Origin of the sequence: Rhodohalobacter mucosus (genome assembly GCF_003150675.1) — a bacterium.
In the GTDB taxonomy this organism is placed as follows: Bacteria; Bacteroidota; Rhodothermia; order Balneolales; family Balneolaceae; genus Rhodohalobacter; species Rhodohalobacter mucosus.
Genome location: NZ_QGGB01000002.1, coordinates 346,030 through 403,700, shown reverse-complemented (window position 1 = coordinate 403,700; position 57,671 = coordinate 346,030). Strand labels below are relative to the sequence as shown.

The 57,671-nt window shown below is 48.9% G+C and carries 45 protein-coding genes (1 of these 45 running past the window's edge); 25 read left to right on the top strand and 20 right to left on the bottom strand.

The annotated features are described in order from the left end of the window. Positions 1–48 precede the first annotated feature (48 nt). Positions 49–471: a fasciclin domain-containing protein gene (locus DDZ15_RS02690; RefSeq protein ID WP_109644569.1), complete on the bottom strand. Its 423-nt coding sequence runs from the start codon at positions 469–471 to the stop codon at positions 49–51. Between the two features lie 293 nt (positions 472–764). On the opposite strand from DDZ15_RS02690, the gene DDZ15_RS02685 reads away from it, so the two are divergent. After that, positions 765–2,381 carry a peptide chain release factor 3 gene (locus DDZ15_RS02685; RefSeq protein WP_109644566.1) on the top strand — a complete coding sequence of 539 codons (1,617 nt, stop codon included), beginning with the start codon at positions 765–767 and terminating at the stop codon, positions 2,379–2,381. 223 nt (positions 2,382–2,604) lie between these two features. Here the strand turns inward: DDZ15_RS02685 and DDZ15_RS02680 are convergent, their stop codons facing one another. Beyond that, the gene (locus DDZ15_RS02680; RefSeq protein WP_109644800.1) at positions 2,605–3,057 is read right to left on the bottom strand and encodes a TspO/MBR family protein; all 453 of its coding nucleotides are present in this window, start codon (positions 3,055–3,057) and stop codon (positions 2,605–2,607) included. Positions 3,058–3,278: 221 nt separating this feature from the next. Between DDZ15_RS02680 and DDZ15_RS02675 the strand changes: the two genes are divergently transcribed. Together DDZ15_RS02675 and DDZ15_RS02670 are read left to right on the top strand one after the other, a co-directional pair. Then, a complete protein-coding gene (locus tag DDZ15_RS02675) occupies positions 3,279–5,000 on the top strand; it encodes a T9SS type A sorting domain-containing protein (protein ID WP_158278604.1) in 1,722 nt (573 codons plus the stop codon). Positions 5,001–5,141: 141 nt separating this feature from the next. Then, positions 5,142–6,707: an aryl-sulfate sulfotransferase gene (locus DDZ15_RS02670; RefSeq protein WP_109644562.1), complete on the top strand. Its 1,566-nt coding sequence runs from the start codon at positions 5,142–5,144 to the stop codon at positions 6,705–6,707. Between the two features lie 196 nt (positions 6,708–6,903). Here DDZ15_RS02670 and DDZ15_RS02665 read toward each other — a convergent pair whose 3' ends face one another. Genes DDZ15_RS02665 through DDZ15_RS02655 form a run of 3 tightly spaced genes read right to left on the bottom strand, consistent with a single transcriptional unit; the run spans position 6,904 to position 9,379 of the window. After that, positions 6,904–7,551: a TlpA family protein disulfide reductase gene (locus DDZ15_RS02665; protein ID WP_109644560.1), complete on the bottom strand. Its 648-nt coding sequence runs from the start codon at positions 7,549–7,551 to the stop codon at positions 6,904–6,906. A 5-nt stretch (positions 7,552–7,556) separates the two neighbouring features. Next, positions 7,557–8,225 carry a nitroreductase family protein gene (locus tag DDZ15_RS02660; protein ID WP_109644558.1) on the bottom strand — a complete coding sequence of 223 codons (669 nt, stop codon included), beginning with the start codon at positions 8,223–8,225 and terminating at the stop codon, positions 7,557–7,559. Between the two features lie 17 nt (positions 8,226–8,242). Next, on the bottom strand, positions 8,243–9,379 hold the full coding sequence (locus DDZ15_RS02655) for an Mrp/NBP35 family ATP-binding protein (RefSeq protein WP_109644556.1): 1,137 nt from the start codon (positions 9,377–9,379) through the stop codon (positions 8,243–8,245). 166 nt (positions 9,380–9,545) lie between these two features. Here DDZ15_RS02655 and DDZ15_RS02650 point away from each other — a divergent pair, with 166 nt between their 5' ends. The 12 genes from DDZ15_RS02650 to DDZ15_RS02595 all read left to right on the top strand — a co-directional run bounded on the left by DDZ15_RS02650 (position 9,546) and on the right by DDZ15_RS02595 (position 21,675). Further along, the gene (locus tag DDZ15_RS02650; RefSeq protein WP_109644554.1) at positions 9,546–9,944 is read left to right on the top strand and encodes a cupin domain-containing protein; all 399 of its coding nucleotides are present in this window, start codon (positions 9,546–9,548) and stop codon (positions 9,942–9,944) included. Positions 9,945–10,006: 62 nt separating this feature from the next. Continuing rightward, positions 10,007–11,104: a glycine cleavage system aminomethyltransferase GcvT gene (gene gcvT / locus DDZ15_RS02645; RefSeq protein WP_109644552.1), complete on the top strand. Its 1,098-nt coding sequence runs from the start codon at positions 10,007–10,009 to the stop codon at positions 11,102–11,104. Positions 11,105–11,150: 46 nt separating this feature from the next. Further along, positions 11,151–11,876, top strand: coding sequence for a 2-phosphosulfolactate phosphatase (locus DDZ15_RS02640; RefSeq protein ID WP_109644550.1), 726 nt, complete (start codon positions 11,151–11,153; stop codon positions 11,874–11,876). A gap of 4 nt (positions 11,877–11,880) precedes the next feature. Beyond that, positions 11,881–14,391, top strand: a complete 2,511-nt coding sequence (locus tag DDZ15_RS02635; RefSeq protein ID WP_109644548.1) for a DNA translocase FtsK — start codon at positions 11,881–11,883, stop codon at positions 14,389–14,391. Further along, a complete protein-coding gene (locus DDZ15_RS02630; protein WP_109644545.1) occupies positions 14,363–15,016 on the top strand; it encodes a LolA family protein in 654 nt (217 codons plus the stop codon). The genes DDZ15_RS02635 and DDZ15_RS02630 overlap by 29 nt, the downstream gene beginning before the upstream one ends. After that, the gene (locus DDZ15_RS02625) at positions 15,013–16,014 is read left to right on the top strand and encodes a lysylphosphatidylglycerol synthase transmembrane domain-containing protein (RefSeq protein WP_109644543.1); all 1,002 of its coding nucleotides are present in this window, start codon (positions 15,013–15,015) and stop codon (positions 16,012–16,014) included. The genes DDZ15_RS02630 and DDZ15_RS02625 overlap by 4 nt, the downstream gene beginning before the upstream one ends. 123 nt (positions 16,015–16,137) lie before the next feature. Continuing rightward, entirely contained in the window at positions 16,138–17,877 is a 1,740-nt protein-coding gene (locus DDZ15_RS02620; protein WP_109644541.1) for a hypothetical protein, read from the top strand. Positions 17,878–17,879: 2 nt separating this feature from the next. Beyond that, a complete protein-coding gene (locus DDZ15_RS02615; protein WP_109644539.1) occupies positions 17,880–18,092 on the top strand; it encodes an HU family DNA-binding protein in 213 nt (70 codons plus the stop codon). After that, entirely contained in the window at positions 18,079–19,677 is a 1,599-nt protein-coding gene (locus DDZ15_RS02610; protein ID WP_109644537.1) for an SPOR domain-containing protein, read from the top strand. The genes DDZ15_RS02615 and DDZ15_RS02610 overlap by 14 nt, the downstream gene beginning before the upstream one ends. A 7-nt stretch (positions 19,678–19,684) precedes the next feature. Further along, complete coding sequence (locus tag DDZ15_RS02605; protein WP_109644535.1) at positions 19,685–20,404, top strand: MotA/TolQ/ExbB proton channel family protein; 720 nt, start codon at positions 19,685–19,687, stop codon at positions 20,402–20,404. 3 nt (positions 20,405–20,407) lie between these two features. After that, on the top strand, positions 20,408–20,812 hold the full coding sequence (locus DDZ15_RS02600; RefSeq protein ID WP_109644533.1) for an ExbD/TolR family protein: 405 nt from the start codon (positions 20,408–20,410) through the stop codon (positions 20,810–20,812). A 29-nt stretch (positions 20,813–20,841) separates the two neighbouring features. After that, on the top strand, positions 20,842–21,675 hold the full coding sequence (locus DDZ15_RS02595; protein WP_109644531.1) for an energy transducer TonB family protein: 834 nt from the start codon (positions 20,842–20,844) through the stop codon (positions 21,673–21,675). 39 nt (positions 21,676–21,714) lie between these two features. On the opposite strand, the gene DDZ15_RS02590 is transcribed toward DDZ15_RS02595, so the two are convergent. Further along, complete coding sequence (locus DDZ15_RS02590) at positions 21,715–22,653, bottom strand: AraC family transcriptional regulator (RefSeq protein ID WP_109644529.1); 939 nt, start codon at positions 22,651–22,653, stop codon at positions 21,715–21,717. 183 nt (positions 22,654–22,836) lie between these two features. Between DDZ15_RS02590 and DDZ15_RS02585 the strand changes: the two genes are divergently transcribed. From DDZ15_RS02585 to DDZ15_RS02575, 3 genes are all read left to right on the top strand, one after another. Continuing rightward, positions 22,837–24,342 (top strand): aldehyde dehydrogenase family protein, encoded by a 1,506-nt coding sequence (locus DDZ15_RS02585; RefSeq protein WP_109644527.1) that lies wholly within the window; start codon positions 22,837–22,839, stop codon positions 24,340–24,342. A 91-nt stretch (positions 24,343–24,433) separates the two neighbouring features. Next, positions 24,434–25,462 (top strand): alcohol dehydrogenase AdhP, encoded by a 1,029-nt coding sequence (gene adhP / locus DDZ15_RS02580; protein ID WP_109644525.1) that lies wholly within the window; start codon positions 24,434–24,436, stop codon positions 25,460–25,462. A gap of 71 nt (positions 25,463–25,533) precedes the next feature. Further along, complete coding sequence (locus DDZ15_RS02575; protein ID WP_109644523.1) at positions 25,534–25,905, top strand: DUF779 domain-containing protein; 372 nt, start codon at positions 25,534–25,536, stop codon at positions 25,903–25,905. Positions 25,906–25,954: 49 nt separating this feature from the next. Here the strand turns inward: DDZ15_RS02575 and DDZ15_RS02570 are convergent, their stop codons facing one another. From DDZ15_RS02570 to DDZ15_RS02560, 3 genes are read right to left on the bottom strand one after another with little or no spacing between them, the layout of a single operon-like run. Continuing rightward, positions 25,955–26,590 carry a class I SAM-dependent methyltransferase gene (locus tag DDZ15_RS02570; RefSeq protein WP_109644521.1) on the bottom strand — a complete coding sequence of 212 codons (636 nt, stop codon included), beginning with the start codon at positions 26,588–26,590 and terminating at the stop codon, positions 25,955–25,957. 24 nt (positions 26,591–26,614) lie between these two features. Beyond that, positions 26,615–27,085, bottom strand: a complete 471-nt coding sequence (locus tag DDZ15_RS02565; RefSeq protein WP_109644519.1) for a copper chaperone PCu(A)C — start codon at positions 27,083–27,085, stop codon at positions 26,615–26,617. Next, positions 27,082–27,663 carry an SCO family protein gene (locus DDZ15_RS02560; protein ID WP_109644517.1) on the bottom strand — a complete coding sequence of 194 codons (582 nt, stop codon included), beginning with the start codon at positions 27,661–27,663 and terminating at the stop codon, positions 27,082–27,084. The genes DDZ15_RS02565 and DDZ15_RS02560 overlap by 4 nt, the downstream gene beginning before the upstream one ends. A gap of 467 nt (positions 27,664–28,130) precedes the next feature. Between DDZ15_RS02560 and DDZ15_RS02550 the strand changes: the two genes are divergently transcribed. The 4 genes from DDZ15_RS02550 to katG all read left to right on the top strand — a co-directional run bounded on the left by DDZ15_RS02550 (position 28,131) and on the right by katG (position 38,039). Beyond that, positions 28,131–29,990, top strand: coding sequence for a BamA/OMP85 family outer membrane protein (locus DDZ15_RS02550; protein ID WP_158278602.1), 1,860 nt, complete (start codon positions 28,131–28,133; stop codon positions 29,988–29,990). Positions 29,991–30,001: 11 nt separating this feature from the next. Then, positions 30,002–34,483 carry a translocation/assembly module TamB domain-containing protein gene (locus DDZ15_RS02545; protein WP_109644511.1) on the top strand — a complete coding sequence of 1,494 codons (4,482 nt, stop codon included), beginning with the start codon at positions 30,002–30,004 and terminating at the stop codon, positions 34,481–34,483. A gap of 105 nt (positions 34,484–34,588) precedes the next feature. After that, positions 34,589–35,539, top strand: a complete 951-nt coding sequence (locus DDZ15_RS02540) for a matrixin family metalloprotease (protein WP_109644509.1) — start codon at positions 34,589–34,591, stop codon at positions 35,537–35,539. A 307-nt stretch (positions 35,540–35,846) separates the two neighbouring features. After that, on the top strand, positions 35,847–38,039 hold the full coding sequence (gene katG, locus DDZ15_RS02535) for a catalase/peroxidase HPI (protein WP_109644507.1): 2,193 nt from the start codon (positions 35,847–35,849) through the stop codon (positions 38,037–38,039). A gap of 292 nt (positions 38,040–38,331) precedes the next feature. Here the strand turns inward: katG and DDZ15_RS02530 are convergent, their stop codons facing one another. Genes DDZ15_RS02530 through DDZ15_RS02520 form a run of 3 tightly spaced genes read right to left on the bottom strand, consistent with a single transcriptional unit; the run spans position 38,332 to position 42,977 of the window. Beyond that, positions 38,332–39,735, bottom strand: coding sequence for an amidohydrolase family protein (locus DDZ15_RS02530; RefSeq protein ID WP_158278601.1), 1,404 nt, complete (start codon positions 39,733–39,735; stop codon positions 38,332–38,334). Between the two features lie 50 nt (positions 39,736–39,785). Further along, on the bottom strand, positions 39,786–42,341 hold the full coding sequence (locus tag DDZ15_RS02525) for a serine/threonine-protein kinase (RefSeq protein WP_109644503.1): 2,556 nt from the start codon (positions 42,339–42,341) through the stop codon (positions 39,786–39,788). A 21-nt stretch (positions 42,342–42,362) separates the two neighbouring features. After that, entirely contained in the window at positions 42,363–42,977 is a 615-nt protein-coding gene (locus tag DDZ15_RS02520) for an ECF-type sigma factor (RefSeq protein WP_109644501.1), read from the bottom strand. Positions 42,978–43,224: 247 nt separating this feature from the next. Here DDZ15_RS02520 and DDZ15_RS02515 point away from each other — a divergent pair, with 247 nt between their 5' ends. Further along, entirely contained in the window at positions 43,225–45,459 is a 2,235-nt protein-coding gene (locus tag DDZ15_RS02515; RefSeq protein WP_109644499.1) for an InlB B-repeat-containing protein, read from the top strand. A gap of 387 nt (positions 45,460–45,846) precedes the next feature. Here DDZ15_RS02515 and DDZ15_RS02510 read toward each other — a convergent pair whose 3' ends face one another. From DDZ15_RS02510 to DDZ15_RS02500, 3 genes are all read right to left on the bottom strand, one after another. After that, the gene (locus DDZ15_RS02510; protein ID WP_109644497.1) at positions 45,847–47,061 is read right to left on the bottom strand and encodes a DmpA family aminopeptidase; all 1,215 of its coding nucleotides are present in this window, start codon (positions 47,059–47,061) and stop codon (positions 45,847–45,849) included. Positions 47,062–47,250: 189 nt separating this feature from the next. Beyond that, complete coding sequence (locus DDZ15_RS02505) at positions 47,251–48,150, bottom strand: MBL fold metallo-hydrolase (RefSeq protein WP_109644495.1); 900 nt, start codon at positions 48,148–48,150, stop codon at positions 47,251–47,253. An 18-nt stretch (positions 48,151–48,168) separates the two neighbouring features. Then, positions 48,169–48,546, bottom strand: a complete 378-nt coding sequence (locus DDZ15_RS02500) for a co-chaperone GroES (protein WP_109644493.1) — start codon at positions 48,544–48,546, stop codon at positions 48,169–48,171. 152 nt (positions 48,547–48,698) lie between these two features. Between DDZ15_RS02500 and ggt the strand changes: the two genes are divergently transcribed. Both ggt and DDZ15_RS02490 read left to right on the top strand, forming a co-directional pair. Beyond that, positions 48,699–50,432 carry a gamma-glutamyltransferase gene (gene ggt, locus DDZ15_RS02495; protein ID WP_109644491.1) on the top strand — a complete coding sequence of 578 codons (1,734 nt, stop codon included), beginning with the start codon at positions 48,699–48,701 and terminating at the stop codon, positions 50,430–50,432. A 253-nt stretch (positions 50,433–50,685) separates the two neighbouring features. Beyond that, on the top strand, positions 50,686–51,174 hold the full coding sequence (locus DDZ15_RS02490) for an SgcJ/EcaC family oxidoreductase (RefSeq protein ID WP_109644490.1): 489 nt from the start codon (positions 50,686–50,688) through the stop codon (positions 51,172–51,174). A 148-nt stretch (positions 51,175–51,322) separates the two neighbouring features. Here the strand turns inward: DDZ15_RS02490 and DDZ15_RS02485 are convergent, their stop codons facing one another. The 5 genes from DDZ15_RS02485 to DDZ15_RS02465 all read right to left on the bottom strand — a co-directional run. After that, complete coding sequence (locus DDZ15_RS02485; protein WP_109644488.1) at positions 51,323–52,510, bottom strand: MFS transporter; 1,188 nt, start codon at positions 52,508–52,510, stop codon at positions 51,323–51,325. A gap of 146 nt (positions 52,511–52,656) precedes the next feature. After that, positions 52,657–53,928, bottom strand: a complete 1,272-nt coding sequence (locus DDZ15_RS02480; RefSeq protein ID WP_109644486.1) for an exonuclease/endonuclease/phosphatase family protein — start codon at positions 53,926–53,928, stop codon at positions 52,657–52,659. Between the two features lie 197 nt (positions 53,929–54,125). Next, positions 54,126–54,452, bottom strand: a complete 327-nt coding sequence (locus tag DDZ15_RS02475) for a hypothetical protein (protein WP_146198492.1) — start codon at positions 54,450–54,452, stop codon at positions 54,126–54,128. A gap of 219 nt (positions 54,453–54,671) precedes the next feature. Further along, positions 54,672–57,017, bottom strand: a complete 2,346-nt coding sequence (locus tag DDZ15_RS02470; RefSeq protein WP_109644482.1) for a S9 family peptidase — start codon at positions 57,015–57,017, stop codon at positions 54,672–54,674. A gap of 220 nt (positions 57,018–57,237) precedes the next feature. Then, positions 57,238–57,671, bottom strand: partial view of a S9 family peptidase gene (locus tag DDZ15_RS02465; protein WP_109644480.1) — the 3' portion only. It continues 1,927 nt past the right edge of the window; 434 of the gene's 2,361 nt are visible here — the last part of the coding sequence; the start codon falls outside the window, past its right edge; it ends in the stop codon at positions 57,238–57,240.

Here is a 57,671-nt window from a genome sequence, read left to right as displayed (position 1 = left end):
CCATCTTCCAATAATGAAAGATGGCTTTCGCGTTTTGTGAACAAGGTTTTACTGATCCTTGATAATCTCATCGGTTACGTGAACAATTCCGTTCACTGCGATGATATCCGCTATGGTAATATTAACATCCAGCGATGGACCCGCATCCTCTGCAAGTACTTCGCCTTCAAAGATGTGATTCACCAAGAAATCATGCGCCATATCGGGATCCTCCCTCAGCTTGTCCACGTCCAACTCCATGGAATTAATCGCTTCATCCGTTGGCGCAATAACGGTATAGGGACCATCATCTGAAATCATTTCATCCACTCCCGAAACCTCAAGAAGTTCAGCCATCACGGTATGATCCTCACTTTCATTGATGATATCCAAAACAGTTCCGTCTTGGGCCGCTGTTGACTGGAATCCAAAAATTAAAAATATAAATGCAGTTGCGGCAAAAATTGAAAGTACTCTCTTTATCTTAAACATAATTTGCGTTTTTAAATTGAGTGTTCACTAGATATAAACATTTTTAATAGACTGTGTGTTCCGAATACTTTTATGAAATAATTTCGTGCTAAAAATCATGACCAGATATAGAGATTATTATCTGAAAATCAGAAGGCATGAAATCTGAGATATTTTAATACACATTCAACGGTGGGAATGTCGATGTCATTACCAATGCCATACATTCAGAACCAAATAAGCTTCAGGTAAGAAAGAGTGAAGATGTAGCACTTTTTCCGTAATTTTAGAGTCTTTGTAATTTTAGAACAGACATGACACAAACCGATACAATATCAAAGCCCGGACGCGTTGCCGGAGAGGCGGCCAAACGGCGTACATTTGCAATTATCTCTCACCCGGATGCGGGAAAGACTACATTGACGGAAAAGCTGCTTCTATATGGGGGTGCCCTGCATGAAGCCGGATCTATCCGTGCAAGAAAAGCGAGCCGGCATGCAGCCTCCGACTGGATGTCGATCGAAAAGGAACGCGGCATCTCAGTTACCTCCTCTGTTCTGAGGTTCGAAAAAGATAATATCAGGTACAACCTGCTCGACACCCCGGGTCACAAGGATTTTTCCGAGGATACGCTTCGTACGCTGGTTGCCGCCGACAGCGGGCTCATGGTGATCGACGTTGCAAAAGGCGTTGAAGAGCAGACGGAGAAACTGTTTGAAGTGTGCCGCCTGCGGCAGGTCCCCGTTATTACATTTGTGAATAAATGTGACCGTCCCGGCATGGAGCCGCTGGAAGTGCTCAGCAATGTCGAAAACAAATTGGGTATAGAAGCCATCCCTGCAAGCTGGCCGGTCGGATACGGACAAAAATTTCAGGGTATCTACGACCTGATTGGCAAAGAACTGCATCTTTATCAGAAAAGTGAGCACGGGGCAAAAAAAGCTGATACTGTAATTTGCAGCCTTGAAGAGGGTCTGGAAAAGAGCTCACTGTCAGATGCAGAAAAAGAGGCTCTCAGGGAAGAGATTATGCTGATTGAAGACATGTTTTCTGGCATGGATCCAGAAGGTTTCAAAAAGGGAACGGTCTCACCTGTATTTTTTGGTTCAGCTCTGAATAATTTCGGGCTGGATGTATTTCTGAACTATTTTAAAGAATTGGCTCCTCCTCCCCAGGCATACAGTGACGATTCGGGAGAGCTTCACGGGCTTGACGAACCGTTCAGCGGTTTTATTTTTAAGCTGCAGGCCAATATGAATCCGGATCACCGCGACTGCGCCGCATTCGTAAGGGTTACGTCGGGACAGTTTAAACGGGGCCTGGAGGTGGTTCATGCCGGTACAGGGAAAAAGGTACGCATGTCTACCCCCCATACACTGATGGGAGATGAAAGACACATTCTTGAAGAGGCCTACCCGGGCGATATCGTTTCCCTGTTTAATCCAGGTTTTTTCAGAATCGGTTCCACTCTCTATTCAGGGTCACCAGTTAGTTTTAACGTTATTCCCCTGTTTACCCCGGAACATTTTATGAAGGTTTCCACGAAAGACCCTTTCAAAAGAAAGCAGCTTCGTGAAGGCCTGAAGCAGCTTTCCGAAGAGGGGGTAGTGCATGTGTTTGAAGTGCCCAATGGAGTGGGGAATGAGCTTTTGCTGGGAACCGTCGGCGTTCTGCAGTTTGAAGTGGTGCAACACCGGATGGCTACAGAATACGGAGTGGAGCTTCATATGCAGCCCGTATCATACAATTCAGCCCGATGGCTGCCGTCCGAGAGCGAAAAGATCATTGAAAAGCTGGAAAGCTCCTATTCAACTCATATCACGCGCGATATGGATGAAAACCCCATTGTTCTTTTCGATAGCGCGTACGCTCTAACACAGGCTGAAGAAAAAGTAGGCGCGGAAAATCTGTTTAAGTATAAGCAGGACTGAAAAGCGGATCTCAGATATGTGATATGCGATATTCGATCTCAGAAGTACCTTATTTTTGAGTATTGAGTATTGAGTATTGAGTATTGGGACGCCAAACGTGAGACGGGAGAAGAAGATCTCAGATTGGTCCCGAAGTCTCTGGAGTGATTTGCGATCTCAGAAGACTATCGAAATCTTTTACCTTCAACATGCAACAAACAACCCGCAACGCGCAACTGACAAATCAGTTCATCATCCAGATCGCGCCATTCAGTGCGGTTGCAAAGGTCACCCACGCGATATAGGGGGTCATCAGCCAGCCCGCAAGACGATTCTTTTCGAAAAACAGCCATGTTGTTGCGATAATGGCGGTCAGAAGAATTAAAATTTCAAAAAAAGCCCAGCCTGTTTCCTGCATGCCAAAGAAAATCTGAGACCAGAGTCCATTCAGGGCAAGCTGAACAAGGAAGAGCGACAGAGCGGTTTTTGCACTCTTGAACCCATGGTCTTTCCAGACCAGCCATGCAGAGATCCCCATAAGCGTGTAGAGCAAAGTCCAGACGGGACCAAAAAGCCAGGCAGGGGGATTCCATGCAGGTTTTGCCAGTGAATCGTACCACTCCGGGGAAGCCATTCCGGGCGAGACCTGCGCTCCGGTCCAGGCTACCATGTAACACAATGCGATCCAGAGGATCATTACTGATATACGAAAAATGGGTTTTGATCTGTTATTGGAGTTCATAAATTGGTATCTGTGTAGAAATCACGATGAACAATCAACATAAGAATCTCAATTCTGAGATTTTGAGTCGATTTGATTAAACTGAAGGGATAGAGATAAAATACATTTCCACTGCTGAAGATAATTGAGAATCCATGATATGTTTCCGCCCACCTTTTTCTGAAATCATATGCAATATGATACATGTACCCGTTAAAAAATTACTGCTGATACCTGTAATGGCGCTGTTTGTGGCCACATCAGCCGTTCAGACTCTATCAGCTCAGATCATTGAAGCCGATAACATGATTATAGCCCCTGCTCCGGAGTCGGGGCAGGTTTGTATACTCGATCCTGCAGGCTATGACGAACACGTGCATATCAGCGCTGCTGAAATGAGGGCCAAATACAACGTGAACCAAACGGCAAGTTCAGCCACTTTCGATATCGAGTATTTTAATTCATGCGGCGGACAGGTGTGGCCACAGCAGGCCAGGAATGCAATCGAGCGTGCATTCGACATCTGGAGCACCCACCTGAGTTCCAGTGTTCCGATACGGATTGAGGCTAACTGGATTGCTTTGGCTGAAAATACACTTGGAAGTGCAGGGCCGACAAATATTGTTCAATTTGATCCGGGAGAAGCTGAGCAGCTTGGTGCCCAGCCCAATACCTGGTACACCATAGCACAAGCCAGTGCCATGAGCGGCGAAGATCTTGTGACACAGTTTGATATAGGCCACGACATCGTGATGAATATTAACTGCCAGTGGGGCAGCTGGTATTTCGGGACCGATGCAAACCCTCCGACAGGCCAGATTGACCTTGTATCCGTGGTGCTGCATGAGATCGGCCATGGTATAGGGTTCCTGGGCAGCATGTCGGCCAACAATGAGACCCTGGAGGGGAGTTATGGATTCGGTTCTGCCAATGACCCCATTATTTTTGATCGTTTTGCGGAAGATGGGAGCGGTACTCCGCTGCTCAACGCTTCTCAGTATCCTAACCCCTCAAATGCGCTCTATATGGCTCTTACGGGTCAGCTGGGCGGTATCTTTTTTAACGGCGGCAATGCAAACCTGGTGAACGATGAAAGCCCGGTGAGACTCTATTCACCACCCGAATGGAATGGCGGTTCGAGCTATTCACACCTCGACCAGAACACATACACCGACACCGAAAGCGCCCTCATGAGGCCGCGTATACCCAGTGCATTTGCAATACACTCCCCGGGTCCTGTTTTCTGCGGAATGCTGGGAGACTGGGGGTGGCCGCTGGGTGGAGACTGTCAGGCCTTTATAGCAGCAGATGCATTTATAGCGGTAAGAAGCCTGGACAACCTGGAGCTGAACAGCCTCGAATTCGGGGTAACCAATATAGGCTCTCCCGTAAACCGGTCGTTTACCATCAGCAATGAAGCTGCCTCGCCCGAGCCGTTCACCTATAACATTACGATTGAAAACGAAAATTACCGAATTGTACCGTCAAGCCTGGCAAATCAGACACTGCAGCCGGGTGAGACCGTTCAGCTTACGGTTGAGTATGATCCCCAGAACGACCGGGTTCACAGCGGCAACCTGAGGATACGCCACAACGCTCAAAATCAATCCAGCCCAATTTCGGTAACGCTGGCAGGCGAATCGCTGCTGGAGGAGGAAATAGCGCGGCTTGAGCAAAACTATCCCAATCCGTTTAACCCGGAAACAACCATCCCGTTTGTGCTGCCCGATCAGGCAAACGTAAGACTGGACGTATATTCCATCGACGGGCGCCTCGTGAAAACCCTTCGAAACGGAACCTTGCCATCAGGTCGATATGAAGAACCATATAACCTTTCCGATCTGGCAAGCGGCATGTACCTCTACCGTCTTATTGTGGATAATTTTGCCGATACGAAGAAGTTTTTGATTGTGAAGTAAAGACTTGAAGCTGACAGCTGTCAGCTTTCAGTCATCAGCCGTCAGTGGTTGGTGGTAAGTCGTTCTGTCGTCTGAACCCGGAACCTTGTAGCCAGTTGTTCGAATCATCAAAATCAGATAATAAAAAATGTCAGTACATCTATGAAATGCATTTCCCGGATACTTCTGGTACTGTTTTCCGTAATCGTGATTGTTGCCTGTAATGACAATACATCGGGGCCTTCGGATCTGGAAGTTGGAATTGATAATGAATCTGTGACGGTAAACCCTTCCGGTGTTGCACCTCTCACTGCGTTGATTGAACTGGAAACAGACACTGATGTAAGAATATCTATAAGGATACCCGGCAGAAACGGACCCGGGTCCGATATTGTCCATAGTTTTGATGAGGTAACATCAACCCATGAAATACCGGTGCTGGGTCTGTATCCGAACGTCGAAAAATTGGTGGAGCTTACCTTTTTTACCGGCAGCGGCAGGAGCCTGGGCACCAAATCCTATTCAGTAACCACGGGCCCGATTCTGGCTGACCTGCCTGCCATCGAGATCAATACTGCAAATCAATCTCAAATGATACCCGGGCTAACTTTTGTAAGTTATTTTGGACATCGGCAGGGCGGAAGTGCCACCCCCCAAAGGCCGTTCATGTTCGATTCTTCCGGCGACATCAGGTGGTACCTGGATTATGGTGCAGATCAGGGTTCGGAGTTATCCGGCCTCTTTTACGACGATGGAATGGAGCGCCTTCAAAACGGAAATCTCTATTTTGGCAATGGAAACACCGGCAGCATTTATGAAATCAATATGCTGGGTGAAATTCTGAACACCTGGCCCATGCCGGGGTACGGGTTTCACCATGAGGTGACTGAAAAACCAAACGGAAACTTTCTGGTTACCGTAAATAAGCAGGGAATCAGTACGGTTGAAGATCACATTATTGAAATTGATCGCACTACCGGGCAGATCATCAGAGAGTGGGATCTGCGGGAATCACTTGACAAGAACCGAACCGCGTGGCCAACGGCATTTGCCGATATTTCCGTCGATTGGTTCCACGCAAACGCTCTCTATTACGATGAAACAGATAATACCATTGTGGTTTCCGGCAGAACACAGGGTACGGTAAAGTTAACGGAGAACAACGAGGTTGTCTGGATCATTGCACCCCACAAAGAGTGGGAAACATCCGGTAACGGCACTGACCTGAACCAATTCCTGCTCCAGCCCCTGGATGCGAACGATCAGCCAATAAACAATAATGACATATTGAACGGCAATTCAAATCATCCCGATTTTGAATGGGCATGGTATCAGCACGCACCCTTGAGGATGCCCAATGGAAATGTGATGCTTTTCGATAACGGTGACAACCGAAACTATGGAATTGCAGAACCCTACAGCCGCGTCGTGGAGTATGAAATTGATGAAAGCAACATGACCATTAAGCAGGCATGGACCTACGGAAAAGATAGAGGTGAGGAGACGTTTTCGCGTATCGTTTCGGATGTGGACTATTACCCTGAGTATAACCGTGTATTCTTTATTCCGGGAGCTTCAAATTTTGACGGAAGAAAATATGGCAAAACAATAGAGATTGATTACAACACCGGAGAAGTCATTTTTGAGGCTACGATAACTCCGCCGGAAGCTGCCTTTGGATTAATTACACTCCACCGGACGGAACGGATGAGCATGTATCCGGAGTGATGGTATTTGGATGTGCAAAGAGCTATCAGCCATGAATTGTCAGTGGTTAGTAGTCAGTTGTAATCTTTCAGTTGACACATCCCAAAGTAGCACCATGCTTCAGTGGCTCTCAGGGTTTGGGCTAAATAAATTTCTCTCAACAGACCACCAACTACCAACCATAAACAACTGGCAACTAACAATAGACCACCAACCCTCAAATCCCCGCCAGCTCCATTAAGAACTGCTCAAACTCCGGCGTATCATACTTCGCAAAGCCCTGTTTCTCCATCATCAGCTTGCCGTCTTTGGAGATCACGTAGGTTGTCGGAACAACACCGCTTTCATATGTCCCGGGAGCTTTTCCCCTGAAGTGTACAATCGGCATGGATAGTTCACGGTTCTCCATGAACCGCTGTGCGATATCAAAATTTTCATCTACCGAAACGAGCAAAAATACGATATCGTCATTGTCACTCACATTATCGTAAAGTGCCTGAATGGAGGGCATTTCAGCAATGCAGGGCGGACACCAGGTTGCCCATACGTTCAAAAAAATCACCTTTCCGCGATACAGGTCGAGTGACTGTGTACGGCCGCTCTCATCCGCAAAATAGAAACCGGGGTCGGCATCAGGATATCCTGCAGTTACGGTAGATTCCGGAATATCAGGTTTGATCAGTCCGGTTGCCAGAAGCCCCTTTTGTAATGTTCCGATAAGAGGGGTGTGAAGGCCGGTTGCATACAGAATAACAATAACCCCAATTAAAATACCCCACTCGATTAAATTACGTTTCAGGGATGAGGACTTCTTTTTTGTGCCCTCAGATCTATCGGATGGTGTTTTGGGTGATTTTGCGTTCATCTGTACTATCGAAATGTTGAAATTTCGGAAAGAGACTTTTTCCCTATGTCGGGTACGGTGACGCCTTCAGCGGGATAGCCGGTAACCAAAAGCAGAAAGGGCTTTTCGTTATCCGGACGTTCAAGAAGTTCGTTTAGAAAACCCATCGGGCTGGGCGTATGTGTAAGCGTGGCCAGCCCCGCATGATGCAGTGCCGTAATCAGGATACCGGTCGCAATGCCGACTGACTCTTTTACATAGTAGTGTTTTCTTTTTTTTCCCTTTTCGTCCACGCCGTAACTTTGGGAGAATATGGCAATGAGGCAGGGCGCCTTTTCAAGGAATGGTTTATATTCGTTGGTACCGAGAGGTTGAAGGGCTTCGAGCCACTCATTCGGTGCCCGGTTTGTATAGAACTCTCTCTCCTCCTTTTCTGCCGCAATGCGGATCTTCCTTTTCAGTTCAGGACTTCTGATAACCGCAAAATGCCACGGTTGCAGATTGGCGCCGTTCGGAGCTGTAGAAGCGGCCCGAATACAGTCTTTAAGCACCTCATCGGGAATTTCTTTATCTGAAAAATCGCGAACGGTACGTCGTCTTTGAACCTCCAGCCTGAACTCCCTGGCACGACGGATCATCTCGTCTGGCGGGTATTCTATGTAGCTGCTGTAAGGAATATGGGATGGGGAGTCCATGGGCTGCAGTTTTGGTGTCAGGGCCGGATTGTAATTTCTATCTTATCGGAGGATGAACGGTCGCGATCCTGGATCGCAAGTGTTTGCTGAACGCGGTTGGCGATCTCTTTAAGCCCGATTGCAGCCTGCGAGGAAGGGTCGGATGCTACAACAGGCGTTCCGCTGTCGCTGGTTTCGCGTATCTGTTCTCTCAGTGGAACCTCACCCAGAAACGGCACTTCAAGTTTTTGTGCAAGCCTTCGCGCACCGTGTTTTCCAAAGATATAATATTTTTTTTCGGGCATGTCTTCCGGTACGAAGTAAGCCATATTTTCCACAATCCCCAATACCGGAACATTTACTTTACTGAACATGGCCACCCCTTTTCGGGCATCGTCGAGCGCAACCGTTTGCGGCGTGGAAACAATGACGGCGCCTGTAAGCGGTACGGTCTGTACGATAGTGAGCTGGATATCGCCCGTGCCGGGAGGGAGGTCCAGAACAAGATAGTCAAGTTCGCCCCACTGTACTTCCTGCATAAACTGTTTAACGGCACTCGTAACCATCGGACCTCTCCAGATCATAGCCTGATCGGTATCTACAAGAAATCCCATCGAAACCAGGTGCACACCGTGCTTCTCAATAGGAACGAGCTTTTTATCGGTTGTGATATTCGGTCTCTCTTTCACATCAAACATCGTGGGCACACTAGGGCCGTAGATGTCGGTATCAAGAAGTCCAACACGTGCGCCGCTTTGTGCAAGTGAAACGGCCAGGTTAGCGGCCACGGTCGACTTTCCGACACCGCCTTTACCCGAGGCCACCGCTATCACGTGTTTAACTCCGGAAAGTATCGGTTCCTGTTGCGGGGCTTTTTGTGCTTGTTCAGGTTCATCATCCTTGCCCTCAAGCTCTCTCTGCCGCGATATATTGATTCCGACGGTGATATCCAGCACAGCCTCGGAATCCACAAATTTATGGATGGCGCGCGTGCACTCCTCTTTCAGCTGATGAGCCAGGCTGTCATCCTTTTTCGGCATTTCCAGAGTAAATGAAACATATTTGTCCTGAATGATCAGATCCTGAATCAGATCGAGTGTAATAAGGTCTTTCTGATACTGTGGGTGCAATACATGCGCAAGTGCGCTTTTAATCTGTTCTTTATGGATAGACATAAATGTTTTGAGTGTGTGAAATTGTTACCTTTCAAAGATAATCAGAAATGGATGCAATCTAAACGGCTTCATGCAAACGCTCGTTTCATCCGATTCATTTTAAATCGGTATTGATTCCGAGACGTTTTAGTGATTTTCCCGTTTTGCAGCCAGATACCCATTGCACATGAAATCATCAACTGACGGTAAACTGATCTGTACGGAAGGCAGTATTCATGCTCTCTCACCTGTAAAGATACCTGTTCCCGGAAACAAAATTATTGAAGAGTATATCGGTCTGCAGAACAGCGGCACCTCGCAGTTTTCCGTGGCGCGCATGGTGGCACCCCCGGGCTGGGAAGAGCCGGAACAGAAGCCGGAGTTTGATGAAGTTACCATAGTTATACGAGGCCGGATGCAGGCAGAGGTCGATGGAAAGCTTGTGAAAATTGAAGCCAATCAGCCATTTGTAGCCCGGAAAAACTGTACGGTACGATATTCCAACCCGTTCGATGAAGAGGCAGAATACTGGGCGGTATGTGTACCTGCCTTCTCACCGGATACCGTAAACCGATCTGAAACGTAACATTCTATACTTTTTTATCTTTAACCGAACCGAGTAAACGAGTAACAGATTAATCCCGGACAATGTTAAAACGAACACCCTTCTATAGCGAACATGAAAAACTTGGCGCAAAACTAATCGATTTCGGTGGGTTCGAAATGCCGGTTCAGTACGCCGGTATCAAACAGGAACACACTGCCGTGCGCGAAAAGGCGGGCCTTTTTGACGTGTCGCATATGGGAGAGTTTTTTGTGAGTGGTTCGGAAGCCCTGAACCTGATCCAGAAAATGACCATCAACGATGCATCAAAGCTAAAGCCCGGAAAAGCTCAATACTCGGCAATGTGCTATGAGGATGGCGGTATAGTGGACGATCTGCTGGTGTACATGCTTGATTTGGAGGAGTACATGCTGGTTGTAAACGCCTCAAATATTGAAAAGGACTGGAGGTGGATTGTCTCCCAGAACAGTATGAAAGCTCAGATTGAAAACCGGTCTGAAGAAATTGCCCTGCTGGCACTGCAGGGGCCTGCCTCGGCAGATATTTTACAAAAGCTAACCGATACGGATGTAGCCTCAATCTCATTCTACACCTTTGAAAACGGCAGCGTGGCCGGAGAAGAGAATGTAATCATATCCGCCACCGGTTATACCGGGGAGAAAGGTTTCGAACTTTACATTGATACGGCAAAGTCAGACCCTGTGGCCATTTGGAATGCTCTTTTTTTTGCCGGCAAAGAGTTTGATCTTGAGCCTGCCGGCCTTGGAGCCCGCGATACGCTTCGCCTCGAAATGGGCTACGCGCTCTATGGAAATGACATTACCAGGGATACAACTCCGCTCGAAGCCCGGATGGGGTGGCTTACAAAACTGGATAAGGGAGAATTCGTGGGCCGCACTGCCCTGCTGAAACAGAAAGAAAACGGCGTTGAAAGAAAATTGATGGGCCTTGAGCTGTCGGCGCCCAGAAGTGTGCCCCGTACCGGGTATGACATCCTGGATAAAGAGGGAAATGATATCGGTTTTGTGACAAGCGGTACACAATCCATTTCACTGGAGAAGGGAATTGGAATGGGATATGTTTCAGCCGAAAATGCAGTTCCGGGCAACAGTGTGCGGGTCCGTATTCGAAAGAAGGAAGCGGATGCCGTTATCGTAAAACCCCCTTTCTACAAAAAGTAGGCAGTAACCGTAACAGATTAAAAGCAGGTTTTCAGACGAATTATATATGATCCAGGCCAGAAGTATTGATGTATTTTTCTCAGCGCAATCGTTTCAGGAAAATGATCTGAGAAATAAAACCGTGGTTGTAATCGATGTGCTGCGTGCTACGTCAACAATGGTAACAGCCTTGATGAATGGCGCCAGGGGCGTTATTCCTGTGGGTGATATGGGTGAAGCAAGTAAAATTTCACAGAACCTGGATTCTGAAAACCACCTGCTCTGCGGTGAGAAGGACGGTGTGAAAATTGAGGGTTATGACCTGGGAAACTCGCCTCTTGAATATACCCGGGAACATGTGGAGGGAAAAACACTCATCTTTAATACCACCAACGGAACCAAGGCAGTAAAAAAGTCGATGGGTGCGTCCAACGTAATGATCGGTGCATTTTTGAACCTTACGGCCGTATCCCGCTATCTGGAATCCTCTCAAAATGACGTTATTTTGCTTTGTGCAGGATGGAAAGGCCGTTTGGCCCTGGAGGATACATTGCTTGCCGGTGCAATTATTTACAAATTGTACGGCGGCTCTTTACCCGACACGGCACCGGATGGTGCAAAAGTTGCATTTGGACTGTTTGAAAAATACCGGGATGATATCGAATCCGTTATCCTGCAGTCGAATCACGCTGTAAGGCTGGCAGATATAGTGGAAAATAACGACGTCTCCTACTGCTGCAAGATCGATCTATGTGATATTGTTCCCGTATTGACAGACGGAATTATCTCTTAAAACCATGGCAAAGAAGAAAAAGAACAACAGCTTTCTGAGCAGTTTTGACTATACCCGCAAAATGGAGGTAGCGGGCATTCTGATTATGGCGGTAGCCGCTCTTCTTCTGCTCAGCATCGCTTCGTACAACCCTGCCGATTACGGTATTGTGAAGACTCTTTCATCCGAGTCTCTTCTGCAGGTGGACCGAGGTCCTGCGCTGCGGGTCAATAACTGGCTCGGTGTGATAGGGGCCTACATTTCCAACTTGTTTGTGCACGTGCTTTTTGGCTATGTGAGTATTATAGTGCCTATTCTGATAGCTTCGCTGGGATGGTATGTCTTCAGGCAAAAACCGGTTGCTGAACTGGGGTGGCCGCTGGCATATGGTATCTGGGTAATGGTGTTGATTTCAACAACGATCGGGTGGTTTTATAACGAGTATGAAGCCTACTCCATGGCCTGGAGCGGAGGATCGGGAATTTCGGTTGCACAGATTCTGCACAATATCACAGGTGTCGGCTCCATAATCATACTGGCTGTTTTGCTGTTTGTGTCCGCACTTATTCTGATTGACAGGGATTTGCAGAAAACCATCGACACCCTGAAAAGCTGGACGTCAGATTTCAGGGAAAACCGTGACCGCAAACGTGAGGAGCGGCTTCGCAAGAAAGAGGAGAAAGCAGCCATCAAACAGCGGCAAAAGGCGGATGCAGCCGCTAAAAAAGAGATGGAGAGTGCCAAAAAACAGCCTGTTTCATCCGATACAGACACTGCTCCCGATACACAGAAGCACTCATCTATCGATGATATCGTAGAGCGATCGCAGGAGGAGGACCGAAAGCGGGAGCTCGAGAAAAAGAAGGAACGTGCAGAGCTTGAAAAGCTTCCCCCGCGTGCTATTCTGGAAAAGAAGACGGCGGCAGAGGAGAAAACCGTAGTTGATGACAACGATGACGATGATGTCGAAATCTCTGTTTTTGTGGGTGAGGGCGATGAAGAAGCCAGCGAGCGTGAACTGGACCGTGTCAACAAGGATAAAGCACGCGAAGTACCGGTTATCAAATACAAGTTTCCCGGAATCGACCTGCTCGACGCTCCGCCGAATGAAGGGAATGAGGTAGACCTTGATGAGATCAAGGAGAATAAGCGCATCATTCTTGATAAGCTGAAACGTCACAAGATTGAGATCTTGAGCATCAATGCGATTGTTGGGCCTACGGTGACGCTTTACGAGCTGGAACCGTCACCTGATGTGAAAATCAGCAAGATTGAGAGCTATGCCAACGACCTGAAAATGGCCACCGCTTCGCATGGTCTTCGCATTATCGCACCGATTCCGGGCCGATCAGCCGTGGGAATTGAGGTGCCGAACAGCACGCGCGAGACGGTTTACATTAAGTCGGTCATCAACACCAAAAAGTTTGTGGAGACCGACCACGAACTGCCCGTGGCGTTTGGAAAAACGATCGAGAATGAAGTGTTTATGATCGACCTTACCCGGATGCCTCACCTTCTCATTGCAGGAGCAACGGGTTCGGGTAAATCGGTCGGGATCAACACGATTATCACGTGCCTGCTCTATAAATGTCATCCCGACAACCTCAAGTTTGTGCTCGTTGATCCCAAAAAGATCGAGCTGTCTCTTTACCGAAATATACAGAATCACTACCTGGCCGTGCTGCCGGGTTCTGAAGAGCCCATTGTGACCAATACGGATATGGCATTAGAGACCCTGGAGAGCGTTACCAAAGAGATGGATGAGCGCTACGACCTTCTCAAGATGGCGATGGTGCGGGATATCAAATCATATAACGAGAAATTTAAAAGCGGTGAGCTGGATGAAGAGCTCGGCCACCGCCACCTGCCTTACATTGTAGTGATTATTGATGAACTGGCCGATCTGATGATGACGGCCGGGAAACAGATCGAGGAACCCATTGCGCGGCTGGCACAGCTTGCACGCGCAATTGGCATTCATCTGGTGGTGGCCACGCAGCGGCCGTCCGTAAACGTAATCACAGGAACCATCAAGGCCAATTTTCCCGCCCGTATTGCTTACCAGGTCGCTTCAAAGGTTGATTCAAGGACGATTCTGGATACAGGCGGCGCCGACCAGCTTGTGGGACGCGGAGACATGCTTTTTGCAAGCGGTGCCGGAATGACCCGGATTCAGAATGCTTATGTAAGTGCGGAAGAGGTGGAGAGGGTAACCTCATTTATCGGTGAACAGAAAGGGTTCAAGAAACCTTTTCAGCTGCCTGTGGTTGAAACGGATGACGGTGGTATTCCCGATCCGCTTGACGATATTGATGACCTGTTCAGGGAAGCAGCCAAAATTGTTGTGCTTCATCAGCAAGGTTCGGTCTCCCTGCTTCAGCGAAAACTCAAAATCGGATACAACAGGGCGGGCCGGATTATCGATCAGCTTTATAATGCCGGCGTGGTGGGCCCGTACCAGGGCAGCACCGCACGGGATGTAAAAATTACCGAAGAGGAGGACCTGGATGAGATATTTGAAGAGCTCGGCCTGTAAGATTATAAGAATCTTTTCTATCACAGCGATTGTGATCTGTACTGCGTTTACTCCGGCAGAAGCACAGAATGATACACCTGTATTCGATAGCCTCAAAAATGCGTTTCAGGAAGGACAGATATTCACAGCACTTTTCACCCACGAGTACAATGATTCGTTTACCGGCGAGCAGCAATACTCGGAAGGTGAAATCTGGATCGGCCGTGATCGATACAAAATTGAGGGCAGCAATCAGCAGATGCTGGTAGACGGTGATATATCCACTGTGTACGACGGTACGAAAAACCGCGTAATTATCAGTGAATATATAGAAGAAGAGGATGATTTTGCGCCATCCAGAATGCTGCAGGGTGCCGACAGTACGTTCAGTGTCACAGAAGAGACAATTCCGGGCAGAGGCACACGCGTCTATTTGCAGTCAGAGGATATCTTCTCCGTTTTCAGGGAAGTGCTGATTTTTATTGACGAGTCAGGCAGTCCGGTCCGCATTGAAGCCATCGACCAGGCCGACAATCGGCTGATAACCCGGTTCGAAGAGGGGGAGTTCACAGATCTGCGCGAGGATATGTTTCAGCTTGAGGTGCCCCTGGATGCAGAAGTCATTGACCTGCGTGCAGAGTCATGAGAAAACGCCGGATCCTCAACATTCTGGTCTCAATAGTAGTTGCAGGACTCTTTATCTGGCTGGCCGTCCGAAATGTAGATTTATCCGAACTTTGGGAACAGATCCGGGGTGTTACGCTGGGCTGGCTTCCTTTTTTTCTCATCGTAATGCTTGTCAGTCACTACCTCAGGGCAGAGCGCTGGAGGCTGCTTCTGACAAAAGACTACAGTGACATCCGCCGAAGTACCCTCTTTGCAGGGGTAATGATGGGGTATTTTTTCAATAGCCTTGTTCCCAGGCTGGGTGAGGTTACCAGGCCGGTATACGTAGCCAGACAGCACAAAATGAGCTCCAGTAATCTCATCGGCACCATAGTAATTGAGCGTCTTTTCGACATGGCAACCTTGCTGGTCCTGGCCCTTTTCTCCGCGCTTTACCTGGTTCAGGACCTGGGTAGTTTTCAGCGATTGTTTGGTACGGAGGGATGGCCGTGGTATTTCTACCTTGTGTTGCCCGGGCTCTTTGTGATTCTTGCAGCAGGCATCTGGTTTGTAAGAAAAGTGTTGATTTCGCTGGAAAGCAGAGAAAAGATATCGAGTCCGTTGCTGGAGAACATAGTGCAAAAAGCGCGATCATTCAGTGACGGTATTGTCTCCATCCGGCACGTAGAGAACTGGCCGCTCTTCCTTCTGCTAACGGCAGGAATTTGGTTTGGCTATGTTATTATGGCCTGGCTGCCCTTCTTTATGATGAACCTTCAGGAGATATATGGCCTTACGTTTACGGATGCCGTTGTCCTCACCATTGTTTCTTCCGTTGGAGTGAGTATTCCCACACCGGCGGGTATCGGTTCGTATCACTTACTCATTCAGCAGAGTCTTTCGGTTCTGTATCAGGTGCCCGCGGTTTCTGCGCTTACCTATGCAACCGTTGCGCACGGGGTAACGGTCATCACTGTTTTGATTGCAGGCCCGCTTACCCTTTGGTGGGATAAGGCCCGTACACTGAACCGGTCTTAAAGACGTTTGAGGTCTGTGAATCGTTTGTTTAACGATCCGGCAGACCCTTTAAAAGCTGAAGAATATTTGCTGAAAAAGCGCCAAAATAATTTTTACATTAATCGATATTAATATTTCATCTATATGATCAGATTGATCTCATATCTTTTTGCGGCTTTATCGTTGATTCTGATTAGCCTTTCAGGTGTAGAAAACGTACATGCCCAGGAGGCACAGACAGGTGGACAACGTTCTCTCCTTCCGGAAATTGATCCGCAGGATATTGAGATCCGCAGCCAGTTTCAGGCCCGTTTTCCCGGATTAAGAAGACAGCCGATCCTTGGCTTCAATCCACGCCCCCGGGTGTACCAGATCGACCCCAACAGACGGCCGTTTATTGAGGATGAAGAGACTGTGATGGCAAACCTGCCAATTGGTGTATTGGAGAGGCCCGAAGCTCCCGTATTTAACCCTCTTGGCTATGCTGAGCCCAAAAACGGTTTTGCAAGATTTGGCTTGGGCAGCTTTCTTACACCTGAGGCTGATGTGTACGCCATGAGCCGGCTCGGCACAAACCACTGGGTGTCAGGAAATTTCAATTATGTTTCTACCGACGGCCATATTGACGAATTCCGAAGCTCTGCACGCGATGTGTCCATGGATCTGATTGCTATCAGCTCTCTTTCCGATAAAGTTAAACTGAAAGCGACACTCGAAGCGCTGTCCGGTTTTAATTATTTCCCCGGACTTATATCCGAGCTGGGAGTGCCGGTCGTTCAAAATAGCCGTGTAGAGAACTCAGGGATCAATGGGGGCGCTTCTTTGACATATGCCCGAACCTCTCTCAGCGGCATGGCGCTGTCAATCAACGGTTATTCGGGCTCGATGAATATGACGTCCGACCTTGTACCGCTTACCGGCGAGGCAACGGAGTGGGGCGTAAATGCGAACGCAGAGTACTCACGTCTGGGTGAGCATGTGCAGGAAGTGCACCGGTTGAGGGTGCGTGCCGATGCAGGCGGGATTAATGAGCGGCTTGGCGCAACACAAAACTGGGTTATTGCAGGGGCTTCTGCTCACTATGAACGCCTCTTCAACTATCAGACTGACGTTAAGGCTTCCGCCGGTATCACGGTGGCTGATGACGGGATTAATGATCTGTCTGTTTACCTTACACCCGACGTAACGTTGAGGCATACACTTTTCAGAGGGCTCGATTTGAGGGGGCGGCTGCTCGGCAGGGTAGATCAGCCGACACTGGCAGGAGTGCATGATGAAAATCCTTTTTTCGATCTCGCATCACTGCTGCAGCACCAGTACGAAATGAGGCTCCAGGCCGAAGTTCTTGCCGAACCGCTCAAGGGGACCAAATTTTCAGGGGGCCTTTCATATCAGAATATCCGTCACTATCTCTATTATACAAGAAATGAGAACAGTATAGCCGGTACCGATTTCACGGAGCAGTACTATTCACCGGCATTCAGGCGTGCAAACATTATCAAATTATACGGCAGTCTTACCCAGGATCTGAAACCGGGCATAGTCTGGCTTACGGGTGAAGCACACTGGCAAAGGCCGCGTTTATCAGGGAACGAAAAAATTCCGTTTATTGAAAGCCTTGGTGCTCAGGCAACGGTATCCATCCGGCCCGCCGGTCAGATACTCATAGAAGGGTGGGCCGAATTCGCCGGTGACCGGGAAGACTCCGCAGGAAACGATCTGTCTTCATTTTTCATCGTAGGCAGCCGTTTCGAAATATCCGTTACAGAAAAGCTGGGTGTATACGGTAAACTTCTTAACTTGTTAAGCGAAGAGTATGAACTTTGGCGTGGCTACCCTGAACGCGGTTTCCAGGGATTTGCCGGAATTACATATCTGTTTTAGTTATGAAATCTACATTTATTAAAGCTTTTAAAGAGGTATTGCGGGAGCAGATTCTTGATAAGAATAAAGTGGATGTGGAAGGTCTGGGAATGTTTGAGGTTGTACACCGAAAGCAGCATCAGAAAAAATATGAAAATGGCAGAGTAGTGATGGTGCCGCCTGCAGATGTGGTTGAATTTAAATCAAAAGTAAGGAGCTCGAATGAAGATCGATAAAAAGAAACTGATTGAGCTTTTGGTCACCAAAACGGGGATGGATGTTACTGAGGTGGAAGACCAACTTGAACAGCTGATCCGTCGCATTATTGATGCCGCCGAAAGGGGAAAGGCGTTGGAGATAAAAGAGTTTGGGCTGTTTTATTTCGATGAGGACGGTGACTTGAAATTTGATCCGTCAAAAGAGCTCAGTACCGAAATCAATTTTAAATACGTGGGCATGGAGCCGGTAGAGCTTAAGCCACCGCGGGATATAGGCGACAAAGAGGAGCCCGAACCTGAAGTATCTGCCGAAAAGGCGGAAGAAGACTCGTCAACGACGTCATCGGCTGAGTCGGATTCAGATGAAAGTGAAGAGGATCTGAGTGCTATTTTTGGTTTCGATGAGGGGGGAGAGGGAACCTCAGAAAAGGATGAAGATGAAATTGAGCTGCCGTGGGGAGATTCTGAGATTAAAAAAGAAGAGAGCACGGAAAAGGAAAGTGAAGAGGACTATGAGGATGAAATTCCTGAGCGGGATGAAGATCCTTTCGCGGGTCTGCTGGGAGATGCCTCAAGCAAATTGAGCGCAACGGAAAAAGGCATTTTTGGAGAAGAAGATGAGCCTTCCCACCCGCTCATTTCACCCGGAGAAGCAGAGGAAGAGGAAGGACCCGAACCGAAAAAAGAGGATCAGAAACCCGTCTCCGAATCCGGGCCAAAATCCGAAGAGGAAAAAGAAAAGGCCAAACCCGTCTCCAGGCCCAAATCAAAATCCAAATCCAAGCCTGCAGCCAAGACCGATGATAAGCCAAAACCCGCTCAGAAGGCGGAGAAGGAGGAACCTGTAGCAGAAAGTAAACCGGATGAACCGGCTGAAAAACCAGAGCCTGCCAAACCTGCCGCAGCTGCCAAAGAGAAGAAAGCATCGGCACCTGCAGCGCGCAAAACAACACCGGGAGGCTACCAGGGGAGTCAAAAACGGAAAGATCCGATCATGATTGTAATGGGGATCGTATTGATTTTTATTATTGTAGCAGCCGCCTTTCTGCTCTTGCCCGGCGTTTTTAGTGATTCTGATTCCGAAACTCAACCACAATCGCAGCCGGAAGTCACGACCGAAGTTACGGAACCGTCATCCCAGGATATGGCGGAGCAGATGCCGGCTGAAGATGCAGATACAGATACAGGTACAGACGCAGAATCGGAACCTGCCCCGGAGTCGGATACACCGGAGCAGCTGCCAACACCGGAACCTGATTCCGAAGATGCAGTAACAGACAATGTAATGGCCGACCCGGAAGCTGAGGCTGCAGTTAGCAGCAACGGTTACGGACTCAGGGGAGATCTGAACGAGGAGGCAAATGACGGCTACTCGATCGTTCTTCATTCTCTCAGCCAGGAAACAAATGCACAATCTGTTGCCGCAGATCTGAGGGCTGACAATTACAGGGTGTTGGTGAGCCAGCGCACGATAAATGGTGAGAACGTCTGGCGTGTTAGCGTGGGACAGTTTGAGACCATTGCCAACGCTCAGGAAGCAGCCCTGACCCTGCCTTCACCCTATAACTCAAATAATTTCATACAACGAATACAGACCAACTGATAAATAAATGAATATCATCTCGCTTTTTCTACTCCAGGTTGCTGAGGCCGAAACGGATTCACTGGCCCTGATGCTCCAGGAAGAATCTTCTATGTCTTTTTTCGAAATTCTGCAGCAGGGCGGGCTGCTCATGATACCGCTCTTTATTCTTTCCGTGCTCGCCATTTACGTAATTGCGGAACGATGGAGAACGCTCGAAAACTCCAGGATGGACGTAAACACCATGCTGAACAATATCGAATCGCTGCTCAAATCAGGCAGTCAGCACCGGGCTGTTCAGTATTGTGAAGAGTTTGACAAACCGCTGGCCCGAATACTGAAATCGGGAATACGCAGGCTGGGCCGTCCCATCCGCGACATCGAGGACGCCATTCACAACGCAGGAAAAAAAGAAATTTACAGCCTGGAGAAACGGATGAACTGGCTGGCCACCATTGCGGGTGTTGCTCCGCTCATCGGGTTTACCGGTACGGTTACCGGGATGATCCGGGCCTTTATGGACATTCAATCGCTGCAGGGTAACGTAAACCCAAGCGTGCTGGCAGGCGGTATCTGGGAAGCCCTGATAACGACGGCAACCGGACTCATTGTCGGCATTATAGCGTACGGGTTTTACAACTTCCTGCTTGGCAAGATAAACCGGATGGTTTTCGAACTGGAAAATGCCTCGGCTGATTTCGTGGACCTGCTTCAGACACCGTCACCCAAGAAGCGCACGGAGGCGTAGAAGATGAACTTCAGAAAAGACAGTGGCACAATGGAGCCGCTGACGATGTTTTCACAATCGTCGCTGACAGACATTATTCTGCTGCTGCTTATATTTTTCCTTTTAACCTCATCGTTTGTTTCCAATTTTGGAATCAGGGTGAATGTGCCGCAGGCTGAATCGAGCGTTAACACCAATGCCACGCAGGTTTCGGTTGCCATTACGGCTGAAGGTGATTTCTTTGTGAACGGTGAACAGGTGACCAGCGCCGGACTCTCAGCTTCCATTCAGCAGGCATATCAGAATCGGCCCGGAGCAACGTTAGTAGTACGGGCCGACCGCGATGCACGAATTGATGATGCCGTACGTGTAATGAATATCGGACAGGCTCTCAATATGAACATGGTTATGGCCACAGAGAGAAATTAACTTTTTAAGCCCCATTTGATACATCTTTTATGCAGGACAGGTTCGATTCACATATCGATAAGGAAGACCGCTTCGGGCTGGGTGTAACCGCTGCGATTCATATTGTGCTGCTGATCATAGCACTGCTCTATAATATCAGCTTTGATATTGACAATCGCCCTGCCTACATCGCGGTGACCCTCGGTGAATTCAGAAGCGGCACGCTTGCCGAACAGTCCGATGTTCAAAGAGAGGAAGTAGCCACCAGGCCAAATCCCGCAGAAGAACAGCCGGAAGATCCCAATCCGGAGATCACACAGCCTGTGGAAACGCCCCAGACGCCCGAGGAAGAGGTTACCAAGCCGGTTGAACTGCCTGAGGAAACAGAGGAAATTGAGAGTGATGAGGTTGTGGAGACACCCGAAACGGAAGTTGTAAACCCCGAACAGGTTGACGTTACGGAAGAGGTGGTTGAGGAAGAGGTGCCCCCGCAAACCCGGGAGGACGAGCAGATACAGGAAGGCGTGGAAGACAGCGGTGCTGAAGACGGAACAACGGGTGAAGTGGATGTAGACCAGGGTATCGGAAACAATTCAGAACGCTCAGCTCCTTACAATCTGGAATGGGAAGGCGATCTTGATCGTACCCCGATGATTCAGCCGCTGCCGACAAACCAGACGAATGAGGAAGCCACCATCACGATTCGTTTCGAAGTGAACCCGGACGGCACATTGGGACGCGTGATTCCCCTGCGCAAAATGAATCCGGAACTTGAAAGAGAGGTCATGCGGACACTCCGAAGCTGGCGATTCTCCCGTCTGCCGTCAGGCGTTCCCCAGGAGTCACAGTGGGGGGTCATTACCTTCACATTTGTACTTGAGTAAGAGAGATTTGTACTCCAGGTCAGGTGGAGCCTGTTCAGCTCAATCAGACGGCAGCTGCGTATTCTGATTCTGACTTTGATTTTGAAGCTGGTACTGTTTCGGCGTCAGGCCGGTGTGCTCCTTGAAGAGCTTGATAAAGTGGCTGATGCTTGAAAATCCGAGTTCATATCCCACATCGGTTACGTTCATTCTGTTCTTAACCAGCAGCTTGCAGGCTTTTTCAACCCTCACTTTGTTGATGTATTCAACTGGGCTCACACCAAACTCATTTTTGAAATATCGGTAAAAGGAAGCCTTGCTCATACAGGATACGGAGGCCAGCTTATCAGAAGAGATCGGGCCGTCCAGATTCTCATGAATGTAGTGTATGGCTGCAGCCAGACCGTTTTTTGTAAGATGATTCCGGTAATTTTTCAGCAGCAGCGCCCTGGATTCGGTTTGCAGCATGTGCACAATCAGCTCCGAGGTGTTCAGGTCAACCAGAAGGTCGCGCTGCTTGTGCTCTTCTGTGAAGATGTGAAAGAGCTTACGTATCAGCAGATCCACGGAAGCAGTATTCTTAAAGTGTACCGAGTGTGCTGAGTCGTACTCCCAGTTGCCTGACGCCTTGCTGCGGGGAATCATATCATTCATTCTGGCAACGATATCATTCACTCTGGACAAAGGCAGTTCTACCGTGATGCACTTGGTCGGCTCATCCATTTTTGCATCCGGAAAATCAATGTAAATCGATTGATCGGGAGGCAGCACGAGGCTTTCGCTTGGTACAAATTCAAACGACTTTTCTTCTCCGGAGTGAATGACTTTCTTGCCTGAAATCATCCCGCAATACATGGGGCTGGTGGATCGAAGCTCAACGCGATTGGCCACCTGAAAGGTGTCATAGACAGAAAACACCGCATCATCTCCTGCAAAACTTGTTCTGTTTTCAACAAGTTTTTGTGGTGGAGGATAGTGGGAATGAAATGCGCTGCTCATCGCAAAATACGTGTAAGTGAAACCTGACGGTGCCCGGAGAAGTACGGTTAATTATTATAGATAACAGGTTTTATAAAACCAAATTGAGACGATAGAGCAATATTTTGAGAAGAACCATCAAGTTTGGAAGCGCTTTTCTTTACATGTTGAAATACAAACTCAAATTAACTATTGGAGATCAACATGTTACACGAACGGCCAGGTTTCAGGGAAAAGTACGACAATTATATCGATGGCAAATTTATGCCGCCCGTTGACGGAGAATATTTTGACAATACGTCTCCGGTAGACGGAAAACCGTTTACAAAAGCAGCCAGATCGAATGAAAAAGATATCGAACTTGCACTGGACGCAGCGCATAAAGCCGCTCCGTCATGGAACAGCACCTCGGCCGCTGAGCGCGCTTCGGTTCTGAATAAGATGGCAGACATTATTGAAGAAAATCTGGAGTATCTGGCACGTGTTGAAACCATCGAAAACGGTAAGCCGATTCGTGAAACCATGAATGCAGATCTGCCATTGGTCGTAGATCACTACCGCTATTTTGCAGCGGCTATCCGAACTCAGGAAGGAGGAATTTCAGAACACGATTCACACACCGTGTCTATTAATCTTCCGGAACCTCTTGGAGTTGTTGGCCAAATTATACCATGGAATTTTCCACTGTTGATGGCAGCATGGAAAATTGCACCCGCACTTGCTGCAGGTAACTGCGTGGTTGTAAAACCTGCCGAACAAACACCCGCCAGTATTATGGTAATGATGGAGTTGGTCGGTGACGTAATTCCGGCAGGAGTCCTGAACATTGTCAACGGTTTTGGCCCGGAGGCAGGACAGCCGCTTGCTACCAGCGACCGAATCGCAAAAATTGCATTTACCGGAGAAACCACCACAGGCCGGTTAATTATGCAGTTCGCTTCCGAGAACATCATTCCGGTTACGCTCGAACTGGGCGGAAAAAGCCCCAATGTATTTTTTGAAAGCGTGATGGATGCGGATGACGAGTACTTTGACAAATGCCTGGAAGGTGCCGCAATGTTTGCACTTAATCAGGGTGAAGTGTGTACCTGCCCGTCGAGAATTCTGGTGCAGGAGTCCATTGCAGAAGCGTTTACCGAAAGGGTAATTGAAAGGGTGAAGAAAATTAAAATGGGACATCCCCTTGACGACGAAACGATGGTCGGTGCACAGGCTTCGAATGATCAGTATGAAAAAATACTGAACTACTTCGAGGTGGGCAGGGAAGAAGGGGCAAAAGTTCTTGTAGGCGGCGGTGCCGCGGAAGTGGGCAAGGGCAACGGTATAGCTGACGGATACTACATTCAGCCAACCATTTTCAGCGGAAATAACAATATGAGGGTGTTTCAGGAGGAGATCTTCGGTCCCGTTACCTCCCTTACAACATTCAAGGATGTTGACGAGGCCATAGCGATTTCAAATGATACGCTTTACGGCCTGGGTGCGGGCGTCTGGACAAGAGACGCGCACCAGCTCTACCAGGTGCCGCGGGCCATCAAGGCAGGACGCGTATGGGTAAACTGCTATCATGCATATCCGGCACACGCTGCCTTTGGCGGATACAAGAAATCCGGCTTTGGACGCGAAAATCACAAGATGATGCTGAGTCACTACCAGCAGACGAAAAATATGCTGATTTCGTACGATAAAAGCGCGCTCGGATTCTTCTAAAAAGCAGGTCCAAAAACCTGACCTAAAAACCCCCGGCTCTGTTCGGCCGGGCGGTTCAGTTATTACTAAAAAAAATCATGAGGTACATATTATGCTGCCCAAAAACATGAAAGCGATAGTTGCTCGAAAATTCGGCGATCCGGTCTCAGTGGAAGAGATGCCGGTAAAAGAACCCGGAGATGATGAAATCCTGGTAAAGGTGATGGCAAGCGGTGTCTGTCACACCGATCTGCACGCAATTGATGGAGACTGGCCGGTAAAGCCCAAACTGCCTCTGATACCGGGCCATGAGGGCGTTGGATATGTGGCTGCAGCAGGTAAAAATGTTAAGAATGTAAAAGAAGGGGATGCGGTAGGCGTGCCCTGGCTCTATTCAGCCTGCGGTACCTGTGAGCATTGTATTACAGGCTGGGAAACACTTTGTGAAAAACAGGAAAATGCGGGATACAGCGTTGACGGAGGGTATGCAGAATACGTTTTGGCAGATCCGCGATATGTTGGCCATTTACCCTCGAATGTCAATTTTCCCGAAATAGCGCCGATTCTCTGTGCCGGGGTTACCGTTTACAAGGGATTAAAGGAGACGGATACCAAACCGGGTGAGTGGGTTGCCATATCCGGAATTGGCGGATTGGGTCATCTTGCAGTACAGTACGCCAAGGCTATGGGACTTCATGTTGCGGCCATAGATGTAGCAAAAGAGAAACTCGACCTTGCTGAAAAACTGGGTGCTGATCTGACGGTCAATGCAATGGAAGAAGATCCGGGAGAATATTTGAAAAAAGAGACCGGCGGAATGCACGGAGCATTGGTAACTGCGGTGGCACCGCAGGCTTTTTCCCAGGCACTAAATACGCTCAGGCGAAAAGGAACACTGTCGATGAATGGACTGCCCCCCGGAAGTTTTGAGCTCGATATATTTAACGCCGTTCTGAACAGAATCACGATCCGTGGGTCTATTGTAGGAACAAGAAAAGATCTCCAGGAATCGATAGACTTTGCAACCGCAGGAAAAGTGAAATCCAATATCCACACTGAAAAGATGGAAAACATCAATAGCGTACTCGATGATATGAGAAATAACAATATCGAAGGGCGCATGGTACTGGAAATTGCATGAGTTCTGAACTTCAGGATATGAGAGTCCGGCAGACCATATGGACTCTCATTCACTGAAAAAACATCCATAAAATGGCAGTAAAACGAGTTCTGATCACAGAAGAAGCGAAAGAAGTCATGAACAAGCTCCGCGAAAAACACGGTGAGCTAATGTTTCATCAAAGCGGAGGCTGCTGTGACGGTTCATCTCCGATGTGCTACAAAGCAGGCCAGTTTCGCGTTGGAAAAAGTGATGTGAAGCTGGGTGAGGTGTACGGGGCACCTTTTTACATGGCAAGGGATCAGTTTAAATACTGGCAATATATGCAGCTTACCCTTGATGTGAAGACGGGACGCGGTTCAAGTTTTTCGCTCGAAATACCAATGGGTGTCCGCTTTCTGATCAAGTCTAAAATGTTTACTGAATCGCAGCTCAGGGATCTGGAGCCACTTTCTGACGCGTGAGCAGAAATGCTTTATGGTAAAAACCGTCAAAGCGGTGTCGCCCCGCCCATCAGCGGTTGAGATGTGCCTTCAGATATAAAAAATTCCACCATCGAAATCGCCACATCCTTCTCTCTTCAATGTACATCTCCCGTTCGTGAAGCAGTCTTTCCATCTCTGCAGCATTCCGCGTGCTGATATGCTCGGGGGAGAGCAGGTCAATCAGGCGTATGGCTATTCTGAAGAGCCCTTTGCGGTTCCAGTCCTGCAGCCAGAGCGTACCGCCGGGCTTGAGCAGGGTCCGGAAATGGTCAAGAACAACAGGCTGATCGACATAGTAGTGAAAGGAGTTGAGGCAGATAATGTGATCAAAAGAACCCTCTAACCGATTCAGATTCTCCGCATAGTGCGAAGTGTATTCAATATCCGGATACCGTTTCAGTCGTTCCCTGGCAATTTCAAGCATCTGATCCGCAGGATCATTGAGTACGAACCGGGCCGGTTTTCCGACAGACTCAAGCAGGCTTTCGGCCAGTATGCCGGTTCCCCCGCTCACATCCAGAACATCCTTGCCGTGCAGATTCACCGAGCCCATACGGTCCAGCAGATGCCTGTGCGTATGACTCAGATAGGCGCTGTAGATTCGGTCGTACCTGGATGAAAGCCGGTTATAGTACCGAACGGTATGTTGTGCTTCGCTGCTGATGGTTTTGAATGAAGAACGAAGCGATTACAGCCGAACAGGTACGCTGATGGTTTTTTCTCCAGCCCTGGCAAAATCAAGCGTCAGGTAAAACGAGTCACCGTCCTCGAGGGTTTGAGTAACCTGTATCAGCATGATGTGAAGGCCTCCCTGCTGAAAACGAAGAGATGACTGTGCTGGAATCAATACGTTATTCACTTCGCGCATTCCCATCAATCCCTCCTCAGATTCATAGGATTCATGCATCTCTACAACAAGGGCAGCATCCGAATCAACGGAAAGAAGGGTGTCCGGCTCCGATTCGAAGTTGGTCAGCAGAAAATAGGCTGCACTCATTCTTCCTTCGAAAGCGGGGCGGGCCCATGCCTCTTCGATCTGAATGCCTTCACCATCGGTCATTTCGGGGTCTGGCTGCTGCTCTTCGCCGGAACCGCAACCGGAAAGCAGCAAGAGGATAAGTGATGCGATTATAGTGGTGACAGAAAGAGATTTAATCATAACAGTTTATTCAGGTCTTCAACGATGATGGGGATGGGGGTCATGCTTCCGCCATAATCGAAGATAAGTTGTGAGTTTTGGTCAATGAGTAAAATTTTATCCGAATGATTAATGAAATAGAGTCGCTCCCCGTTTTCCAGGTCTTTTGAGTATGACTCTTGTGTACGAACGCTTACCCGCTCCATGAGGGCTTCGATCGTTTCAGCATCGCCGGTGAGAAAATGGAAAGGCTCACGGTCCATATCGAATGCGCCCGCGTACCCTTTCAGTACATCCGGCGTATCCCTTTGCGGGTCGAAAGTGATCAGCACAAATTGCGTGTCGCCGGGGTTGTTCATCTCTTCATATACACTGCCGACGTTTGCAGTAATAAATGAGCAGATATCCGGACAGTTGGTGTAGATGAACCCTACAACCAGCGGCGACCCCTGAAAATCACCGGGAAAGGTGACTGTTTCGCCGTCTTGATTAACAAGCTCAAAACGATCGTTGCTGTAGTCATCCATGGCAGGAGTGCTGCAGCCACTGAATATGATCAGCAGAATAACCGGCAGCAAAAAAATCAGTTGACGAATCATGAACGAAATGAAGAGAGAGTTGTCGTTATCCGGATGTATTAAAATTAATCTGCAGGTGTGAACAGAACATGAAATATACGAATCTGCCCACTGTCAGAGAAACGTATGCGGCGGTACACTATTTTATTGTCTGAGAAGGCCCTGAGAGTGCCAGGCTCGGATATAGGCTGCGAAATCTGAGCTTCTTTAGCATCAACTTGCAGTGAAACACTTTCGGGAATAAATGGTACGGTATTCAGAGGATATGTGAACACCTGCGCAGAAAACTATTTTTAAACTGCAAAAACCGTAAATATTCCTTCCTGGCGATTCGTTATAAGGGGGAATGCATTTTCAGTAAAACCCAAATTGCGTTATCATACAGGGATAGTTTAACCTTTGGTTATGTGCAGATTTTCATTTCATTTAAGATGAGAAACCAATATTGGGGTACAATCTTCATATGCTGTTTATGGTTATTGTTGCCCATGTGTTTGTATGCACAGGATTCGGACTCCGGTGAAAGGGAGCCCGTTGTCTGGAAGCTTGGTTTTGAGGGTAACGAAACCTACAGCTCCATGGTGCTTAAAGAGATTATTGCCACGGATAATCCGGGTTTCATCGAAAAGATTCTTGGGAAACACGGTGCCTATGTACTTAGTGAAAATGAATTAAGACGCGATCAGATCCGTATACGGCGCTATTACGAACGACGGGGATTTATTCAGGTTCAGGTTGATTATGAAGTGAGTTCACTGAAGAGGGACTGGAGAAAGAGGGTGACATTCAGGATAACTGAGGGCAGCCCGCTGATGATAAGAAACAGCCGCATTGTAATTGATGCAGACAGTACGATAGCAGAAGAGATCCGGGCAGCCAGGGATTTTGAACGGGCAGAACAACGGCACGATTTCCGTGAAGGGATGCGATACCAAAGCCTCCGTACGGCCGATACAGAAGGGTTGTTTTTGCTGATGCTTGAAAATCAGGGATTTGCCTGGCCTGAAGTGGATATTGAGACGGCCATAGATTCGGTGGCAAACCGTGCAGACGTAACCATTACTGCGCGCCCCAATCAAAAAACATACTTTTCAGAAATCAGAATTGAACAGAACCTTTCGGTACCTGACCGCGTACTTCTCAGAGAAACAGATATCAGGGAGGGAGAAGTTTACAGCAGGGATAAAATGCAGGAGGGCCAGCGCCAGATTTTCAACCATCACCTGTTTCGTTTTGCCACCATCAATCTTCCGGAACAACCCAGGGATTCCACCCTTGAGGTATTGTTCAGGGTGAGAGAGCATCCTCTGCGATCGGTACAGGCAACAATTGGGTTTGGCCGTGAAGAATATCTGAGGGGTCAGCTCGAATGGCGGCACCGGAATATTACGGGCAGGGGACACCGTTTCGGGATAAACGGCAGAGGATCTTTTATTGAACAGCGGCTTACCACCGGATTCCTGTTTCCCTATGTATTCAACCCCAAAAGCAGTAATGTTGCAACGGTTTTTGGTGTTCACAAACTGGAACCGTCATTCGAACTGTTTCAGGCCGGTTTCAATAACAGCCTGATCTACGAACTGAGACGTTCTGTGACCGCATCAGCAACATATGAATTCTCCATAAATGAGGAGCTTTCACGCGATCCGGATGTATCACTGCCCGATACGGTACTTAACTACAACGTATCATCCCTAACCATATCCGGATACTACAGCGAAGGATTAACCAGGGATCCCCGTGGATGGGTGATTCAGCCATTTCTTGAATCCTCAGGACTCTTTGGAGAGGGTACATTTTCATTTCAAAAACTTTCATTGGATGTAAGGCGCTACACCAGGCTTTCAAGGTCCACCACGCTGGCCACCCGTATCAGTACAGGAAAGATCTTTTATTCGGGTCAGAGAACACTGCCTTCCAACATTCTCTTTTTTACGGGAGGCACAAACTCGGTTAGGGGCTGGAACAGGCAAAGGCTGGGGCCTGCAAGGCCTGCTTTTCGTGATGACGGCAGTTTCAGGGAGTACGTACCCACGGGGGGCAGAGCCCAGATGATTTTTAATATTGAAGTGCGTCAGCAGTTGTCGGGATTTCTTCCCAAGGTGGGTATTGCAGCCTTCCTTGACGGTGGACAGATCTGGGCGGATGCAACCAGCCTGGATGAAAGGCCTATACAGTTTGGCACGGGCGGAGGTATCAGGTATCAATCACCCATCGGGCCGATTCGCGTTGATATCGGCTACAAACTCAATCCGACCGATGAAGATCTGAATATTTATGAAGGTACAGACTTTGGGTCCCGGTGGAGCAGAATTGGAATTCATTTTAGCATAGGCCAGGCGTTTTAGATGAACAGTGCATGAGCGAAAACGGAAAACATAGCGAAGTGAAACGGAGCCGCTGGAAAAGGTGGGTTATTGCATTGGGTGTAGCCGTTGTAATCCTGGCCGGACTCCGGCTGCTGCTGAAAAGTGATTTTTTGTTCGATCGGCTGCGCCCAATAGCGGAAAAGCAGGCGAATTCCCTTCTGAACGGTAATCTGAGCATAAATTCCATAAGCGGCGATCTGTTAAACGGAGTTGCCGTTACCGGCGCCGTTTTGCAGGATCAGAATGGTGAAACCGTTCTCAGTCTTGATTCACTCCGTGTTGAATATGGGATCTGGGCGCTTTTATGGTCGCCTCACACGATCGATGAGGCCGGAATAAGCGGCCTGAATGTATATGTGACGCAGGAGCAGGATAGCGTATGGAATATAATGAAGCTTGTGGATGCATCTGCCGATGAAACAGAACCTGCGGAAACCCTGCAGTGGGCGCTGGAAACATTCAGTCTTGAAAACGGGGCTCTGTATATCCGATCGGAACAGCTTCTGCCGGATGGCTATCTGAATATTACAGACATTGATCTTGAGGCTTCTGCAGGTGTCGGGGAAGAAGGGTTTTATGGAAATCTGCGTCAGCTTGAGCTTTATCTGCAGGAAGACCGGCTTCCCGAGTCGGTACGTCTGATGGCAGAGGGAAGTGCTGACGGAGGACGCATAACGCTTGAATCATTCGTTCTAAATACGGGACGATCCCTTGTTCAGGCTGCGGGTTCGTACAGTACGGATGGAGATGTAAGGGCCCAATCGGGACTGAACCGGATATCATGGAGAGACATTGCTGTGTACATGGAGGATTTCCCTCTTGCAAGCGACCTTGAGGTCAATCTGGGGGCATCGGGCTCATTGAGTGAGCTTACGCTCTCGATGCATGCGCAGGCAGATGGGCTTGAATCCCTCCGGCTTGCCGTCACAGGTTCGGTTGGTGAATCGATAATGCTGACCGCACTGAATATGGAAATTGAAAATCTTGATTCACCGGTATTGACGGGTAATGAAGATTTTCCCCGCGTTGGCCGCTTCAGCTATAACGGAGAGGGAAATATCATGCCTGAAAATCCGGAGCAGATGGTATGGAGCGGTGATCTCAGTCTTAATGAAGTCATCGCAGGGGATCACAGGATGAGCAGCACAACAGTAAGCCATCAACTCGGGAAAGGGAAGGTTGACGCAACCGGTGCAATTACTCTTGATGACCAGAATTTACGTTACTCATTTGATGCAGCTGAAATTTTTAGCGATGAGCCGCAATGGAACGGGCGCATTGAGGGGAGCCGCATCAACCCGGCGCTTTGGCTGAACAATGACGAATATGAAGGCAATCTCAACATTTTGGCAGAGCTCAGCGGCATCGGCTTTGATCGGGAAAGGTTTGAATCGTCCGCTGAAATCAGGGTGGACGGCGACAGGGTCGGGAGTCAGGAGTTCGCCTCATTTATTTTTGAAGGCAATATTGATCCGGGACGGATAAGCGGATCTGCAGGCCTTCTTCTTCAGGAAAGTGAAGTGACTCTAAATGCGGAGGTCCGGAACTGGCAGGCCGAACCGGCCTATGATTTTGACATTATGTTAAATGCATTTAATGCCGCCGAGATTACATATGCTGAAACGGAACTATTGCCGACCCGCCTCAATGGTGCTTTTAGCGGAAGCGGTATGCTGTTTGATCCGGAGTTTATGAGCGTGAATGCAGTGATGCAATTCGATTCAAGTTTTGTGAATGGTGAAGAGATCGAAACCCTTCGGGCTCAATTCAGAGTTGAAAACAGCCGCTTTATTGTTGAAGAAGCACAACTTGAGAGTCCGATTGCGGACGCATCAATTACATTGAACCAGCATCTGTTTGAGATTACAAATCCATCCAATACGCTCGATTTTACAGCCCGTCTTAAAAATCTTGACCCGATTGCCGCTCAGTTTGGACTGACTGACCTTCGATCAGAAGGATCCATTCAGGGAAGCCTGACCAGAAATAATACCGGTATCCTGCAGTTTGATGCGGAAGCGTTACTCACCGAAATTGCGGTCGATACCCTCTTTCGCGCCACGGAATTGAATGGCAGCGCAACGGCATTCCTGAAAAATGAGACTGAGGCAGAGCTTCAAATTGAAGTAATTCAGCCTGTAATTAATGAGTTTGAACTGCAGGACATCTCGATTAATCTCGTTCCTGTTTTTTCCGGCGGTCAGATAATGGGCAGGATGGGCTTCGAAATTGTTGGCGATGAGAGAAACTCAATTTCGCAGCAAGGTGATTTCAGGGCCGATTCGTCGTTGGTTAGAATTCGAACTGACAGGCTCAATTTTACAACCCGGGAACGGACTCTATCCCTGGATGAGCCGTTTGGTTTATACATTGAAGAAGGTACCGTTCGCAGCGACACCATGAGAATTGAAAGCCCCGGCAATACGGCATATCTATCCCTCTGGATCCCAGGAATCGATTCCACGCGGCAGGAAGTGGGGCTGGAGGCTGAAAATCTTAACCTGAGTGCCATCCAGTCTGTGATGATGGAAGACCCGCTTTTTCAGGGAACGCTTTCCGGGAGTGCATACATCAACAGGCGTCCCGACATTCTTTCCGTGAGAGCAGCAGCAGACGTAACCGGATTTACGTTTAATGGAGGTGAGATGGATTCAGTTCGATTCGATCTTCAGATTGAGAATGAGTGGCTCAACGGCCATATGGCAGGATGGCACAGGGAAGGGCGAATATTTGAGGGCAGTCTGCTTATTCCCTATTTGCCAGGCGATCCCCTGACCTTCGACGATCGTTTTTTTGACCGTGAAATAGAGGGCAGGTTTGAATTGGTGGAAACAGACTTGTCGTACCTGCTCGGATTTGCCAATCAGGGGTATGAGCCGGGTAGTACGGATACCGAAGCCCGCATGAATTTTATTGCCAATCTCTCCGGCGAAGCTGGCAATCCTCAGCTGGACGGAAGGTTTCAGCTGCGCGAAGGTGTGCTTTCCGGCATCAGAATTGATTCAGTGGATGTGGACCTTAGCTACATACACGATGTAGAAGAGTTCAGGCTCGACGGTTTGGTTGTGGCCCAGGAAGACCCTGTGCTCCGTTTCGATGCAGCAGCACCGCTGATAATTGACCTGAAACGCGCTGAAGTTGTACTGCCTGCTGATGATGACAGCGTCTCGATCGATCTGACTACGGATAATTTCAACCTTGCGGTAATCAATGATTTTGCAGACCCGGGGATGGTACGGCAGGTGAAAGGCATGCTCAACGGGGATGTGTCGGTTAGCGGTACAATCGGAAATCTTAAACCCAGTGGAAGAATGGAGCTTTCGGATGGATCGGTTCGAATTGTGCCTGCCGGAATTACAATCTCACAAATCGGTGCCCTTATGAATGTAGAGCCCGACAGGCTGGATCTCCAACAATTTACTATGAACAGCGGACCGGGGCAGATCAGTGCGAGCGGATCTCTTATGTATGAAAACCTGACTCCCGGAAAGATAGATCTAACGATACGTGGAGACCGGTTCAGGGCAGCGAACAGTTCCGAATATAATGCATTAATCGATCTGGATGCATCGCTTAGCGGCACGTTTCAGGAACCGGATCTTCGGGGTGGTCTTACGTTCGTAAGCGGATTTATTAATCTGGAGAATTTTGGGGAAACTGCGGTTGAAGATGTAAGGCTTGAGGAAGAGGAGGAAGCAGAACCCGTTGAGTTTTACGAATCGCTTGCCATGGAGATGAACATAAGCTTTCCAGGAGAATTTCAGATTCGCAACAGACAGTACCTCGATATGGAGATCGAACTGGGCGGGAGCGTAGATCTGGTTAAAAACAGAGAGCAGGATCTTCAGATGTTTGGGAGCCTGCTTGCGGAAAGCGGCTATGCGCGACCACTCGGTAAAAATTTCGTCCTGGATGAGGGCAGTGTCACTTTTACCGGGCCCGCAGACGACCCGGGTTTGAATGTTGTTACCCGGTACGAACCTCCCCAAAGCCAGGATGTGCGAATTTTTTATATCATAGAAGGGACGGCGCAAAATCCCGAATTCAGGTTCGACAGCGAACCTCAGCTGGAGCTGCAGGATATCATTAGCTATACTCTTTTTGGGAAACCGTTTTATGAACTGGAGTCATGGGAACAAGTTGTTGCAGGGTCCGGCAGCAGCCCCTCGGCGGCGGATATCGCCCTGGATGTACTTCTCGACAGGGTTGAACTGCTCGCGTCTCAGCAGCTTGGAATTGACGTGGTAGAGATTGACAATACCGGCAGCGGTTCGTCGAGTACCACCTCCGTTAAAACCGGATGGTATCTGAACCAGCGCACCTTTTTTGCAATTTTGAATGAAATAGGCAGTTCAAAACCCAAAACCCTCTTTATTCTTGAATATTTGCTCAGGGAGAACCTGGAACTTATCATTACCCAGGGTGACGACTCCAGGGAGGGTATAGACCTGCGTTGGAACTACGATTATTAATCTTTACAGCAATGCACGGCACTCATTAAACGTTAAGTATACGGAAACAGAATTTTATAATTTATCCGGCCGAAAGCCTGAACTACCTGTTCAACCCTATCGGATATGACGCTACCCGATCTTTTAAAACCCCTTTTCATCATTTTAATCCTCGCTGGTGCAGGATACTATTTTCTGAACTATGAGGGACCGGCACGGCAAGCCACTGTTCAGTCTGTCCCATGCCTGGAACCACTTACCTACAGAATCGGTGAGATCGATAGCCGGTTTGGAATTTCGGAAAGTGAAGTAGCGGCTGCCATGAAACAAGCGGCCTCCATCTGGTCGGAAGAGCTCAGCAGACCCGCGGCAATTGAGTCTGATGAAGGCAATGTGGTGGTAAAGTTTGTATATGACGAGCGCCAACAGGTGGTGGACGGTGAAGTGCGATTCCGTCAGCGCATTGAGTCCGAACAGATCAGGCTTGATCAGTTTCTCCGCACGTATGAACGAAAGAGGAGAGAGTTTGAGGAGAGATCAGAACGATATTCACGGCTTGCAAATGAGACATTGAGAGAAATTGGAGAATTGAATCGATGGGTTGAACAGAGATCGCCAGCGGGAGGGCTCTCAGAGCAGGATGCCGGGCGTTTTGAGGATCGTAAGCGCGAACTCGAGCGGAAACAGCAGGAGGTGCAGCGCGAAAAAGAGAATCTGGAGAGTTTGGCTCAAGAACTGAACCGAGATGCAGATCGCCTGAACCTGATGACTGCAGAAAATAACCGTCTCGTGGATGAGTACAACAACAGGTACTCCGGAGAAAAGAAATTTACAAAAGCCACCTATCAGAACCTTCCGGACGGAGGCGCGATTACGGTTAACACCTACCTGACCAAGTCGGAACTGGTTTTGATTCTCGCACACGAGCTGGGGCATGCATTCGGACTCGACCACCTGCCAAACTCAAAATCAGTGATGCACAGCCAGATGGGTGATCAGGAACTATTCCCTATTCTGCAGCTGACCGGGGAAGATAAGGCAGCAATCAGGGGAGTCTGTGCAGGGGCAGGGATATAAGCATAAAAATGCAATTCAAAAATTCAGTGAAATACTCCCTCACACACATCTGAATACGGTCCTGATAAACGCTCTGATTGATATTGAATGGTTCTTTTAATGAACATGTAAACACTGCTTACAACTTATTGTGAGGAATTCAGATACGTGAATTTGTGCAATCAATAAGCGGGTGGAATCTGTTCAATAGGTATTATCTATCAATCCTTCCGTAAAATTTTGATACATTGAGAGAAGTAAAATCGCACATCTTGGTAAAAAGTTAGTCTGATTAAACGTAATCCAAAATTGATCAAAAACCATATCTATGAGCAACGAAAGTAAATGTCCTTTTAGCGGATCCGTGAAACCAAATGCAGGAGGCGGCACCAGGAACAGTGAGTGGTGGCCCAACCGGCTGAATCTGAATATTCTTCGTCAGCACTCACCCCAGTCCAATCCGATGGATGAGGACTTTGACTATGCGGAAGCCTTTAATTCGCTGGATCTCGACGAGGTAAAAAGAGACATTTATGATCTTATGACCGACTCCCAGGAGTGGTGGCCGGCCGACTTTGGCCATTATGGTCCGCTTTTTATCCGAATGGCCTGGCACAGTGCAGGAACCTATCGTGTACAGGACGGACGCGGTGGCGGCGGTACGGGTGATCAGCGTTATGCACCGCTGAACAGCTGGCCCGACAACGTTAATCTTGACAAATCGCGTTTACTCCTGTGGCCCGTCAAAAAGAAATACGGACGAAAGCTTTCCTGGGCCGATTTAATGATACTGGCCGGTAATTGTGCCCTTGAATCGATGGGCTTTGAGACATTTGGGTTTGCCGGCGGCCGCGAGGATGTCTGGCAGCCGAATGAAGACGTTAACTGGGGTCCTGAGGCCGAGTGGCTCGGAGACAAACGCCATGATGCAAAGGGACAGCTGGAAGGGGCACTGGCCGCCGATCATATGGGACTTATTTACGTAAATCCGGAAGGCCCCAACGGTGAACCGAATCCCGCCAAGTCTGCGGAGTATATACGTCAATCATTTGGTCTGATGGCGATGAACGATGAAGAGACCGTGGCGCTGATTGCGGGCGGACACACATTCGGTAAAGTGCATGGTGCATCTCTTGAAGAGCACCTCGACCGCGAACCTGAAGCTGCTCCGATCACAATGCAGGGTATGGGCTGGGTCAGCACATACCGCACCGGGAAAGGTGCCGATACCATCACCAGCGGACTTGAAGGAACCTGGACCTCCACCCCTACCGAATGGAGCAACAAGTACCTTGAGAATCTGTTCGAATACGATTGGGAGAAGTACAAGGGACCGGGCGGCAAGTGGCAGTGGCGACCCAAGGACGGCGCCGGTGCGGGAACCATTCCCGATGCGCACGATCCGAACAAAAAGCACGATCCATTCATGCTTACCACCGACATCGCCTTGAAAGTGGATCCGGAGTACGAGAAAATTTCACGCCGCTTCTATGAAAACCCCGATGAGTTTGCAGATGCCTTTGCGCGAGCATGGTATAAGCTTACACACCGTGATATGGGGCCAAAATCACGCTTTTTGGGTCCGGAAGTGCCTGAGGAAGACCTGATCTGGCAGGACCCGATTCCGGCTGCGGATTATAAGCACATTAACGATGATGATGTTGCAGGGCTGAAAGGGATGATTCTGGATACGGAACTCTCTGTATCGGAACTGGTTTCTGCCGCTTGGGCTTCTGCATCGACGTTCCGCGGTTCCGACAAGCGGGGCGGAGCAAACGGTGGACGTGTGCGTCTCGAACCTCAAAAAAATTGGGAAGTGAACAATCCCGGGCAGCTTGCGAAAGTGCTCAGTACACTTGAAGGTGTACAGAAAGAATTCAATGATGCACAAGGAGGCGACAAAAGGGTGTCTCTTGCCGACCTGATTGTGCTTGGCGGTTGTGCGGCTGTTGAAAAAGCGGCAGAAAAAGGCGGGCATGAAATTTCCGTACCGTTCACGCCGGGCCGTACGGATGCAAGCGCAGAACAAACCGATGCAGACTCTTTTGCGTGGCTGGAACCTGCAGCCGATGCATTTCGCAACTACTACAACGCCGGAGATAGTGTCACGGAAGAGGAGATGATGATCGACAAAGCACAGCTTCTAACCCTTACGGTGCCAGAAATGACGGTATTGCTGGGTGGTATGCGTGTACTCGGTACAAACTATGACGGTTCTAATCACGGAGTATTTACCGACCGGCCGGGAACGCTGTCGAACGACTACTTCACAAACCTGCTTGATCTGGATACGACCTGGAAAGCAGTTTCTGACGACCAGAATGTTTTCGAAGGCCGCGACCGCAAATCCGGCGACGTGAAATGGACGGGCACCCGAGCCGATCTGATCCACGGATCCAACTCTGAGCTGCGTGCCGTTGCAGAGGTCTACGCCGCAGCAGACGCACGCGAGAAGTTTGTAAAGGATTTCGTCGCAGCCTGGGACAAGGTGATGAACCTTGACCGGTTTGATCTGAAATAAGATCTGAATCATTGCGGATTCGGACTTCCGAATCACGGGTAATAGCATAAGCAATAAACATAAAAGACAGCTTCGGTCAGATCCGGGGCTGTCTTTTTTTATGAAAGGCAAAAGGGAAACGTCAGACGTCAAACGTGAGGAATGATATACGAAAACAGATATGCGATCTCAGATCTAAGAACTGTATTGTATTCCGCACGTTGAAGCCTCAAGCCTCAAGCCTGAAGCCTGATTTGGCATCATTCGCGAATCAAGAATCACAAGTCACAGGTCGCCAGTCAGCAATCACCAGTCACTTGTCTTCCATCCACTTCTCATCACTCTGAGGACCCAGCTTGCCTTCCGCCAGGTTAAGCAGATAACCGGAATTGAAAATATTCCCTTCTTTTATGACGGTGTGTACCGTGCGAGTCCTCCGGATATCCTCGATCGGATTGCCGTCAATGATCATCAGGTACGCTATTTTGCCGGGTTCAATGGAGCCAATCTGATGATCCAGGCCCATCGCCCTGGCCCCGTTCAGGGTAGCGATGGTCAGGACATCCGCGTTCGGGATACCGGCATCAGCCAGGATTTCCATTTCGCGATGCACAAAAAAACCGTTAAAATGAGGTCCGAGAGAACTGTCCAGATACAGTGGCCTGTCTGTGGCGAGAACGATCATACCGCCCCTGTCATAATAATCCTTTATCAGCTCTTTCTTTATACCATATACTGCAGCAATGGTACCTTCCGTATCAGGCTCTTCAAATTTCTCAAAAAGCTGCTTCGTAAAAGGAGTGAGGTATACAGTTTCATCAACCCATTTCTCAAAAGCCGGGTCGCTGCTTCCCGACCAGGCCCCAAAGGTTCCCATCGTTGCACTGAAAAAGACATCGTTTTCAATGAAGATGTCTATGATTTTATCAAATTCAGGATCATCTGGGTCCAGCTGTTCCAGACCATCATAGGCGTGAACAGAATCGGGGAGTGCGCTTCCGCCCAGAAAGTGTTCAACACGATCGATACCCATTGAAATGGCTTCATCCGAACGGACGGTATTGTTCCAACCTGAGTTTAGATGTGCGGTAACGGTGATGTTATGATGGTGCGCACGGTCTATCAGATGTTTCAGGTTCACCGGACTGATCGTTTTGGCTTTAAACCCACCAACCCCTCTTTCAGCCCACTCGTCTACGATTCTATAGATGTCCCCGCGGGTATATTCAGGATTCCAGTCCGGATTGGCCCTTCCGAAATAGGGTCCGGAATTCAGAATCCTGGGACCATAAGAATTCCCGGCATTCACATTCTTTTTGAACTGAAGAACTTTTTCAGGTTCTACATCACCCGCCGTAAAGATGGTTGTGACGCCGTTTGCCAGCAGCATTTTGGGCGTTGCAGTTGTGTCATCGCGAGTAATTCCTCTGTATTCCATTTTCAGGTGGGCATGCAGGTCTATCAAACCCGGCAGAATATGATCATTGGGATCAAGCGCCAGGATTTTGGCATCATCATCAAAAGTGGTTCTTTGAATGGCAGCAATGTCTCCATTTTGTATCAGGATGTCTGGATTTGGGATGACTTCTGCAGATTCGGGATGAACGATCCAGCCACCGCGGATGATCAGGTTTTGGGCTGAGGAAATTGAAGGGATGAAAAGGAATACCGTGCAGCTTGCAATTAGTAAAAAAGCTATTAGATACTGTTTTGTCATTTTATTCAAATTTCGGAAATGTTTTTTGGTTAATGACGAGAAGCGGATGCTCATTCCAATCCGGTGAGTGTATTAAATGCCAAATTGCGTAATTCCGGTTCATCTAAATCTGATTCATCAAGCTGTTTCAAAGCAGACTCGAGTAGTTCACGCGACCGAATCGTATCTCCCAGTTCGGCAACACAGATTCCAAGATGAATATGGGTGCTAAGCGTCAATGCATGACCGGCTCCCAGGATCCGTTTACGTATCTCAAATGCATCCCGGAGTAAGGGTTCAGCTCTAACGGGATTACCTTCGCGAAGATACAGAGATCCCAGATTGTGCAGGGTTTCGGCCATTTCATTGTGACCCAGTGGATTATGCTTCCTGAATCCCTCCACCGCTTCACCATAATAAATTTCGGCTTCGCGCACATTGCCTATCGTATCATACAAAAGTCCCAAAAGTCGTTTAGTATCATATATAAGCTCGTGGTTCTCTCCGAGCGTGTTCCTGCGAATACTCAGAGCTCGTAACAGAGAGGTTTCAGAATTCTCAAGATCTCCGGTTCTTCTGTAAAGATTTCCAAGATGTGCATAACTGGAAGCGATGTCGGGATGATCCGGGCTGAGTAGAGCAGACCGGGACTCGAGGGCTTGCTCATAATATATTATGGCCTCATCCATTTTGTTTACGGTCATCAAAATAGCCCCCAGATTACTTAATACATTGGCGGTACGCATGTCGCGGTTTCCCGTAGTCTGCATGAAAATGTCCAGAGCCTCCTTCATTTGATTTTCAGCAGCTTCAAAATCGCCGAGTCCGTATTTCAGGGCGGCGTGATTGCTTAAGGCCACTCCCAGGGCCTCGTCCGGTGTGTCTGACAAGGATTGCCGTATGGTGATGGATTCGAGCAAGAGTGAATCAGCAGCGGCAAAATCACCTTGCGACTGCTTCAGTACGGCGAGATCATTGAGTGACCGTGCCACGTCCGGATGGATATCTCCAAAAAGCATACGTCTGGTGGCAAGTGCCGATGAAAGCAGGGAGTCTGCCATCGCATAATCCGCTTTTTGTCTGTAAAGCCAGCCCATCGCGTTCAAACTGCGTGCAGTCTCTGGGTGGATGCTGCCGAAGAGTGACCTGTTCATCTCAAAAGCCTTGCCGGCCAGATTCAGGCTTTCGTCATACAGGCCCAGTTTTTCATATACGTCAGAGATGACAAGATAGAGGTTGGCCTGCAGTTCGGGCTGATCCGCCAGTTCGTTTTCGACCCGATCTGCTCCGCGGTGAAGTAAATCGATGGCCGATAATGCGTTGTCCTCCGCCTCATCCGGATTCACTGAATTAAACAGATCGGTTAAAAAACCGCTTACCTGTTCGGCACGGTCTCTCTGTTGTTCTGCTTCAATAGCACGTTCCTGGATGGCTCTGGATTGGACCAGTGTGATGACGGAAAATGACAAAACCAGCAGGATGACAGCTGCGGATACTGCAACGGTCCATCGGTTGCGGGAGGTAAACTTCCTGGCCCGGTAAATCAGCGAGTCTTTTCCGGCCATTACCGGCCGATGTTGTAAAAATCTATTCAGATCATTTGAAAGCTGTTCAACCGAGGAATAACGCTCAGCAGGGTCTTTTTTCAGTGCCTTCATGATCACACTATCCAGATCTCCACGGAGGATTTTTAAGCCTGATTTCCTGGATGGAAGTTCAGGAATGGTATGGGAGACTATTTTTTCAATAGTAGCCGGAGATTTCTTTTCAAACGTGTACGGCAGTGTCCCTGTCGTGAGTCTGTATAAAAGAACTCCCAAAGAGTAAACATCGCTTACGGTTGAGACCGGCTCATGACTTACCTGCTCCGGAGATGCGTATTCCGGCGTCATGATTCGATTTTGGTATTGTGTCTGACCATCAACAGATTCCTGCGATAAAAGTTTGGCGATACCAAAATCCAATAGTTTGGGATCTCCGTCAGAGTTAATCAGAATATTTTCTGGCTTCAGGTCCCGATGAATGACCAGGTTTTGATGGGCATACTGGACGGCGGAGCATACTTTCAGGAAAAGCTTAATAACCTCTCCCGTTGACATATTCCTTCTCTCTGTATATTCCGTTATAGTTTCTCCATCCACGTATTCCATTGCATACCAGGGCACGCCATGATCATCCGTTCCGCCTCCAAACAAACGTGCAATGTAACTGTGATTCAGAGAAGCCAGGATACGGCGTTCTTCATAAAACCGGTCCAAAATGCGTTGATCAACCAGGTCTTTGCGTATCACTTTCAGTGCAACAAATCGCTTGAACTGATCATCGTCCCGGACGGCCAGATAAACACGGCCCATTCCCCCTGAAGCGAGCTCTCTGATGAGTCGATACGGACCAATAAATCGTTCGGATAGTTCGGAAGTATCGCTAAAAATGAACGATGATGGTGACGAAACAAACGGCCGGATTGTGGGTTCAGAATTGGCCTGTTGCAAAAGGGATCTGACTTCATTCAAAATCTCTTTGTCCCCGCCACAGGTTTCGAGCAGATAGGTATCGAGTTTTTCACCCTCCAGGTCCATGGCTTCGAAGCAGATCAGCTCTATTTTTTTCCATGTATCCGAATTCATGAAGCCTGGTTTGTTAGGGTGTTAAAGAGACAATTGTCCCCGGTTCTTTTGGTTGAGCTCACGGTTGAGCCACAGGCGTGCAGCATTCCAGGCGCGTCTTACTGTAATAGGCGCCACTCCCATGATGGTGGAAATTTCATCCCATGTCAGTCCGCCGAAAAAATGATATTCAACAACCTTGCTCCCTCGCTCATTGAACGTTTTCATTCGTTCCAGCGCTTCATCCAGGGCCAGGATCTGTTCAGCCGTCGAATCCGGTAAATGTACGCTATCCGGATCCCTGATCTCCTCCATCTTAACCCTTGAGTAATCGCCGCCCCGTTTAACAGCCTGCTTGTACTCGGCATAGTTAATCAGAATGCGCTTCATGGCAAGAGCAGCCACGCCCAAAAAATGAGCTCTGCTTTGCCATTCAACCTCTTCGTGATTGATCAGCTTGAAATAAGCTTCGTGAACCAGTGCGGTGGTATCCAGGGTGTGTCCGTTGCGTTCAAAACGAAGCTTCTGGTGAGCAATGTTTTTCATTTCATCATACACCAATGGCATCAGGTCGTTGATGGCCTTTTGATCTCCGGCCCGGGATGCCTGCAGCAGCTGCGTGACATTCTGCCGGCTATGACTCTTCTCTTCAGACATGACTTCTTACCCCTTCAAAGTTCATCCGGATATGCGATACTCAGCACAAATCTAATCCAACATAGTGAATTCGATCTAAAAATCCACTTAACGACTCTTTAGAAGACCATTTTGGTGAAATCCAACGAAAAAATGAACAGTCCGGAATTTTTTCCTGCGTAGTCATTGAGAGCCGGATCGGGAGCTGGTGCAGTTCATCCCGGTTGTGGCTCTTTCAAATAGTTAATCAATCAATGAGGTATGCATCATGAAAACAAGAATAAACATATGTTTTGCGATTGGAATTTTGTTGCTATTAACAACATGCGGGGATAATAATCCGACTTCCACAACCGATGATGATCCTGTGGATCCCAATGTTGAAAGCAAAGAGATCGGTCCTGCAGGTGGAAACCTGACGTCGAAGGATGGACTTGTGACCCTGGAAATTCCGGCCGGAGCACTGAGCGGATCAGAGACCATTACGATCGAAAAAATAACGGCGGATGACCTGGGTTCTGAATTTGAGAATATTGATGTTCAGGAGGCGTATGAGCTCGGTCCAGATGGTTTGGAGTTTGACGTTCCTGTTTTAGTTTCTTTTGCTGAAAATCAAAACCCAGTTGTGGAATCCGATAGTCTTGAAATGAGTTCTGTATCTCTTCTGAGTTCAGAAAACGGAGAAGTATTTTTTCTTGATAATTCTCAGACAATTGTAGATTCAGATGAGGGCACAACAATGGGAACCGGTGAGATTTCTCACTTTTCACCATTAGTTAAAACGAGGGGTGCTTTGACTTTAAGAGTAGGTGGATTGCGAGATGAAGTAGAGGTAAGTACCAATTTTTTTGATGTTTTTGTAGGGGGGGAAGTGGACTTAAATAAATTTGATAGAGATTCTGTTTTAATTGCCGCAGGACCTGAGGCCCCACTTGAAGTAGAAGAAGGGTCAGGTTTACAAAAGTTGGTGCTATTAAGTGGAGCATACATTCAAAATGTGAGACATCGCTGCCCAGAAGTTGGTAACGGGCGATTCATTATTGGGGTATCAATTGAATCTATAGAAGGTCAAAGTGGTGAGTTTATTCAAGTAAAAAGTGATATTGAATGTGTACCGGCAACCTCAAACCTACAGGTTCTCTTGGATGGGAACGGTTCGGGGTCTGTTTCCAGTAACCCTGAAGGGATTGACTGCCCTGAAGACTGTACTGAAGATTATTCGGAAAATACGCTTGTGGAACTTACGGCTACTCCTGATGAGGGTTCCGCTTTCACTGTTTGGAGTGAATTCGGCGTTGAGATATCGAACAATCCCGTTATTGAAGTCACGATGGATCAAGCCAGAACCCTGACAGCCACATTTGATGTTTCAGGAGGTTCTGAAGGTATCTTTTCATCAGGTACAGGGTTTCCAAGGGAAATCATGACTGTGCCCAATCCATGGGGGGATCTTACTTTCCCAACCGATTGCCCATATGTACATATTGTAGCGGGAGCAGATGTAGGAGTGGTTGATCCGTGCAGCGGAAGTGTCATTTCTGTTCTCGATATTCCATTTGAAGTATCGTCAACGGGCCTGAATGGAGGAATTGCATTGTCACCGGTTATTGACAATTTGCTATTACTCACTTCGCAAAGCGGTTGGTTTCTGGCAAAATTGGGAGCGAATCAAGAGACAGGTGAGATTGAGATAGCTGAATTTCGCGGAACCGCAAACAATGAGGGATTTATTTATGCTGCCAATCCCAACAGACTGGGAGGTACCGAAGATGCTCTGATTACAAGTCAATTTCGAACTGAGAAGCTTTCGGCAGATTTGAGCCAACCTGGCGGATATGCGGATCAGGGTGAATTTTTGGTTGGTGCACTTGACAAAGATTTCAATCCCGGAAATATGACTGGAGAACCTCGTCAGGCATATACAAACTTTTCAGATAATACTCCCGGGAGTGTTACGGGTGTAGCAAGTTATCCTGAAAATGGTTCCAGGGTTCTCCGTGCTTATCATCTCAAACGTGAATCCGATGGAACATACACAGAAAATATAGGACCAATAGTTGGTGCAGTATCATATGATTTCACTTGTCAAGATCATCCCGATGAAACCCCTGCCCAAGGGGAGGCTGATCGAGCATGTTTGAGCGTTGACGGTGTCAATGATGAAGTGCATCGGATATTAATATTCGAGGATGAATCAAACCCTGTTCAAGTACTTCCTCCAATTTCCACAACCCCCAGGCCATTTGCAATCGACAGTCGATTGACTCTTTCAGGTGAGATAGATTTCACGTCGCCTAGTTTCTCCGGTGGTAATAATTATAGGGGGATTATGGATTTTACGGGCACTATTCTTGGCGAAAGGCTCGGCAGTTATCCATCAGAGCTTGATGGTATTGAATGTGTTCGGATCAATCCTAGTGGCGATGACATAGGTATGATAGCACTGTGTTCGAGGAATAATGATCTCATTGGAACAATACGTTTCTTACCTCCAACTTTTTGATTCACTTGGCATAAATTATCGCATTCTGAAAATGATAATAGTGCTCATGCACTATTCATGATGCAAATCAAGCCGTCTCTTTCCAGTCGGAGGGAGGCGGCTTGTTGATTTAAGATTGGAGATGAGTGATATGTGATCTTGGGAGTGAAAAGGCAAAAGGTAAAAGTGAGAAGTCAGACCTCAGACGTCAAACGATGGAACTCAGAAAGTATATAAATCCTGCCCGCTGTAGCATGTACACGGGGAATACCCCGAAGGGATCCCCATGGGAAATTCCCCACTCGCCTGTGTCGTCCTTCGGACTCTAATTTAATCTCTAGACAACAAGCATTGGATCTGTTTTCATCCTTGGAGCTTGGAGCTTGGAGCTTGGAGCTTGGAGCTTGTCTATTCCACTCTCCCATACTTCCTCATAATCTCCATCACTTCATCCACCGGCAGCGCCTCCTGCACGCGGCCATCTGCGCCCTCCATGGTTTCGGCCATAAAGAGGGAGTTCAGAATGGCTTCTTCGGTGGCCTCAACCGCAGCAAGGAAAAGCGGGCTCATTTCGGAGTTCTTCAGCTCAGTATTCTCCAGAGTTGGCCCTGTGTGGTCCAGGCTGATCCGAACATCCGGGTGTGTTGAAAATGCAATCACGTAATCACCGCTCCCGTTCGATGCGAATCCTCCAACACGTGCAATTCCCAGAAATGCCCGTTTGGCGAGACGCTCAAGATTCCGTGAAGTAATAGGTGCATCGGTAGCCACCACAATCATGATGGAACCGTCAACATCGAAGTCATAAGTCGTCCGATCACTTTGAGTGATCAGGCGACTCACCTCTGAACCAGATTTCGGCAACGTCGTACCCGGTTGACTTGCCAGATAGTGATTACCCAGTTCCTCACCCACGGGTACGCCGTCTACGGTAAGAACCCCGCCAAAGTTGGACTGCACCAGCACACCCACGGTGTATCCGCCGTTATCTTCCGGGATCATCCTCGATGACGTGCCGATACCGCCTTTAAAACCGAGCGCACGCGTACCGGTTCCGGCGCCCACATTGCCCTCTTCTACTACCCCGCTCTTTGCAGATACAAGGGCTTCCGAAACATGCTCCGTGGTTATTACGCGGGCACGGATATCATTCAGCCAGCCGTCATTGGTCTCGCCCACAACCGGATTCACCGATCGTACATTCTCATTTCCCGGCAGGTTTAGCATATAGTCGGCCAGCCCGTGCGCTGCCTGAAAAATGCTCAGGGTATTGGTCAGCACAATGGGTGTCTCCAGTTCGCCAAGTTCGCGTACCTGTGTAAAGCCAAGGGCTTTCCCAAACCCGTTACCCACATAAACGGCGCCAGGAACCCTGTCTCGGTAGAGATTCCCGCCGTGGGGCAGGATAGCGGTGACGCCCGTGCGAATATTTTCGCCCTCTGTCAGCGTCCGGTGTCCCACCTGAACGCCGCCCACATCGGTTATGGCATTTAACGGCCCGGTTGGAAGGATGCCAGGGGTAATGCCAAGGTCCCGCACACGGTCGCGCTCCTGCGACTGCGCCGGAGCAATGATAAATAGAGAAAGAAAAAAGACCAGAAATAGTAAGCAGGCCGGCTTCATGACGCTTCCCCGTTAGAATTGGCATTACCGTTTTGAGAGGGTGGAAAGGAGAAATTCTCACCACGGCAGCACTCATCCACATTGGTGCCGCAGGCGGCGCACTGCCCGTGTCCGTGAACCCATACAACCCCCGCTTGTTGCCCGCAGTAGAGACAGCGTTCTGCAAAAGGGTTATGTTTGGCTTGCGTACTACTCATCGGCGGTAAGCTCGTCATAAACCACGGACAGGTTGGCGGGAAGCGATAGTCTGGAGCCCGCGCTCTGGTGATTCGGAAACTCCTCAAACTGATTCACGGAGGTAATCTCCTCGCGGCTGAGTCCGGCTGCAAGACCTGCTTCCGTGTGCTCTATAAGTTTGGCCAGAAAGTCGCGCATGTAGAGAACATCACTGCGATCGCCGGTAACGCCAAAATCGGAATTGCCGTGACCAAAAATGAAAAGGGTATCGCTGTCGGCTTCATCGGCGACGGTTTCGAGGAGTGTTATCCAACCCCGAACGGAAGCCCCGCCGGGACGATCGATGAACGGATACCAGCGGTTGAATACCAGATCACCCATATGAGCTATATTGCTATTGCTGAACCAGATAACCGAATCGCCGCCGGTATGGGCATTACCGTAGTATTTTGCTGTGATCTGTTCATCGCCGGCATCAATGGAGAACTCATCCTCAAAGGTGATGGAAGCAGAGGGTATCACCTCATCGTTGCCCTGGGAAGCCTGTTGCTGCAGTTCCGGAACATTTTGATGGGCGATAATGCGATAGTCGCTTTCGGCAAATGCACCGTTGCCGGATACATGATCCCCATGGTGGTGCGTATTGAACAAAAAGCGGGTAGGCCCGTTTCCATAGGTTGTAATCCCGGAAATAAACTCCTCGGCGCTGTTCCGGAATTGGGAGTCGATTACCACAATCGCGTCATCCGTTACAAACCAGCCGATCGTTCCTCCGCGTCCGGTGAAATAGCCAGCCCCGTTGCGGAGCGGGTAAAATGGTCCCTCCTGAAATACCCTCGTGAGAAGGGACGGGGCGGCGATAGCTCCCGCCGATAGAAGTGAAAAATTCTGAATAAATGCTTTTCTGTTCATTATGAGATTGGTGTGGGATTATTCCAGTTCATGATTGTCACGGATGAGGAGCAGAATGGCTGCATGAGGTACAATCAAATACTTTTCGTTTTCAAATTCAATTTCGTGGGTGCTGCTTTTAAGAAAAATGGCCAGGTCGCCTTCCATCGCCTGCATACCGATATATTTTGGCTGAGCGGCGTTCTGTTTCCATGGCTCATCAACTTCCTGAGATGGAACGGGGTATCCGGGACCGGTTTTAATGATGTATCCGCTTTGGATCTCCTCTTTTTCTTTTACGGTAGCCGGCAGCACAAGTCCGCTTTTGGTATGTGTTTCCATCTCGCGGGGCTTTATCAGTACACGGTCGCCGATGATGATAAACTTTTCAACGGAATTGAGATATTCCTGAATCATGGAAGAGTTGTGTTTGGATTGATTTTCACTCTGTTGAAAAAATAATGCATTTTAAGGTAAGTTTTATCGGAACTCCCGTTCTCCGAAAGCCGGTTACTGTGAGAGTTCGCATTTGTTACCTAACATTAAACGCCAATCAAACAGATACTCCAATGAAGTTCGTTCTTTTTAGTTCCATTGCCGCGTTTTTCTCGCTCATTTTTATAACAGTACCTCTTTTTGCACAGATCGACAGGGAATCGGGCAAGCAGTTTGCAACCCGATCCGAGGTGATCGGTAAACGCGGCATGGTTGCCACAAGCCAGCCGCTCGCCACACAGGTGGGCCTCGATGTCCTCAGGCGGGGCGGCAACGCCATTGATGCTGCCATTGCCGCCAATGCAGCCATCGGGCTGATGGAACCCACCGGCAACGGAATCGGCGGAGATCTGTTTGCCATCATCTGGCATGAGGAGAGCGGCCGGCTGTATGCACTGAATGCAAGCGGGCGCTCACCGCAAGGGCTCAGTTACGACAGGTTGATGGAGGTTCTGGATGAGCAGGGACGATCGTCCATCTCCAGACTTGATCTTACATCGGTTTCCGTGCCCGGTGCAGTGGACGGCTGGTTCACGCTGCATGAGCGGTTCGGCTCCCTGCCGATGGATGACATACTGAGTGAACCTATCTACTATGCGGAGGAGGGATTTCCGGTATCAGAAGTGATTGCAATGCGGTGGAATGCTTCGGTTCCGCGTTTGATCAATCAGGCCGGTGCGTTTGAGGAGACCTTTACCATCGACGGTCGCGCCCCGCAGAAGGGTGAGATTTTCAGAAATCCGGATCTGGGTAATACCTTTCGTCTGCTGGCGGAAGAGGGCAGGGATGCGTTTTACAGGGGCGAAATTGCGCGCAACATCGATGAGTGGATGCGCGAAAACGATGGCTACCTCCGCTACGAGGATTTTGCAAACCACACGTCTACCTGGGTGGATCCGGTTACCACAAACTACCGGGGCTATGATGTATACCAGATCGGCGGAAACAACCAGGGGACTGCGGTGCTTCAGATACTGAATATCCTGGAAGGGTTTAACCTGTCTGAATCCGGTTTTGCATCTGAGGAAACCCTTCATCTGCTTGTGGAAGCTAAAAAACTGGCCTACGAAGACCGTGCCAAGCACTATGCAGATCCGGCATTCTACAACCAGCCAATCGACCATCTGCTCTCGAAGGAGTATGCGGCCGAGCGGCGGGAGATGATTGGCGAACGAGCCATGGACGAGCTTACAACGGGAATTGACGTGACGCGCGACGGGGATACCATCTATCTCACCACCGCCGATCAGTACGGGAATATGGTCTCTCTTATACAAAGCAATTTCGCCGGTATGGGAACGGGCTTCGTGGTACCCGGCACGGGTTTCAGTTTCCAGAATCGCGCCGCGCTTTTTTCGCTCGATCCGCAGCATCCGAATGTCTATGAGCCGGGCAAGCGACCATTTCATACCATCATACCGGGCTTTGTGATGAAAGACGGAGAACCGTGGTTCAGCTTCGGCAACATGGGAGGCGGCTATCAGCCGGTTGGACATGTGAGCATCCTCACCAACATCATCGATTTTGGAATGAACATTCAGGAAGCCGGCGATGCGCTTCGGTGGATGCACGGCGGATCCTCTGAACCCACCGATGATATGGATGAGACCCTGACCAGGCCGGGCACGATTTATCTCGAATCATCTATTCCATACGGAGTGGTCCGGGGACTCCAGTCCCGTGGACATTCGGTTCAGATCGGGAACCAGTTTTTTGGGCGCTATCAGGGAATCATGCGCGATCCCGACAACGGTGTCTACTACGGAGCGTCCGAATCACGCGTGGACGGCCAGGCGGCGGGGTACTAAACGGAGTGAAAAGGCAAAAGGCAGAAGTAAGAAGTGAAAAGTCCCCTCTGGCAAGGGGTGTGTTCAACTCAGGTGGGCTTCTGAGTCTGCCAGGAACACACCCCTGCAAGTTCGCTGGACGCTCACTTTGCTGTCCCCTCTCCAGAGGGGACGTTATATAAAGCCCTTAAAAGAAATCTGCGAGCATCTGCGATATAATCTGCGTAAATCAGCCCCATAGGGATGCCTATGGCACGAGAACCTATAGATCAGAATGTCAAAAGAATATGAACCCATCAAAAACCCGGAAGACATACCCGCCCGGTTTGCTGAAGCCTGGAATGAAAGGGATGCGCATAAGATTGCGTCGCTGTTTGACCAGGATGCGGACTTTGTGAACGTGGTCGGCATCTGGTGGAATAACCGCGAGGATATCCGAAAGGCACATGATTACGGGCTCAAGGTAATCTTCAGGGATTCGGATCTGAAAGTCACCAAAACAAAGGTGAAGTTTCTGTCTGATGACAATGCTATCGTCCACGCCAGAATGCGGCTGAAAGGGCAGACATCGATTGAGAAAACGGACCCGGGTACACGATTCACGATTTTCACATTTGTAGTTCATAAAACAGAAGCCGGCTGGAGCTGCGCTGCCGCTCAGAACACCGATATTGTGCCCGGCAAGGAGACGAATCTTGTTGAGGATAACGATATTCGATCTGTGGATTATAGGGAGAAGGCAGAAGGCAAAAGGCAGAAGTGAGAAGTGAAAAGTGAAAAGTGAAAAGTCCCCTCTGGAGAGGGGATTTAGGGGTGTGTTCATCGCGCACTCAGAAACCATTAATAACACACCCCTGCGAGTTCGCTGGACGCTCACTACGCTGTCCCCTCTCGAGAGGGGAGTTTCCCCATCAACCAGAAACCGAAAAAGTCTCCCTAAAGCGTAAAGCATAAAGCCCGGCAATCGGACCAAGGGCCAGGATCATATAGAGATAGGCCGGATTTACCAATGGCAGCAGCCAGGTAACCGTCTGAATGCTGACAATCGTGATCGAGAAACCGATGCAGTTTACAATGGTAAGAGCGGTGCCTTTGATCTCGCCGGGTGCATTATGTGCAACCAGCGTGGAAAAAAGAGGGGAATCGGCAATCACCACCAATCCCCAGAAAATCAGGAATGCTATGAATAAAGCTCCCGAAGTTTGGCTGAAAAAAAGAGGGTAGAGAAGGCAGCAGCAACAGGAACTGAACAAAGCAACAAATGCAGTTCGCTTGGTTCCCAATTTACCGGACAGGATTCCCCCCACTGCACATGAAACGCCTCCAAGTCCTATGATGATGAAAGAAAGGATTGAGATATTACCGGCAGCCAACCCTTGAGTATCAAAATAGCCGGCGATCATCAAGGGCACAAATGCCCAGAATGCGTACAGCTCCCACATATGGCCGAAATAGCCAAAGGCAGCCGATCTGAAATCCCTGTCTTTGAACACCCGGAACCAGGCCGAAAAGTCAGGCTTTTTACCCGGTGTCCGGTGTGGTCCGTCAGGCACAAGAATGTATATAAAAAGTCCTCCTGTTACGGAAAGAACAGATGTCACAATGATGACCGCCCTCCACGGCAGGTCGGTCATTAGGCTGTTCAGAAGATGGGGCAGGGCGGTTCCCACAACAAGCGCTCCAACCAGAAAACCCAGTGACTTCCCCAGACCCTCTTTGAAATAGTCGGCTGCAATCTTCATTCCGACCGGGTAGATACCAGCAAGGAAAAATCCGGTTGCAAAGCGAAAGAAAAAGAGAGTGAAAAATGTATTCTGGGAATGAATCACTCCCAGATTGAATGCAGCTCCTAGGCAGGCACTAACAAAAAATACTTTAGAAGGTGAGTAGCGGTCAGCCAGGGTGAGCAGCGCAAAAACCAGGGTTCCTGAGATAAACCCAAACTGAACGGCCGATGTGAGATGACCGACTGCAGCAAGATTCAGACTGAAGCTGTCGATCAGGTGTGCCATCACCCCATTCCCTGCAAACCAAAGCGATGTGCCCAGGAACTGGCAAAGTACAATGATGACAAGTATGGAGTTTTTCTGAAGCTTCAATTCATCAGGAAAAAATATGTTATAAAGTGTCCTCTTCCCCCATAGGGATCCCTATGGGAGAAGGGGGGCAATGGGGGATGATAAGTAATAAAACAATTGCCCAAATTTGTGTTCAGAGCTCAATCTGATATTTAGCTCATTCTGTACTACTTCCCAATAATCACAAAAGGCGGGTTGTGATCCGGCTCCTCCCACTCGCTGAACACCATGTTTGCCTGAACGGTGTTGGCATAATTTCCATAGGTGTCGGCTTCCGGCAATAACAGGCCGAAAAGAGAACCGGTCATCCATATATGGTCGATGGAGCTTTGAAAATTTCGAGTATCGAATGTAACCAGTCCGTTCCCCATCATATGTGAGTAATCATATGAAGGCTGTGCAGTGGCAAACACAAATCCGGGATATAAAGCTTCCATGCCGGAAAGCGTGTCAATCGTGCTGCAGATACCTGAGCCCGGAATTTCATCATTGAAGTCTCCAATGGCCGCAAAATTCTCCTCATCCAGGCCGGCCCACTCTACCCACTCCAGGAAGGTATTCACCTGACTCTGGCGGACCAGGCAGTCGGAGCCGTCGGAACCTGCCTTGAAATGAAGGGAGGCGGTGGTAAACTGCACGTCCGATTCGTTTACCGTAAACGTTGCCACATACGGCCGGCGGCCGATGCAATCGCGCCAAACATCTCCTTCCTCGTCAATAATTCCGTTCGAGGTCGATGCATCCAGGTTGTAGCCCGATACAAAAGTGACTTTATCCGTACGCCATACCGTAGCTTTTTTCAACGAACAGCCGGATTCCGTTATGCGGAAATCCCAGAGATCCGGTTCGTCAAAATAGTTGTTGATCAGATCTTCAACGGAAGCAGCATTTAGGATCTCAGCCAGGATAATTACATCAAAGTTCCAGCTGTCGATGAGGCTGCCTACAGCTTCTTTCTTCTGCTCACTGTTGCCGCTGTCGTACCACTCCAGATTCCAGGTGGCAAGCCGGATACCCTGTTCAGAGACCGAACTTCCGCAATAAATATTCGTTTCAATCTCAGCCAGTGCGTTGATGGTCGACTCCGGTAGTTTTCCCCTGCAGAGCCAGCCGGAGGGTGCGGATACGCCGACGATCCTGTATGGTTCATTCTCCTCAATTTCGACGGCGAACGAATACCCGCCGTCGCCGGTGATGTCGATCTCCTTGCTGTTTGTGTAGTTGTCTCCCCACTCCAACCTCATAGTGATGGTACCGGGGCTTGAAAAAACCTCGCCTCCTACATTAAAAACGTCCGGTTCACCGTTGGGATCCGGATCATCGGGACCGTTGACCTCCTGAGACCCTCCGCAGGATGAAATGAAAAGTCCGGTAAAGAGGATCAGGACAATAAAATAATGTGTAGATGAAGACGACGGTGTGTTTGTTCTCAACTGCATGCACCCAAATTTGAATAGCTTATGATGACGTGGAAAAGGTAATGATTTTTGAACTTTTAAAAATGGCAAAGAGAGGTCATAAACGTGCTGCAGTATTGGTTTATCTGAAGAAGTGAAATTGCTGTTCACCGGCCGAAATAAAAGAGGAGAGTTGCGTTCTTGGGCCATATTACGCAAGCCGACTGACTTCTTGCGGCCTATTCATTCACTCTATCGCTGTTTTCCGAATCGTACACAATATCGGAGCTATGGCGGCGAAGCACCTGCTGCATGGCCCGGATCACCTCAATATCGGCATCCGGATGGATGGTAACGTCTGCCTTGAGCTCGGATTCAGCGGCCATTTCCTCAATCTGGGTCTCAAAATAACTGACATGAATCTCCTTGCCGTCCAGCAGAATCACATTGGAACCCGTCAGCTCTACGGTGATCTGCTTCCCGGGTTTGTTCGTAAACCCTTGTCCGGCCCGATTGCATCCAAAAGCAACAAATGTAATTATCAATAAGAGGAGTGCGTGTCTCATCCGAGTGGTTTTTGATTGTATCCGATCCAAAAATGTCGCTTTACCCGGTTACACGCAAATGAGGATTTTTTGAGTATTGGAACGTCAGACGTCAAACGTGAGACGGGAGAAGCAGATCTCTGATCGGAGACTGGTGATATGCGATCTCAGATGTAAATTCACTTAGTCGCCAGTCGCCAGTCGCCAATCACAAGTCACTCATCTCACATCGCCCATCGCTCATCTCATAATCCGGTATCCTTCCGGCGGTTCAGCGCCTTTCAAATGTCGTACAAAAAAGTCCCACGTTCTTCTAAGGTGGTAGGGCTCATTGCCGAACCCGTGACCGCGGTTGGGCATCACGATCAGCTCAAAATTCTTGTTGTGCCGGATCAGTTCATTAACCACCAACAGGGTCATGGACGGATGCACGTTGGTGTCCATAGTGCCATACGAAATCAGCAGTTTGCCCTCCAGGTTCTCTGCCTTGAGATGATTGGCCTGGTTGGTGTAGCTATCCTCGCCATCACCGGTCTCTTCCAGCAGGCCCTGATATTTTTCACCCCAGTAATAGGTGTATCCGCGATTGTCGTGATTTCCGGCGCTGGAAACACCTGCCTTGAAGAAGTCCGGATACTGAAAAAGGGCGGATGCCGTGGCAAATCCGCCTCCTGAGTGCCCGTACATGCCCGCGCGTTCGATATCGATAAAATCATGGCGTTCTGCAAGCTGTTCCATGGCGGCAATCTGATCGGGCAGGCCGTTGTCGCTCATGTCGCCGTAATAGGCGGTGTGAAACTCCCTCGACCGGAATGGCGTGCCCATGGCATCCACCTGTACTACGACAAATCCGAGCTCGGCAAGCGCATGCGCCTGCCCGCGGCGTGATGTGGAGAAACCGCGTCCGCCAATGCTGCCTGTTTGAGGACCCGGATAGATGCTGTTAACGATTGGGTACTTTTTGTCCGGATCGAAATTAGACGGCAAAAACATGATGCCGTGAATGTCGGTTTCCCCGTCGCGGCCTTTCGTAACAAATGATTGTGGTGCTTGCCAGCCGGTTGCATAGAGCTCGGTTGCGTCCGCTTCTTCAAGCGTCATCAGGATCTCCCCATCTTCATTTCGAAGTACGGAAACCTGAGGTGTTTCGAAGTCGGAATGAGTGGAGACTATGTAGTTTGCATCAGGACTAAGGTCCACATCATGATGAAAATCCTCCTGTGTGAGCATTATCAGGCCGCTTCCGTCAAAGTTTGCCCTCATCAGTTTCTCGTGGTAGGGATCGGATGCGCCCTCAACCCCAACCGCAGTGAACCAGATCTGTCTGTTCACCTCGTCCACGCGTACGATATCCATCACGTTCCATTCACCTTCCGTGATGCGATTCTTCAGATTCCCTGTTTCAAGGTCGTGCAGATAGAGATGTCCCCAATTGTCTTTTCGCGTAAACCAGATAAACTCATTGCTATTGTGAAGCACGCGCCAGTTGGGTACGCCTCTTGAGGAGAGGTTCGACTCGAAAAAGATGTCGTCCCGTTCATGGTATACCTGACGAACTTCGCCGGTGAATGCATCGGCCAGATAAAGCGTGACCTCTTTGTAGTCGCGGGAGGTGGACACAAATGCGAGTTTGGATCCATCCCCGCTCCACTCATTATCACCCCATTCGCCGTTTCGGACGAGTCCGCAGCAGTTCGATGTTCGCTGATGGGAGGGAGGTGTGTCCAGCTTCGTAAACCCTGCTTCTTCAACATCAAGAACAACCCTCTCAAGCATCGGCACAATAGAGTCTCCGGGAAGCGCATAGGGCCAGATGTCGGCTTCCGGACGGCCCACCTGCGTTCTCCAGAGCGTCATCATCTCCACACCGCGTTCATCCAGGCGGTAGGTGGCAAGCTTATCCGAATCGGGCGACCATTTTACGATCGGCGTATCCGACCGGTTCCAGCCCTGGTTGTTGATGCCATAGCCGTAATGCTGAACGCCATCGGTTGTAAGCTGAGTCTCTTCACCCGTAATCAGGTCTTTTACCCAAAGGTTATAATCCTTTATGTACACAGCTTTGGTACCGTCGGGTGAAAGCACCGAGTTGGAGGGTTCCTCAGGGGCAGCGCTCTCCTCTTCGCATGTGTAGGACTCAATAGAACAAGCCACAATGTTTCCCGAGTGTGTAAACCGGATTGTGTCAAGGTCATTTGAAAAGCTCAGGTTCTGGAGGGGGAGATTTACGGCACTCTGTTCCGTACCGGTATACTCCTGAATGGCGGCGGCAAGCCGCTCGTGATCAAATGCCCTGACCGTTGTTCGGGATGCTGCATCGGTTATTTTATAAAGGGCTCCTTCGGGGGTTCTTACGCGATACCAGAAGGTATCCGAATCGATCCATTGCGGGCTCACTCTTTGCCCATGCACTTTGCCGGAAAGGTTCCAGCTAAGCATCTGTTCCGCACGTTCGTAATCGGCGGCCGAAACCCGTTCCGTCTCCGGTTCAGCAGCCGGAGTTGCGGTTTGAACGTTTTCTGTAGACGCACACCCGCTAAGTGTGAAAATGAAAAACAGTGCGGTGAGTAGAAGCCCTTTATTCATGAATCTGATAATGATGTTAGTGGTTGCAGTGGTGAAATTGACGGTTTTTGTTCAATCGGGCAAGCAGAAAATAAAAAACCCCATGCCATGATGGGCAAGGGGTTCGAAAAATCTGCGTGACTCTGCGATTCATCTGCGCAAATCTGCGAGAAATCCTTTCAGCAAATATTTGGCTTTATTTGTTCTCGCAGATTTTCGCTGATTTTCGCTGAGTTGATGATTAATCCGGCAGGTTGTAATCAATCTCAGTCGGATAGTAACCCATCAGGTGCTCCGCAAAATAGTCCCACAGCATCCGCTCAAAGTAGTCTGAATATCGCCCGAATCCGTGACGTGCCTCCGGAAAGATCATCATATCAAACCGTTTGCCCTCGCGAAGCAGTGCGTCCGCCAGGCGGTAGGTGTTTGCCGGGTGAACATTGTTGTCCATTTCACCGTGAACCAGCAGCAGGCGTCCCTGCAAGTTGGATGCAAGCTCCGAATTTGACGGAATGCGCGAGCTGAAGGTGGTACGCTCTTCCTTAACCTCTTCGCCTTCTTCATTGGTCACGGTTACGGAATCGGTTTTTGCCTCAACCCCGTGATGGACCTCACTCCACCAGATGTTATAGACATTGTTGTCATGGTTACCGGCGGAGGACACTGCCACCTTGA

Bases quoted from the DNA above. Each gene is read 5' to 3' on its own strand.
- DDZ15_RS02690 (WP_109644569.1), bottom strand. From the start codon at position 471: ATGTTTAAGATAAAGAGAGTACTTTCAATTTTTGCCGCAACTGCATTT.
- DDZ15_RS02685 (WP_109644566.1), top strand. From the start codon at position 765: ATGACACAAACCGATACAATATCAAAGCCCGGACGCGTTGCCGGAGAG.
- DDZ15_RS02680 (WP_109644800.1), bottom strand. From the start codon at position 3,057: ATGATCCTCTGGATCGCATTGTGTTACATGGTAGCCTGGACCGGAGCG.
- DDZ15_RS02675 (WP_158278604.1), top strand. From the start codon at position 3,279: ATGATACATGTACCCGTTAAAAAATTACTGCTGATACCTGTAATGGCG.
- DDZ15_RS02670 (WP_109644562.1), top strand. From the start codon at position 5,142: ATGAAATGCATTTCCCGGATACTTCTGGTACTGTTTTCCGTAATCGTG.
- DDZ15_RS02665 (WP_109644560.1), bottom strand. From the start codon at position 7,551: ATGAACGCAAAATCACCCAAAACACCATCCGATAGATCTGAGGGCACA.
- DDZ15_RS02660 (WP_109644558.1), bottom strand. From the start codon at position 8,225: ATGGACTCCCCATCCCATATTCCTTACAGCAGCTACATAGAATACCCG.
- DDZ15_RS02655 (WP_109644556.1), bottom strand. From the start codon at position 9,379: ATGTCTATCCATAAAGAACAGATTAAAAGCGCACTTGCGCATGTATTG.
- DDZ15_RS02650 (WP_109644554.1), top strand. From the start codon at position 9,546: ATGAAATCATCAACTGACGGTAAACTGATCTGTACGGAAGGCAGTATT.
- gcvT (WP_109644552.1), top strand. From the start codon at position 10,007: ATGTTAAAACGAACACCCTTCTATAGCGAACATGAAAAACTTGGCGCA.
- DDZ15_RS02640 (WP_109644550.1), top strand. From the start codon at position 11,151: ATGATCCAGGCCAGAAGTATTGATGTATTTTTCTCAGCGCAATCGTTT.
- DDZ15_RS02635 (WP_109644548.1), top strand. From the start codon at position 11,881: ATGGCAAAGAAGAAAAAGAACAACAGCTTTCTGAGCAGTTTTGACTAT.
- DDZ15_RS02630 (WP_109644545.1), top strand. From the start codon at position 14,363: ATGAGATATTTGAAGAGCTCGGCCTGTAAGATTATAAGAATCTTTTCT.
- DDZ15_RS02625 (WP_109644543.1), top strand. From the start codon at position 15,013: ATGAGAAAACGCCGGATCCTCAACATTCTGGTCTCAATAGTAGTTGCA.
- DDZ15_RS02620 (WP_109644541.1), top strand. From the start codon at position 16,138: ATGATCAGATTGATCTCATATCTTTTTGCGGCTTTATCGTTGATTCTG.
- DDZ15_RS02615 (WP_109644539.1), top strand. From the start codon at position 17,880: ATGAAATCTACATTTATTAAAGCTTTTAAAGAGGTATTGCGGGAGCAG.
- DDZ15_RS02610 (WP_109644537.1), top strand. From the start codon at position 18,079: ATGAAGATCGATAAAAAGAAACTGATTGAGCTTTTGGTCACCAAAACG.
- DDZ15_RS02605 (WP_109644535.1), top strand. From the start codon at position 19,685: ATGAATATCATCTCGCTTTTTCTACTCCAGGTTGCTGAGGCCGAAACG.
- DDZ15_RS02600 (WP_109644533.1), top strand. From the start codon at position 20,408: ATGAACTTCAGAAAAGACAGTGGCACAATGGAGCCGCTGACGATGTTT.
- DDZ15_RS02595 (WP_109644531.1), top strand. From the start codon at position 20,842: ATGCAGGACAGGTTCGATTCACATATCGATAAGGAAGACCGCTTCGGG.
- DDZ15_RS02590 (WP_109644529.1), bottom strand. From the start codon at position 22,653: ATGAGCAGCGCATTTCATTCCCACTATCCTCCACCACAAAAACTTGTT.
- DDZ15_RS02585 (WP_109644527.1), top strand. From the start codon at position 22,837: ATGTTACACGAACGGCCAGGTTTCAGGGAAAAGTACGACAATTATATC.
- adhP (WP_109644525.1), top strand. From the start codon at position 24,434: ATGCTGCCCAAAAACATGAAAGCGATAGTTGCTCGAAAATTCGGCGAT.
- DDZ15_RS02575 (WP_109644523.1), top strand. From the start codon at position 25,534: ATGGCAGTAAAACGAGTTCTGATCACAGAAGAAGCGAAAGAAGTCATG.
- DDZ15_RS02565 (WP_109644519.1), bottom strand. From the start codon at position 27,085: ATGATTAAATCTCTTTCTGTCACCACTATAATCGCATCACTTATCCTC.
- DDZ15_RS02560 (WP_109644517.1), bottom strand. From the start codon at position 27,663: ATGATTCGTCAACTGATTTTTTTGCTGCCGGTTATTCTGCTGATCATA.
- DDZ15_RS02550 (WP_158278602.1), top strand. From the start codon at position 28,131: ATGTGTTTGTATGCACAGGATTCGGACTCCGGTGAAAGGGAGCCCGTT.
- DDZ15_RS02545 (WP_109644511.1), top strand. From the start codon at position 30,002: ATGAGCGAAAACGGAAAACATAGCGAAGTGAAACGGAGCCGCTGGAAA.
- DDZ15_RS02540 (WP_109644509.1), top strand. From the start codon at position 34,589: ATGACGCTACCCGATCTTTTAAAACCCCTTTTCATCATTTTAATCCTC.
- katG (WP_109644507.1), top strand. From the start codon at position 35,847: ATGAGCAACGAAAGTAAATGTCCTTTTAGCGGATCCGTGAAACCAAAT.
- DDZ15_RS02530 (WP_158278601.1), bottom strand. From the start codon at position 39,735: ATGACAAAACAGTATCTAATAGCTTTTTTACTAATTGCAAGCTGCACG.
- DDZ15_RS02525 (WP_109644503.1), bottom strand. From the start codon at position 42,341: ATGAATTCGGATACATGGAAAAAAATAGAGCTGATCTGCTTCGAAGCC.
- DDZ15_RS02520 (WP_109644501.1), bottom strand. From the start codon at position 42,977: ATGTCTGAAGAGAAGAGTCATAGCCGGCAGAATGTCACGCAGCTGCTG.
- DDZ15_RS02515 (WP_109644499.1), top strand. From the start codon at position 43,225: ATGAAAACAAGAATAAACATATGTTTTGCGATTGGAATTTTGTTGCTA.
- DDZ15_RS02510 (WP_109644497.1), bottom strand. From the start codon at position 47,061: ATGAAGCCGGCCTGCTTACTATTTCTGGTCTTTTTTCTTTCTCTATTT.
- DDZ15_RS02505 (WP_109644495.1), bottom strand. From the start codon at position 48,150: ATGAACAGAAAAGCATTTATTCAGAATTTTTCACTTCTATCGGCGGGA.
- DDZ15_RS02500 (WP_109644493.1), bottom strand. From the start codon at position 48,546: ATGATTCAGGAATATCTCAATTCCGTTGAAAAGTTTATCATCATCGGC.
- ggt (WP_109644491.1), top strand. From the start codon at position 48,699: ATGAAGTTCGTTCTTTTTAGTTCCATTGCCGCGTTTTTCTCGCTCATT.
- DDZ15_RS02490 (WP_109644490.1), top strand. From the start codon at position 50,686: ATGTCAAAAGAATATGAACCCATCAAAAACCCGGAAGACATACCCGCC.
- DDZ15_RS02480 (WP_109644486.1), bottom strand. From the start codon at position 53,928: ATGCAGTTGAGAACAAACACACCGTCGTCTTCATCTACACATTATTTT.
- DDZ15_RS02475 (WP_146198492.1), bottom strand. From the start codon at position 54,452: ATGAGACACGCACTCCTCTTATTGATAATTACATTTGTTGCTTTTGGA.
- DDZ15_RS02470 (WP_109644482.1), bottom strand. From the start codon at position 57,017: ATGAATAAAGGGCTTCTACTCACCGCACTGTTTTTCATTTTCACACTT.